Source organism: Teichococcus aerophilus (assembly GCF_014490485.1).
In the GTDB taxonomy this organism is placed as follows: Bacteria; Pseudomonadota; Alphaproteobacteria; order Acetobacterales; family Acetobacteraceae; genus Pseudoroseomonas; species Pseudoroseomonas aerophila.
In genome coordinates, this window is record NZ_JACTVA010000025.1 from 1 (window position 1) to 56571 (window position 56571).

The following is a 56571-nucleotide window of genomic DNA, read 5'->3' on the forward strand; positions in this document are numbered from 1 at the left end:
CCTGGGCGAAGGCGGCGGCGTCCGACCGGCCGGCGTCGTGGGCGGCGGCCAGGCCGGCCAGGCGGCCGGCATGCACCGCGGGGGCCTGGCCGCGCAGCAAGGCGCCATCGCCCACGGCGAACAGGCCGGGGATGCTGGTGCGGCCTTCGGCATCCACCTGCGGCACCCAGCCGCCGAGGGTACGGTCGAACCGCATCGGGGCGCGCAGCAGGCGGGGTATCTCGGCGCCAGGGACCAGCCCGTCGCCGACGCAAAGCGCGTCGGCCATGAAGCGGCGGGGCGGCGCGGCGGCAAAGCTGCCGTCGGTGGCCAGTGGGGCCACCTGCACGGCTTCCAGCACGTCCTGGCCCTCGGCGGCGTGGATGGCGTGACCAAACAGCACCGGCACCCGTCGCCCGGCGATGCGTAGCGCCCAGCCGAGCCCGCGTGCCAGCAGGCGCGGCCGGGTAGCGAGGTGGCGGGTGGCGGCCAGCCACTCGGCCCGGCTGGCACGGTCCACCACGGCCACGACCTCGCCGCCGCTGGCCAGGATCTTGGCGGCGACGGCGGCCAGGAGCGGGCCGCAACCGGCGACCACCACGCGCTGGCCCGGCAGCACCGCCTGCGCCTTCAACATGACGGTAGCGGCGGCGAGGCCAACCACGCCGGGCAGGGTCCAGCCTGGGAAGGGGATCACGCGCTCCACCGCGCCGGTGGCCGCCACCAGCCGGGGCGCGGCGAGGTTGAGCGGCCCGGATTCGGTGGCCGCATCCAGGCGGAAGCCCCCCTCCGGCAATGTGTTGACCGACCAGGCGCGGGCGTTGAAATGCGTTTCGACACGGGAAGCAACGAGGCGATCGCGCAGAGCGGCGCCAGCCGTGGCATCCTCGTCCGGCTTGGGCAAAGCGAGGCCGGGATAGGGCGCCCGCCAGACCTGCCCGCCCGCGGCCTGGGCTTCCTCGACCAGCACGACATCCAGCCCCGCTGCGCTGGCGGCCAGGGCGGCTTCCGTTCCGGCCGGGCCGGCGCCCAGCACGATGAGGTCGGTCTGCCTCATGGCATGGCGTCCGGCACCGGCTGTACGTCGAGGCCGGGGCGCACGGGCACCAGGCAGGCCTGGCGCGGCACGCCATCCACCAGCACCAGGCATTCCTGGCAGCTGCCCATGAAGCAGAAGGCGCCGCGCGGCGTGCCGGCAGCCGGGCTGCGGCGCAGGCCCAGCACGCCGGCGCAGGCCAGTGCCGTCGCCAATGCTTCCCCCACCGGGGCGCGCTGCGGCGTGCCGGCATAGGTGAAGGCGACCTCGGCCGGGCGGGTGGCGCCAGGTATGCGGCGGGATGTCATGCCGCCGCGCCCTGCACCGTCAGCTCCGGCGCCGGGCGACGGCGGGCCTCGTGTACCAGCTTGCGCTCGGCCCGCTTGCCGATGCGGGAGAAGCTGTAGGAAATGACGAAGTAGATGACGAGGATGGTGCCGTAGCAGAGGAAGGCGGAGAAGCCGCGCTGGTTGAGCATGCGCGCGGCGAAGGTCAGCTCCAGGAAGCCGATCTGCGATACCAGCGCGGTCTCCTTCACCATGCTGACTGCATGGATGGTGGAAGGCGGCAGGATGACCCGCCAGGCCTGTGGCAGTACCACGCGGAACAGGGTGGAGAGCGCACCCATGTTCATCGTCAGCGCGGCTTCCCACTGGCGTTCCGGCACCGATTCCAGACCCGCGCGGATATTCTCGGCGGCCAGGGCGGACATGCGCAACGCCACGGCGACCAGCGCTACGGTGAACAGGCTGCTATCGGCCCCCGCCATCTGGAAGCCGAAGAACACGCACATCAGCAGCACCAGGAACGGGATGCGGCGGAACCATTCCGTCCAGAGCAGGGAGAGCCAGCGCGGCAGGCGCCAAGTGACAACGTGGCGTTGCCGCAGCAGCGCCAGCACGAAGCCCGCCGCATAGCCGATGCCGCAGCCGGCGAAGGACACCAGCAAGGTGTTCAGCGCCGCCTGGCCGAGGAACAGCAGGTTCCAATAGGTGTAGAAGCGCGGCGCCTCCTCCAGCAACTGCGCCAGCATCAGAAAACCCCCCGGCGGACACGGAACAGCCAGCGGCCCAACGCGAACAGCACGGCCGAGGCGACGACGGTGATGCCGACATAGAGGATGGCGGTGATGGAGAAGATCTCGATGGAGCGGAAGCTGATGGCGTTGGCGTTCAGCGCCCGCCCGGTCAGTTCCTCCACGCCGAAGATGGCCGCCATCGACGTGCCCAGCGTCATGATGATGTATTGCGAGGACAGCGCGGGGTAGAGCGTGCGCACCACATGCGGCGCGATGACGTACCACACCATCTGCACCCGGCTGAAGCCGAGCGTCTCGGCGGCCTCGATCTCCTCCCGACGCACGGAATCGAAGCCGGCCCGCTGGATTTCCGTCAGGTAGGCGCCGGCATTCAGCGTCATGCCCAGCAGCACGGCCTGGAACGGCGTCAGCAGGATGCCGGCCTCGGGCAACGCGTAGAACAGGAAGAACACCTGCACGAGCTGCGGCGTGTTGGTGAAGAAGCCGACATAGGCCCGCACCGGCAGCCGCGCCGCGCGCGGCCCGAAGCGCAGCACCGAGGCGCCGAGCAGCCCGATGCCGAGCCCCATGGCGAAGGCCAGGAAGGCGATCTGGAGCGACAGCAGCGCGCCGCGCAGGAAATCCGGCACGTAGGGCAGGATCTGTCCGAATTGCAGCTGCACGGCGCGATGGTCCTTCAGAACATCGGGTTCAGCGGCACCGGGGTGCGCATCGGCCCGCCGAACCATTTTTCCCACGCGGCGTTGACGAAGCCGCGGGAATGCATGTCGAATAGCGCGACGTTCACCGCGTCCCGCAACGTGCTGTTGCCCTTCTGCACGCCGATGCCGGTCCACATCGTGGCCAGCACCTCATCCAGCACGCGCCAGCGTACATTGGGCTGGTTCTTCATCGGGATGGCGACGGATTCGTACACGTCCACCAGCGCATCGGCGCGGCCCTGGGCGAGGGCGCGGAACACATCCGGGTAGTTGTCCAGCAGCGTCACCTGCGCCTGGGGCGCGTTGGCCTGGATCCAGGGAATACCGGTGGTGCCGCGCACCTGCACCAACTTCACGTCCTTGTTGTTCAGGTCAGCCGGCTTGGACAGCGGCACGGCCGTGCCTTCTCGCGCCAGCACCACCATGCTCTGCGAATGCAGCGGCATGGTGAAGTCGATCACCAGGGCGCGGTCCACCGTGCGGGTGATGGAGCCCATCACGAGGTCCACCCGGTCGGACTGCACGAAGGGCACGCGGTCGGGCGAGCCGACCTGGACGATCTCCAGCTCCGCCTTCAGCAGCCGTGCCAGTTCCCGCGCGATGTCCGCGTCGAAGCCGTCGATCTGATTGCGGTCGTTGAACACGCCGAAGGGTGGCAGGGTCGGGTTGATGCCAACGCGCAGCTTCTTGGTGGAGAGAACCTGCTCCAGCGGCCTGGCCTGCGCGCTGCCGCGGGGCAGGGCGGCGAGGGCCGTGCCGGCGGCGAGGAGAGAGAGGGCGGCGCGGCGGCCGTGACGGGGTTCGGGCATGGGCGACGACCTTATCCGGGAGGCCGATTGTGCACAATGCTTGCACAATTACGGGAGAGGCCGCAGAGTAGCGACGGCCCGCGCCACCGCGCAAGGCCGCATTTCTGCCGGCATGAGCAAAGGGGTTGACGTGAGCTACCTGTCCATCGACCGACTCTCCGCCCGCTACGGCAGCCTCGACGTTCTGTCCGATATCTCCCTCTCCGTCGAGAAGGGGGAGGTGGTGGCGCTGATCGGCCCCTCCGGCTCTGGCAAGAGCACGCTGCTGCGCGCCTTTGTCGGCCTGCTGAAGCCGTATGGCGGCACGGTGCGCCTGGCCGGCAATACGCTGGACTATGCGGACGCGGCCTCGCTCCGCCGGGCGAGGGACCGCTTCGCCATCGTGTTCCAGCAATACAACCTGTTCCAGAACATGACCGTGCTGCGCAACGTCTGCATCGCGCCGACCCTGGTGAAGAAGCGCGACAAGAAGGACGTCGAGGCCACCGCCCTCGCGCTGCTGGAAAAAATAGGGCTCGGCCACAAGCTGCACGCCTATCCGGACGAACTCTCCGGCGGCCAGCAGCAGCGCGTGGCCCTGGCCCGCGCCCTGGCGCTGAAGCCCGACGTGTTGCTGCTGGACGAAGTGACCTCCGCCCTCGACCCCGAGCTGGTCAACGAGGTGCTGGACGCCATCCGCACCCTGGCGGCCGACGGCATGACCATGGTGATCGTCAGCCACGAAATGGGCTTCGTCCGCGAAGTCTCCAGCCGCGTCGTGTTCATGGACCGCGGCCGCGTGGTGGAAGAAGGGCCGCCGTCCATGCTGGACGCGCCGCGCACGGAGCGGCTGCGCGACTTCACGGCGAAGATCATCCGGCACTGACTGACATGGGAGAAGGCCGGGAAAGAATTCCCCGGGCTCCTTCTTTTGCTTTTTCGAGTTTTCTGGCGTGGCTTTTGATGGTTCGGGTCTGAGATCCGGCTGGGTGCGCCGGAGGTCTATGACCTTCGGCGACTAGGGTTTCCGCCGCGTGGCCCCTATTTAAATTCATCGAGAAGCGTCCTCTCAGCCCTGAACCGCGACGCCAACTCGAAGAAAAAAAGAAGGGGGCCGGGGAATTTTTTCCCCGGCCTTCTCTCTTCGGATGCGCTCGAGCCGAGTACAGTCTCGCGTCAAGCCGGCGGCGCGGAAGGCCGACAACAAAGGGTAGCTGGCGGTTCAGCCTTTGTCGCCGTCCGCCATCATCCAGGCTGCGTCACCCAACGCCGAAGCCAAACGCGCAGAGAAAGATGGAGCCCTGGGGGAATCCTGCCCCCTGGCCTGCCCCTTTCACTTCACCGTCGCCAGCGTGAAGCGGGAGAGGGAGCGCAAGTGGATCTGCACCGCGCGCCGTGCGGCCTTGGCATCGCCGGCGATCAATGCGTCCAGGATGGCGATGTGTTCGGAGGAATCGGGTGCCACGCGGTCGGACAGGCGGGCGATTTCGAACAGCCGTGTGGTGGTGCGCAGGCCTTCGATCAGCCGGGCCATGACGTCGTTGCCGCAATGTTCGGCATAGATGCGGTGGACGTTGTCGTCCGAGAGCCAGTGGGCGGCGGTGTGGGTATTGGCGCCTTGCAGTTCCACCGCTTCGGCGCGCACCGTGCGGAGCCGGCCGAGCGGGATGTGCCCGGCGGCCAGGGCGGCGGCCTCCGGTTCCAGAATTTCGCGCGCCTTCAGGCTATGCAGGTATTCGCCGAGGTCGACATGACGGACGACAAAGGAGCGGTTGGCGGTCTTGACCACCAGTCCTTCCCCTTCCAGCCGCTGCAGCGCTTCGCGGAGCGGGGTGCGGGATATGCCGAGTGCCTCGGCCAGGCGTTGCTCCACTACCGTCTCTCCGCCGCGCAGGCGCCGGTCGCGGATCATGTCCGAGATGGAACGGTAGGCCAGCCCCGCCAAATTGATGGAAGCCCGCGGGCTGTCGCTGGGCTCCGGGATGTCCGATGGGGTGTCCGGCATGGTCTGTCCCCCCTTCCTTAGCCAGGCAGCGGCCGGATGGCGAGGCGTAACATCGCCGTTGTTCCAGATTCCATACACAGATTGATCCCCAGAATTTGGGGATAACTCGGGGGCAGGCGGCCGGGGGCGGCCGGCGGTCCGGGCGGGTGGAGCGCCCGGGCCGCCCGGCCTGGCAGGCTTCAGCAGAGATCGGCCAGGGTGATCGGCAGGTCGCGCACCCGCTTGCCGGTGGCGTGGAACACCGCGTTGGCGATGGCCGCCGCCAGGCCGACGATGCCCAGCTCCCCCACCCCCTTGCCGCCGAGCGCGGAGGCATGCGGGTCCGGCTCGCCGACCGAGATGACCTCGATGGGCGGGATGTCGGCATGGGTCGGCAGCAGGTAGTCGGCCAGGTTGTTGTTCAGCACCCGGGCGTGGCGGCGGTCGACGATGCCGCCTTCCAGCAGTGCCTGGCCGATGCCCATGACGATGCCGCCCTTGATCTGGCTTTCCGCCAGCCGTGGGTTGTAGAGCAGCCCGGCATCGAAGGCGGTGACGATGCGGCGCAGGCGCACGCTGCCCAGGGCCTCGTCCACCGCCAGCTCGACGAAATGGGCGCACCAGCTGTGCATCGAGTATTCGCCATCGGTGGGCGCACGCATGGTGGAGACGGTGGTGAAGGCGCGGTAGCGGTCCTCCGGCTTCAGGCCGTTTTCCGCCAGGGTGTCCCGCAACGCCTCCACGCGGTCCCGGCCGATGGCGGTGAGCAACTCGGCGATCGGCAGGGGCGGGGCCTCGCCACGCGGTGCAATCAGCCGGCCCTCGGCCACGGCCAGGGTATTAGCCACCCCGCGCAGCGGTGAGCGCGGGTCGTTGAGCGCCAGGCCGATCAGCTCCTCCCGCGCGGCGCGGGCGGCCTTGTCCACCGCGCCGGTCATCAGCCCGGCCATCTGCGAGCCGCCGGAGACGGGGGCGCGGGGGAGGGTGGAATCCCCCAGCGTCACCCGCACGCGGGCGAGCGGCAGGCCGAAGACGGAGGCGGCGGTCTGCGCCAGGATGGTGTAGGCGCCGGTGCCCATGTCGCTGGTGCTGCTGGCGACCTCGACGCCGCCATCGGCCAGAATGCGCACCATGGCCTCGCCCGCGCTGCGCCGCACCGGGTAGGTGCCGGCGGCCATGCCCCAGCCAAGGCGCAGGGGGCCGTCCCGCATCGCGCCCGGGGTCGGGTTCCGGCGGGCCCAGCCGAAGGAATCGGCGCCGGCTGCATAGGCTTCCCGCATCCGGCGGCTGGACCACAGCTTGCCGGAATGCGGGTCCCGCCCCGGCTCGTTGCGCAGGCGGAGCGCCAGCGGGTCCTGGCCCAGCGCGTAGGCCAGCTCGTCCATCGCGCATTCCAGCGCGAAGGCGGAGGGGTTTTCGCCCGGTGCGCGCTTGGCGGAAGGGGTGACGGTATTGACCGGCACCACGCGCTGCCGGCTGCTGAGATGCGGTACCTCGTACATCAGGGCGGTGGCGGCGTTCAGCGGCTCCACCCACAGGCCGTTGCGGGAGGTCTCCTGCCAGCCGCGATGGCGGATGGCGAGCAAGTGGCCGTCCGCGTCGGCGCCCAGCTCGAGAAGCTGTCGTGTGGCCGCGCGCCCGCCGAAGGCGGTGAAGGTCTGCGGCCGGGTCAGCACCAGCTTCACCGGCCGGCCGAGCATCCGCGCCGCCTGGGCCGCGATGGCGCCGTGCGGCAGCGCCAGCGCCTTGCTGCCGAAGCCACCGCCAATATAGGGCGAGATCAGCCGCACCTGCTCGAACCCGATGCCGAACCATTCGGCGTAGTTGCGCGCCATGCCGTCCAGCCACTGGCTGGGCTCCCACAGGGTCAGGGCATCGCCGTCCCAGCGTGCGGTCAGGCCGTGCGGCTCGATCGGCACGTTGTATTCGCGCGGCGTGCCGTACTCGGCGCTGATGCGGATATCGGCGCTGGCCAGCGCCGTGTCCGCATCGCCGCGCTCGATGGTCAGGGGCGGCAGGTCCTGGCCTTCCCCGGCGTCGGGCACGGTGAAATCGGCCAGGAAGGGCGCGGCCTCGTAGTCCACGCGCAGCAGCGTGGCGGCCTCGGTCGCCTGTTCCAGGCTTTCCGCCACCACCAGGGCGATCTGTTGGCCGACATGGCGGATCTCGGGCTCCAGCGGCCGGTACTCGGAGGTCGGCGGCGCTTCGCCGGTCCAGGTGGAGGCGGCGTGCAGCGGTGGCGTGTTGCCCGGCGTCAGCACCAGCAGCACGCCGGGCGCGGCCTCCGCCGCCGTGCGGTCGATGCCGCGCACCCATCCGGCGGCGATGGTGGCGGTGACGAGCACGGCATGCGCCAGCCCCTCCACCGGCTGGTCCATGGCGTAGGCGGCCTCGCCACGGATCTTGGCCAGGCCGTCGATGCGCGGCGGGCGGCCGCCGATGCCATCGCCGGCATCGCCACGTTGGGGCGAGATGTCGAGCGGGCTCATGCGGCGTCTCCCTGCAGCAATTGCTCCAGCGCGCGGTGCACCAGGCGGGGGGCGAGGTCGAGCTTGTGGCGGTTATCCGGGCGTGGCGTGGCACCCTGCATGGCGAGCAGGCTGGCCTCCCGCAGCGTCGCCGGGGTCGGATGCCGGCCGGTCAGCGCGGCTTCCACCGCGTGCAGCCGCCACGGGATGGTGGCGACCCCACCGAGGGCCAGTCGCACATCGGCAATGGTGCCATCCGCGGCCAGTTCCAGCCCCGCCGCGACGCTGACGCTGGCGAATTCGTAGGAAGCGCGGTCCCGTAGCTTGAGATAGGCGGAGCGGCGGGACGCGGCGCTGGCGGGGATGCAGAGGGCGGTGACGATCTCGCCGGGTTCGAGGGCGAATTCGCGGTGGGGCGTCTCGCCGGGCAGCAGGAAGAAGTCCTCCGCCGGCATCCAGCGCGTGCCGATCTCGATGACAGCGCCGACGGCCACCAGGGCCACGGCGAGATCGCCTGGATAGGTGGCGATGCAGGCCTCGCTGGTACCGAGCAGGGCGTGATGGTGGGTGACGCCGCCCGCTGCCGCGCAGCCGCTGCCGGGGGTACGGCGGTTGCAGGCGGGGAAGGAAGCGGGGTCCCGGTAATAGGCGCAGCGGGTGCGTTGCAGCAGGTTGCCGCCCAGCGTCGCCATGTTGCGGATCTGCGCCGAGGCGGAGAGCGCCAGCGCCTGGGCGACGGCCGGGCAGGCGGCGCGCACGGCCACGTGTCGCATGGCCGCCGCCATCCGTACCAGGGCGCCGAGATGGAGCGATTCCGCATCGGCACGGATATCGGCGAGGCCGGGCAGGTGGGTGATGTCGACCACCTCTGCGGGCCGGACGACGTCGCACTTGGCAAGGTCCAGCAGCGTGGTGCCGCCGGCCAGGATGGCGCTTTCCGCGCGCGCGGCCAGCGGCCCGGCCTGTTCCAGCGTGGTGGCGCGATGGTAGGCGAAGTCCCTCATGATGAAGCCTCCGACGGCAGGGCGGCGGCGGCGCGTTGCACCGCGGCGACGATGTGGGGATAGGCGCCGCACCGGCAGAGATTGCCGGACATGTATTCGCGGATCTCGGCCTCCGAGCCGGCATGGCCCTCGCGGATGCAGGCGACGGCGGACATGATCTGGCCCGGCGTGCAGAAGCCGCACTGGAAGGCATCTTCCGCCAGGAAGGCGGCCTGCACGGCGTGCAGCGTGCCGTCGGCGCCGGCCAGGCCCTCGATGGTGGCGATAGCGCTGCCCTCGGCCTGGCGGGCCAGGGTCAGGCAGGCCAGCACGCGCTGGCCGTCCAGATGCACGGTGCAGGCGCCGCACTGGCCCTGGTCGCAGCCCTTCTTGGTGCCGGTGAGGTGCAGACGCTCGCGCAGCGCATCGAGCAGGGTGGTACGGTCCTCCACCATCACCACATGGTCGTGGCCGTTGATGAAAAGCGTGATCGGACGGTTCGGCACGGGCGATCCTTGCGGCAGCGCGGCCGGAGGCGCAGCCGCGGGGGCGGCTGCATGGGCGGTAGGGGGCATGACAGAGGCTCCCGATGGACAGATAATGGGGGGCGGGGCACAAACGGAGGGTGCCTCCGTTTACAATCGGGATCTATGGCGGTCCGGTCAAGGGGAGAATTGCGCCCGTGGGAGCTGGTGGCGTGAATGACGCGGTGAATCGCCCTCAACATTCCGGGGCGAAGCGGGCCGATGCCCGGCGCAACCGGGAACGCCTGCTGGCCGCCGCCCGCCACCTGTTGGCCGAGCAGGGCATGGCCGCCTCGCTGGAAGCGGTTGCCCGCCAGGCCGGCGTCGGCATCGGCACGCTCTACCGCCACTTCCCGACGCGGGAAGCCTTGGTCGAGGCCCTGTACCGCGATGAGCTGGACGCGCTGCTGGAGGCTTCCACCCGCCTGTCCGCCACCCTGCCGCCGGACGAGGCGCTGGCCCAGTTCATGCACCACAGCCTGGACTACATGGCCACCAAGCGCGGCCTGGGCGACAGCCTGCGCCAGCTGATGCAGGCCAGGCCGGAATTGCTGGAGGCGGCGCAGGCGAGCTTCCCCGGCACCGTCTCCCGCCTTGTGCAGGAGGGCATCGCCGCCGGCCGCATCCGCCCGGACGCCGAGGCGGAGGACGTGCTGCAAGCCCTGGCCGGTCTGTACTCCGCACCGGTCGGGCCCGATTGGCGCCGCCGCGCCGGCCGGGTGCTGACCCTGCTGATGGATGGGCTGCGGACGCTGCCACAGGCGGGTGGAATGCCGTCAGCGTAGTCGGCAGGGAAGGCCGGGGAAGGAATTCCCCGGACCCCTTCTTTTCTTTTTCGAGTTCTGGGGCGTGGCTGTGGAACGGTTGTACAAGGATGACGGCTGGGTGCGCCGGAGGTCTTGGACCTCCGGCGACTGACGGCCCAGCCCGCGTAGCCCCATTAAAACATCACGAAGCGTCCGCTCTCAGTCTGAAGCGTGGACGCCAAACTCGCAGAAAAAAGAAGGGGTCTGGGGAATTCTTTCCCCAGCCTTGCTGCATCTCCAGGTAGAAGCGATAGAAAGAACCAAGTTCCCTACAGCGTCTTCAGATACTCGACGATATCGCGGCGCTGCCCCTCGCCCAGTTCCGGCCCGATGATGCCGGGCCCTGGGCCTCCGTTGCGGAATTCGTGGCCGCGGTTGGAGTTGCCGGGCAGGGCGGTATCGAACCGGAAGGTGCCGGGGCGTGTGACGGTGGAGAAGCCGACGTCGCGCGGGTTGAATTGCCGGCTGCCGACCTGGAATACGGCGTCGCGTTGCTCGCCGGGTAGCAGCATCTGGTAGAGGCTGGGGACGGCGCCGTTGTGCAGGTAGGGCGCGGTGGCCCAGATGCCGTTGAGGGGGCGGGCGCGGTAGGCGGCGGGGGCGCGCCATTCGTTCGGGCGGTTGCCGCTCATCGCGGCGCGGCCGGGGCGGACGACGCCGGCGGTGTCGGTCCACGGGCCTTGTGCCGGCACCTGGTAGAATTCGAAGAAGCCTTCGATGACGGCTGTGGTGGCTTCCTGCAGCCCGGCGGCGGCGGAGACGCGGCGGCCATCGGGCAGGGTGGCCATGCGCTGGCGGAAATTCATGGCGGTGCGGGGGTCAGTACCGATGCGCTGCAGCGGCACCATGGTGACCTGCGGGGTGGATGCCGCCGCACTGGGCGCGGCGGGGTCCCAGGCCTGGTGGCAGCCGGAGCAGAGCTGCGCGAAGTATGTCTGGCCGCGCGCTGCGGCGGCACGGTCGATCGGGCCGAGGATGTCTTCCGGCCAGGGGGGCGCGCGCAGGCCGGCGCCGGGGGCAGGGCCGGCCAGCAGGCTTTCCATGTCGAAGATATTCTGGATGCGGACGGAGCTGCGGTGGATCTGCTCCGGCGTGCCGCCCTGCTTGACGATGGCGCGCACGCCCAGCGCTTCGGCGACGTTGCGGGCCAGGGGCTGGCGGATGGCGCCGTTATACTGCACCCAGTCGAACCAGGGGGCGTCCCACAGCGCGGGGTAGCTGACCGGGCCATCGGCCACGGCCAGGTTCTCCGGCCGGTTCGGCAGGGTGGCGAAGACGAAGTTGCCGCCGCGGCCCAGTGCGTCCAGCCGGCCGAAGCCTTCGGTGACGGGATAGATGTGGCGCCGCTCGGCCAGCCCGGCTTCGGTGCGGCCCCGGTCCAGTGCCAGGCCCAGGCGGGTGTGCAGCGCGTCGCGCGCTTGCGGCGTATCGGGCTGGTTGGCGGCGGCGAGGACGCGGGAGGCGAAGCGGTCGAAGCGCGGTTCGGAGCCGTAGGTGAGGAACATCGCGATGCCGATGGCGTCCTGGAAGGCGCCGATATCGACCATGGAAGGCCCGCCCTCGATGCGGATGGCTTTGCGGCCGAGCTCGACCTGCCCGGTGTGGCAGGCGGCGCAGGTCAGGCCCACCACGACTTCCGGCGTGTCCGAGCCTTCCTGCACGCCGAACTCGTCTCGCGCGAAGCCGATGGGGAGCGTGTCCGGGTTGAGGGGGGAAGGCGCGGAGGGCAGGAAGCCGAAGCGGGCCATGTGCGCCGGGGCGATGAAGGCCGGCGCTGCCGCGGGCCAGCTCAGTACCGGCTGTTCCAGCGCCAGCAGCCAGGCGTAGGGCATCAGCTTGGTGCCCTGGGAGGTATGGTGGAACCAGGCGCGCTGCCCGGCGCTCCAGTTCTGCGCCGCGATGTGGATGACCTCGTCCGGCTGGTCGTCGGGCAGGCGGCTGGCGCAGCCGAAGCTGGCGAGTGCGACGAGGGAAGCCGCCACCAGGGTGAGGCGCTGGGTCAAGGCCGTGTCCTCCTGCCGTTGCCCGGTACGGCGTGGGCGATGTCCGGGTTGTCATGGATGGCGCATCAGGAAATGTCGGGAGGCACGTTGGCCGCGGGGCCGCCACGCCCGAAGGGCGTGCGTGCGCCACGTCGTCGTGGTGGGGGTGGCGCGGTGCCGCCGGGCGTGGAGCGTAATCTGCGCCGTCAGGCATTTCGTTTTCAAGTCGGAATAATTTGTGGAGCTGTGCTTTCAGGTGCGCCGGCTTTGCGGGCTTGCAGTTAAATGTTGAGCGTCATAAATAAGGGCCCGGAGCATCGAGAGGGCCGTCATGCGCGTCAGCCGGGAGCAGGCGGGGAAGAACCGCGAGGACGTCATTGCCGTCGCCAGCCAGCTGTTCCGCGAGCGGGGCTTCGACGGCGTCGGCATCGCTGACATCATGAAGGCCGCCGGGCTGACCCATGGCGGCTTCTACGGCCAGTTCCAGTCCAAGCAGCATCTGGCGGCCGAGGCGAGCAAGGCGGCGCTGGAGAAGACCCGGCTGATGCTGGCGCAGGTCGCCGCCCAGGCAGGCGCGCGGGGCTTCGATGCCATCGTGGAATTCTACCTGTCCGGCAAGCCGAGCCAGAACCCGGCGCGCGGTTGCCCGGTGCCCGCCCTGGGCGCCGATGCGGCACGAGCCGGCGGCGCGGTGCAGGCGGCCTTCGAGGCCGGGGTGGAAGGCTATGTGACGCTGCTGGCCGAGGCGATCGCCGCTCAGGCGGGCGGAACCGCCGCGTCCCGCCGTCCGGATGCCATGGCTGCCTTCGCCGCCATGGTGGGCGCGCTCACCCTTTCCCGTGCCGTGGGCGACCCTGACCTTGCGGCGGAGATCCGCCAATCCTGCCTGCGCGACCTGCAAGCGCGGGTGGCGACGGCGCGCCTGCCGGACGCGGCGGGCTGAACGACCGCCTTCCCGAATTCCCGTGCAGCCGGTGACGCTGCCACTCGCGCCAGAGGAACCTCGCTGTTGCCCGCAACCCATGAGACGGCTTCGGCCCAGGACGGCACGGCGCCAGCGCGCCGGCTGACCGGCGGCACGCTGGCCCTGCTGGCCGGGCTCTCGGCCATCGGTACGCTGTCGACCACGATCATCCTGCCATCCTTCCCGGCCATGGCACGGGATTTCGACGTGACGACGCGGCAACTGGGCCTGGCGCTTTCCAGCTTCTTCGTCGCCTTCGCCATCGGCCAGCTGCTCATTGGCCCGCTGTCGGACCGTTTTGGCCGGCGGTGGCTGGTGCTGGGCGGGCTGATGGTGTTCGCGGCGGGCTGCGTGGTGTGCGCGCTGGCACCGTCCTTCGCCGTGCTCATCCTCGGCCGGGTGGTGCAGGCGCTCGGCGTCTGCGCCGCCTCCGTGCTCTCCCGAGCCATCGCACGGGACCTGTTCGAGGGCGAGGCGCTGGCCCGCGCGCTGTCCCTCACCATGATCGCCATGGCGGCGGCGCCGGGCTTCTCGCCGCTGTTGGGCAGCGGGCTGGACGTCGCCTTCGGTTGGCGCTGGACGTTCCTGCTGGTGGGCGCGGCGGGGTTGCTGCTGGGCCTGCGGTATCTCGCTGCCCTGGGCGAGACGCATCCGCCGGACCGCCGTTCCGCCCATGCGCCAAGATCCATCGCCGCCGCCTATGGCCAGCTGGCGACAAACCGCATCTTCCTGATGCCGGCACTGGCCGTCAGCTGCATCATCGGCGGGCTCTACGCCTTCTTCGGTGCGAGCCCGGCGGTGCTGCTGGGAGTGTTTGGCCTGACGCCGCTGCATCTCGGCCTGCTCTTCGCGGCGACGGTGGTCGTCGTCTTCGCCGCCGGGTTGCTGGCGCCCCGGCTGGCCCGCCGCTTCGGGGCACGGCGCGTGGCGCTGGCGGGCATCGTCATCGCGCTGGGCGGCGGCAGCATCCTGCTGGCGTCGTCCGGTACGCCCAACCTGCCGCTCTTCACGACCGGGGTAACGGTGTTCCTGTTCGGCATGGGGCTGGTGAACCCGATCGGGACGGCCATGGCGCTGCAACCCTTCGGCCAGCAGGCCGGCCTGGCCTCCGCGTTGCTGGGGTTTTTCCAGATGGGCTGCGCTGCACTGGGAACCTGGCTGAGTACCAGCCTGCCGCTACCGACGATGGCGGCGCTGGGGGTCATTCTCGTCGGTGGATCGCTGGCGGCCCTGGCGGCGTTCGCGGGGTATCGGGTGCCGGCTGCCATCCCCGGTCCCGCCATCGGGAAGGCATAGCGGCATGCGTGCGTCCGTGCCACGCCATGGCCGTGCGCGGGCACACGCCACCACGCCGCTGCGAAATCCGCAGGCTGCGACTGAATCGAGGGCTCACGCTGCATGCGGGACTTCCCCGCAAACGCCAATGGAGGTTTCATGACTCACGCTGATCCCGTCGTCATCGTCGCCGCGGTGCGCACGCCGCTTGGCCGCTTCCAGGGCGAGCTGGCCGGAGTTTCGGCCCACGCCCTCGGCAGCCATGCCATCAGGTCCGCGCTGGCCCGGGCTGGTCTGGAAGGCGGGCAGGTGGACGAGGTGCTGATGGGCTGCGTCCTGCCCGCCGGCCAGGGGCAGGCGCCGGCGCGGCAGGCCGCGCGCGGTGCCGGCCTGCCGGACGCGGTAGGCGCCACCACGGTCAACAAGGTCTGTGGTTCCGGCATGAAGGCGACGATGCTGGCGCACGACCTGATCCTGGCCGGCTCGGCCGGCATCGTCGTCTCCGGCGGCATGGAATCGATGTCCAACGCCCCGTACTTGCTCGCCAAGGCGCGCGGCGGCTACCGCGTCGGCCACGACCGCATCTTTGACCACATGATGCTGGACGGGCTGGAAGATGCCTATGAGCAGGGCCGCGCCATGGGCGAGTTCGGCGAAGTGGCAGCGCAGCGCTACGGCTTCACCCGCCAGGACCAGGACGACTACGCGGTCGAGACCCTGACGCGTGCCCGGCAGGCCATCGAGGGCGGCGCCTTCCAGGCGGAGATCGAGCCGGTCGCCGTGCCGGTCAAAGGCGGCACGCAGCTCGTCAGCCAGGACGAGCACCCGATGAAGGTCTCGCCGGAGAAGATCCCGAAGCTGAAGCCGGCCTTCAGCGCCGATGGCACCATCACCGCCGCCAGCGCCTCGGCCAATGCCGACGGCGCGGCGGCACTGGTGCTGATGCGGCGCTCCGCCGCGTTGCAGGCGGGCTTGACGGTGCTGGCCGAGATCAAGGCACACGCCACCCACAGCCAGGAACCGGGCTGGTACACCACCGCGCCAATCCCCGCCATTCGCAAGCTGCTGGACAAGGCCGGCTGGTCCGTCGCCGATGTAGACCTGTTCGAAATCAACGAGGCCTTCGCCGTCGTCGCCATGGCCGCCGCGAAGGAACTGGACATCGCGCGCGGCAAACTCAACGTCCACGGCGGCGCCTGCGCCCTGGGCCACCCGATCGGCGCAACCGGTGCGCGGCTGATCGTCACGCTGCTGCATGCGTTGCAACGCCAGGGCGCGAAGCGCGGCGTCGCCGCCTTGTGCATCGGCGGCGGGGAAGCGACGGCGATTGCGATTGAGCGCCCTTGATGGGGAGACTTGGTAGGGAGGGAAGGCCGGGGGAAGGAATTCCCCCGGGCCCCCTTCTTTTGTTTTTGCGAGTTTGGCGTATTGCCAGGGTGGTCGAATTATCGCGGTGCTCTGAAAGACATACTGGGCACTTGTGACGTCAAACGACTGCCTATCTGGGGTCGGAAGATTGGGCTTTTTGGATCACTGACTTCCGCGCTGCATTCAGAGGAACCAACACAAACTCGAAGAAAAGAAAGAAGGGGCCTGGGGAATTCCTTCCCCAGCCTTCTGCTCCACGCTTGATAAACCCGGCTCAGTCCTGTTCGCAGATCGTCAGGATCGTCAGTAGGTAGACGCGCACCATGTCCAGGAAGTCGGGGATGTCCACGCGCTCATCCGGCATGGTGTTGTAGCGGCCGCCGGGGCCGCAGACGATGCCTTCCATGCCGCCCAACGTGCAGAGATGCCCGGCATCCGTGCCGTAATAGGCGGGGGGCGTGATGGCGCCAGTGGGCTGCGTCTCGCCCCGCACGGCCAGGTAGGCGGCGTTGATGGCTTGCACGATGGGGCTGTCGCGCCGCACCTCGAAGGCCGGCATGGGCTGGTGGCCGCCGGCATTCTCGACCTTGATCTCCGCCTTCAGGCCGGGGAAGCGTGCCTCCAGCGCCTGTAGTTCCCGCTGCATGTCGGCCACCGCGCCCTCCTGCGTCTGGCCGGGGGCGTAGCGGCCGGAGCCCTTGATGCGGACGAAATCGGCCACCTGCGGCGCGCGCCACTCTTGCAGGTCCCGCCCCAGCGCGCCGTGCACGACGCCGACATTGACGCGGTTGATCGCGGCATGGTCCGGGGATGCGGCGCCGGTGAAGCGCATCGCGTTCAGCCGGGGGATCAGGTCGGTGGCGGCGACGATGGCATCCACCGCTTCCTCCCGCTTGGAGAGATGGCGGGTGACGCCGGTCAGCTCGATGACGAAGACGAAGGCGGCCGCATGCATGGTCATGGCGGCCAGGTCGGTCGGCTCGCTGTTGACGAAGTAGTCTGCGCGCAGCCCCTGCTCCATCAGGGAGCGGGTGCCGACGCCGCCCTGCAATTCGCCCACCACGAAGGTGAGTATGACGTCGCCCTTCAGCTTCACACCGGCCTTCACCAGCGTCTTGACGGCGCAGAGATAGGCGGCATCCCCGGCCTTCATGTTGGAGACGCCGATGCCGTAGATGAAGTCCTTGTCGATCTTGCCGCCCCAGGGGTCGACGGTCCAACCCTCGCTCACCGGGTTGGTGTCGACATGGCCGTTGAACAGCAGGCTCTTGCCGCCGCCGTTGCCGCGCAGGCGGCCGACGGCGTTGACGCGATCGCCCGGCACCGGCGTCAGCTCGGCCTCCAGGCCCAGCGCCTGCATCTGCCGCATCATCTCGGTCGCCAGCAGCTTCTCGCCTTCGGTCTGGCTGTAGCTCTTGTGCCGCACCATGGCGGCGAGTGTGTCGAGGCAGTCCTGCGTGTCGATCTGCGCCAGGATGTCCTGCGGGGTCATGAAACGCTCCAATTCAGCCGACGGGCGCCGGCGAGGCGGCGATGAGCGCGCGGGTATAGGGATGCGCATCCGGCGCATCGATCGCCGCGGCGTCACGCAGATCCACCAGCTCGCCCTGCTGCATCACGGCGATGCGGTGGGCGATCTGCCGGATCAGGTTCAGGTCGTGGGTGATGAACAGATAGGCGGTGCCGTGCTGCCGCCGCAGCGCCAGCAGCAACTCGACCACCTGCGCCTGGACCGAGACGTCGAGGGCGGCGGTGATCTCGTCGCAGATGACCAGGCTGGGGCGGGCGGCGAAGGCGCGGGCGATGGCGACGCGCTGCTTCTCCCCACCCGAGAGCTGGTGCGGGTATTTCCGCGCATAGTCGGCGGGCAGCCGGACCTGTTCCAACAGGGCGGGGATATCCGACAGCGCGCCGCCATACAGCTTCAGCGGCCGGGCCAGGATGTCGCCGATGCGCATGCGAGGGTTCAGCGAGGAGTCCGGGTGCTGGAACACGATCTGCACGGCGCGGCGATAGGCCTTGTCCATTTGCCGCGCGTGGTCCAGCCGGCGGCCGGTGGCGTGGATGCCGCCGTCGAACTCGGCGAGGCCGGTCAGGCCACGCGCAAGCGAGGATTTTCCGGAACCGGATTCGCCCACCACACCGAGGATCTCGCCCGCGCGCACCTCCAGCGACACGGCCTTGGTGGCGGGCGGCGGCGGCGGGCGGAACAGGCGGCGGCGGCCGTAGCGGACGCTCAGGCCATTGGCGGCCAGCACCGTGTCGCCGCCGGCGGCGTCGTCCACCAGCCGGCGATGCGGCCGGGGCACGGCGGCCACCAGGCGGCGCGTGTAGTCATGCCGTGGGTCGAGGAACACCGCTTCCGGCGCGCCTTCCTCGACGATGCGGCCCTGGCGCAGCACGCTGACCCGGTCCGCGACGCGGGAGACGAGGCCGAGGTCGTGCGAGATGTACAGGGCCGCCACGCCCGTGCGTTCCCGCAGCCGCGCGAACAACTCCAGGATGCGCGCGCCGGTGATGACGTCGAGCGCCGTGGTCGGCTCGTCGAACAGGATCAGCTCGGGCGCCGTGGCGAAGGCGGTGGCGATGACGACGCGTTGCTTCTCGCCGCCGCTGGCCTCGTGCGGGTAGCGCCGCATCAGTGCCGTGGGGTTGCGCAGCTCCACCTCGGCCAGCGCGGCCTCGGCGGCGTCGCGCGCCTCGGCACGGCCGAGGCCGCGATGGCGCATCAGCACCTCGATCACCTGCTCGCCCAGGCGCAGCGTCGGGTTCAGCGCGGTGGAGGGGTCCTGGAAGACCATGCCGATGCGCTTGCCGCGCACCGCCTGCAGGCCCTTGGCATCCAGCCCGCGCAGGTCCAGCCCGCCCAGGCTCAGCCGGCCGCTGGCCTCCACCGCATTGCGCGGCAGGTGGCGCATGATGGCCCAGGCCAGCGAGGACTTGCCGGAGCCGGATTCGCCCACCAGCCCAACCACCTCGCCCTTGCCGATGGCAAGGTTCACGCCGTCCAGCACCCGCGCCGTGCCGTGGCGCAGCGTGTAATCCAGGCTGTAGTTCTCGATGGCCAGCACGGGGCTGGCGGGGGGTGCGGCGGTCATCGTTCGTCCCGCGGGTTCAGCGCGTCGCGCAGCCCGTCCCCCAACAGGTTGAAGGCGATGGCGGTGACGCCGATGGCCAGTGCCGGCGCCAGGATGATCCACGGCGCCTGGTGCACGAAGCGGCGTGCCTCCGCCACCATCAGTCCCCATTCCGGCGCCGGCGGCTGCGCGCCGAGGCCGAGGAAACTGAGCGTCGCGAACAGCATCACCGCGAAGGCGACGCGGATGGTGGTCTCCACCACCACGGGGCCGACGACGTTCGGCAGCATCTCCCGCAACACGATGAAGCTGGCGCGCTCGCCGCGTGCCAGCGCGGCCTTCACGTAGTCCTGCGCCCTCACGTTGAGGGCGACGGAGCGGGTGACGCGCGCCATGCCGGGGGTGAAGGCGATGGCGATGGCCAGCGTGGCGTTCAGGCTGCCCTTGCCGAGGCTGCTGACCAGCAGCAGCGCCAGCAACAGGCCGGGAATGGCCATCACCGCATCGACATTGCGCATGATCGCCTCGTCCCACCGCCCGCCGAGATAGGCGGAGAGCGTGCCGATCACCGCACCCGCCAGCGTGCCGAGCAACGTGGCCAGCAGGGCGAGCGGGATGGTGGAGCGGGCGCCGGTCATCAGCCGGCTCAGCACGTCGCGGCCCAGCTGGTCGGCGCCCAGCCAGTTCTGCGCGCCGGGCGGGCGGAAGCGGCCGAGGAAGTCGATCGCCTCCGGGTCACGCGGCGCCAGCTCGGGGCCCAGCAGGCAGAGCAGGGCCAGCAACACCAGCAGCGCGCTGCCGATGGCGCCCTGCGGCGTGCGCAACAGGCGGCGGAGCAGGTCAGTCATAGCGGATCCGCCGGTCGAGAAGGGCATAGGCGATGTCGGCCAGGGTGCTGGCCACCGCATAGGTCACGGCCATGACCAGCGCGCCGGCCTGGATGGCGGGAAGGTCCCGCGCCGTGATGGCGACGATCAACTGCCGCCCGATGCCGGGCAGGGCGAATATCTCCTCCACCACGATGATGCCGCCGAGCAGGTAGCCGACATCCAGCGCGACGATGGTGATGACCGGCAGCAACGCGTTGCGCAGCACGTGCCGCAGCAGGACCGAGCGGGGCGCGAGGCCCTTCAGCCTGGCGGCGCGGATATAGTCGCTGTGCAGGACGTCGATTGTCTCGGACCGCACCATGCGGGACACGTGCGCGACCATGATGACCGAGACGGTCAGCACCGGCAGCACGAGATGCGCCATGGAGTCCCAGAAATCCTCGCCCGGCGGCACGTAGCCGGTGGCGGGCAGCCATTGCAGCCAATCCGCCAGCACGATCAGCAGCAGCGTCGCGGTGACGAATTCCGGCAGCGAGACGCCGATATAGGAGATGAAGCCGGTGACGAGATCCGCCGCCTTGCCCTGCCGCAGTGCCGCCCAGAGGCCGAGCGGCACGGCGACCGCCAGCATCAGCAGGATGCTGAGCAGCGCCAGCAGCAGGGAGCGGGAGAGCGCTGTCAGCATCATCGGCGCCACCGGCTGGCCGGTGCGCATGGAATGGCCGAAATCGCCGGTCAGCGCGGCGGTCAGCCAGTGCCAGTATTGCAGCCAGATGGGGTCGTTCAGCCCCAGCCGGTCGCGCACGGCGGCCAGCGCCTCCGGCGTCGCGTTCTCGCCCAGCAGCGTCACCGCCGCATCCGCCGGCAGCACCTGGGTGATGGCGAAGACCAGCACCGAGACGACCAGGACGGTATAGGCGACCAGGAACAGCCGCCGGAGAAGCCAGCCCGTGCTCAAGGCGCTCAGCCCCGCCGCGGGGCGCCGTCGCCCATCCAGACCTGGTCCAGCCGGAACACGGCGCCGCGCGGGTGCAGCGTGTAGCCCTGCACGTAGCTGCGCTGGGCCGCCAGCAGGTCGAAGAAGGCGGGGATGACGGAGGGGACTTCCTCATGCATCAGCTTCTGCGCAGCATCGTACAGGCCGCGCCGCTTCGCCTCGTCCGCCGTCACGCGTGCCTCGCGTACCAGCTTGTCGAAGTCGGCGTTGTTCCAGCGGGTTTCGTTCCAGGCGGAATCGGAGGTGTAGAGCAGGGAGAAGATGGCGTCGGCTGTCGCCTGCATGTTGTAGAAGCCGACATAGAAGCTGCCCTTCTTCCACACCTGGTCCAGGTAGGTGGCGTGCGGCATGGTCTGCACGTTGATGCGGAAGCCGGCCGGCCGCGCCATCTCCCGCATCGCCACCGCGAGCTGCGCGCGCGTGCCCGGGTTCTCCGAGGCGACGAGGGTGACATCCAGCCCATTCGGGTGCCCGGCTTCCGCCAGCAGCCGCTTGGCGGCGGCGATGTCCGGCTTCTTCAGCGGGAATTCCTTGTGGAAATGGTAGGCGGCGTTCATCGGCACGTCGTTGCCCGGCGTGCCGTAGCCCTGGGCGACGAAGCCGACCATCGCCTCCCGGTCCATCGCCAGCGCCAGCGCCCGCCGCACGCGGACATCGTTGAAGGGCGGCTGCGCGCAATCCATGTTCACGTTGAGGAACTGGCCGGATGGCACGCGCAGCGCCTTGACGCCGCGGGCCGAGGACAGGCGCGGGAACTCGCCCTGGCCGGCATTGCTCATCAGGTCCGTATCGCCCGAGATCAGCGCCGAGGCTTCCGCGGTCGAGTCTGGGAAGACCATGACCTCGACCCGGTCCAGATAGGGGCGGGCCGGGTCGTAATATTGCTCGTTGCGCGTGACGATGATGCGGCGGTCCGGCTCGTAGGACACCAGCTTGAAGGGGCCGGTGCCGACCGCCTGGCGGGCCAGTGCGTCGAGGTCCCCTTCTGCAAAGCGGGCCGGGATGATGCGGGCGGAGGTGTAGGCGACCGCCACCGGCAGGTCGGCATAGGGGGCGGAGAGACGGAACAGTACCGTCTGCGCATCCACCGCCTCGACACTCGCGATGGGGCCGACATTGGTGCGCGCGGGGGAGGCGGTCTTGGGGTCCAGGATCGCCTTGAAGGTGGCGGCGACGTCGGTGGCGGTGCAGGGCGTGCCGTCGTGGAACACGACGCCCTGACGCAGCGTGAAGCGCCACTCGGTCAGGTCGGCATTGGGCGTCCAGGCGGTGGCGAGGTCAGGCTCCGGCGTCATGTCCGGCTTCAGCCGGGTCAGGTTGCTGTAGAGCAACTCGGTGACGAGGTACTCGGGGTTCACCCGGCTGCGCAGCGGGTGGATGACGCTGGCGGCCTGGTCGACCGAGACGCGCAGCACGCCGCCGCGGCGCGGCGCGCCGGCCGCCGGGGCCGGGATGGTGGAGGCCGGGCTGGTGGAGGCCGGGCTGGTGGAGGATTGGGCCAGCACGGGCAGCGCGCCCGCCGGCAGTGTGGCGATGCCGGCGACGCCGGCCAGCAGGTGGCGGCGGGAGAAGGGCAGGCGGGTCATGCAGGTGGGTTCCTTCAGGGCGCGCGGTCGGGGGCGGGGCGGAGGGCGGGCGCGAAATCCGCAGCCAGATAGGCCAGCACACTCTGTGCCAGGGCGACGAGGTCGGCGGTGGTGGTGTGTTCGTCCGGGCCGTGGATGTTGTTGCCCTCGCGGCCGAGGCCGGTGAGCAGCACTTCCTGCTGGCCGGTGGCCTGCTGGACCCAGCCGAAATCGGAGCAGCTGGACGCACCCCAGGCGCGGAATTCGGCAGGGTCGTAGCCGAAGCCAGCGGAGAGCGCCGCCTGCCAGCGCGGCCAGTGCGGGCCACGCGGGTCGGCGGTGGGCATCAGGTGGCCGACGAGGTCGAGCTCTGCCGTCACGCCGGGCGGCACTGCGGCGCGGATGGCGGCCTCGATCTCGGCGCGCGCCTCGGCAGCATCTTCCTCCGGCGTGTAGCGGCGGTTCAGCGTCAGGGTCAGCGCATCCGGTACCTGGCCGCCACTGCCGGTGCCGCCCTGCGCCGCGACGATGGAGAGACTGGCGGCCAGCTTGCGGCCGTTCCACCACGGCGGTGCCGGCAGGTCGGACGTGCGCGCGGCGACCACCGGCTTCAGCGCCGCCAGCGCCTGCATCACCGGCAGCGCGGCCTCCACCGCGTTCACCGCGGCGCCGGGGTCGCCGGCATGGGCGGTGCGGCCGGTCAGGCGCAGCTGCAGGTTGATCACGCCGAAGCAGCCGGCCCAGATGCGCGCCGCGGCCGTGCCGTTGAAGTTCAGCACATGGCCTTCCAGCAGCCCCTGCTCCGCCAGGTAGCGCACGCCGGGGTAGAGGCCGCCCTCTTCATCCGTGCACAGCAGGAACATCGGGTCGTAGGCCAGCTCGACGCCGCAGGCATCGGCGGCGCGCAGCGCCAGCATGGCGGCGGCGATGCTGCCCTTCATGTCGGCGGCGCCCAGGCCGTGCAGGCGGTCACCCTCCCGCGTCAGGGCGAAGGGGTCGCGGGTCCAGCCCCGGGCGGGGGGCACGGTATCGGTATGGAAATACAGGCCCAGCACCGGGCGGCCGGTCCGGCGGGTCGCGATCAGATTCACCCGCTCGCCCACCGCCGGGCCGCCGGGGACGTGCCAGAGCGCCTCCGGCACGCTCACACGCCGGGTTTCCAGCGCGAACGGGGCCAGCAATTCCTCCAGCAGATCCGCGAAGCCAGCGTAGCCGGTACCGGGCGGAAAGGCCGTGTCCACCGTTAGCATCCGCGCGAGGTCGGCCACCGCGCCCTCGACATCCCGCGCGATGCGGTCGAAGGCAGAACGGAGTGATGCTGGAGCGGTTGAGGTTGGCTGCATCTGTTCCAGGCCGATGGATTTCTATATTCTATACATAATTGAGCGGACGAAGCATGCCTCCTGTCAAGAGCGATCTCCCGACGATGACGCCGCCTGGCCAGCAGGGAGGGCTGCCGCTGCCGCTCTACGAGCACGTGAAGCAGCTGATCCTGGACGGTATCCTGGTGGGCACCTGGCCGCCCGGCGCGGTGCTGCCGGGGGAGGTGGCGCTTGCGGCGCATTTCGGCGTGGCTGTGGGCACGGTGCGCCGGGCGCTGGCGGACCTGGTCAGCGACGGCCAGCTGATGCGGCGGCGCAAGACCGGCACCGTCGTCACCGGCCGGGTGCCGATGCACAACCTGCGCAACTTCTTCCAGTATTTCCGCCTGCACGGCGCCGATGGCGGCCTGCTGCATTCCGAGACGGAGGTGCTGGCGCTCCGCCGGGAGGCGCCCACCCTGGCCGAGATCGCGCTGTTCCCGGATGCCGATGCCGGCATGCTGCGCCTGCACCGCCTGCGCCACGTCAAAGGCCGACCGGTGATGCATGAATGGATGATGCTGCCCGCAGCGCGGCTGCCCGACTTCCCCGAAGTGCCGCCGCCGCTGTTGTACCGCTTCCTGGTGGACCGCTACGGCATCCGCGTCTCCGCCGTGCGGGAAAGCGTGACGGCCAGCCTGGCGACGGAAGAAGACCTGACCCTGCTGCAACTGGAAGGCCCGGCCGCGCTGCTGGCCATCCAGGAAACCGCCTACGACCAGGCCGGCGCACCCATCATCGCCAGCCAGCACCGGGTGGTGACGGAAGGGCTTTGCTACCTGAACGAGTTGCGCTGAGGATTGTTGAAGGGAAGGCCGGGGAACGAATTCCCCGGACCCCATCTTCTTTTTTCGAGTTTTCGGGCGTGGCCGTTGAAAGGTTGGGCTTGAGATGAGGCTGGGTGCGCCGGAGGTCTTGGACCTCCGGCGACTGAGGGTTCAGCCCGCGTGGCCCATTTTAAATATCATCAAGCAGCGCTGGCTCTCAGTCCTGAAGCGCTTCGCCAAACTTGCAGAAAAAAGAAGGGGTCTGGGGAATTCTTTCCCCAGCCTTCTCCCGTCTTCCATTCATGTCCACCCCAACAAAGAAAGCCCTCACTCCGAGGGCGGCGGTACAGACTTGCCGAGCGATTGCATCAGCCGGTTGGCGTTAGCGAACATGGCGATGGAGTGGATCAGGTCCAGCACTTCCAGATCGGTCAGCCCTGCTTCGCGCAGTGGCTTCAGATCGGGACCGGACAGTTCGCCTGGTGTCGCTGTCAGCTTGGCGGAGAATTCGACGATGGCGCGGCGGCGTGGCGAGAGTTCGGTGCTGAAGCCTTCGTCCAGCAGGCGCTGCATCACCTCCGGTTCCTTCGTCAGCTCGGCGAAGCGGCGGGCGTGGACGGATGTGCAGTAGATGCAGCCATTGACGATGGAAACGGCGGCGGTTGCCAGTTCGCGCTCCGCGCGCGGTAGGCCGCGGGGTGCGTACATCACCGCGTTGAACAGCGCGCCGCGTTCGCCGAGCGAGCCGGGATCGTTGGCGAGAGTGAGGAAGTAGGTGGAGCGGCGCTGCGCCGGCGGGCAGGCTTCGAGCGCCGCCAGTTGCTGTGGCGTGGCGGTCTCGGCATCGACGGGGGGGATACGCGGCTCCCAGCCGACAGTCTCCATGGTGAAGTGGCTCATGAAGAGGCTTCCTCCTGCAGGGCGCGCAAGCCGGCGAGTAGCCGGGTCTGGTAGGGTACGAAGGCGATCAGCTGCGTCACCGCGACGATATCCTGCGGCGAGAGGCCCTGTGCGGCCAGGGCGTCGATATCCTCCTGGCCGCAGCATTCGGGTTGCACTGCCACCATGTCCGCGTAGCGCAACAGCAGGGCTGTACGGTCCGCGCCGGCGGGGGCGGGGAAGTGCTGCGCCGCCGCCAGCAAGGCGGCATCGCCATGCTGCTGCAGCAACGCGCGGAAATGCGCGGCAAGGCCTTCGTGGCGCTCGATCAACGCGACGCGCAGGGCGAGGGCTGCCCGTTCGGCCAGGCTGACGCCGCCGGGCTCGGCGGGCAGCACCAGCTCCCGGTAGGCGCCTTCGCTGTGCTGGCGGATGCTGGCGCGTTCCGTCCGCAGCACCGCCAGGGGTGAGTCGGGGGCGATGCCCAGCAGGCGTTCGGCGAGGTCTTCGGTATCGGCCATGGCGGCAATCTCCTCCCTCAGGCGGCGTTCTGGTCAGACGTAGCGGGGGCGGGCGTGGCAGGCCATTCGTCGCCCTGTAATTCGGGCGTGTCGAAGGCCTGCAGGCGGGCGAAGTGCAATGCGCTGTCGGCCACGAACAGCCGGCGGGCGATACCCTCCGCCAGGCGCCTTGCGCCGGCGCTGACGGCGGGGATGTCGCCGGTCAGCTTGCCGTGGCTCAGCGTCGATGGATAGTTGAAGCAGTGGATGCGGGAGAGGGCCGGGCACAGGCCGGGCTGCTTTTCCTGGAAGGCGAAGTCAGGTGCGAGGTCCGGTGAGGCCGCCAGCTCCGGCTGTTCCTGCCCGGCGTCTGGCGTGAAGCGGTCCCGCCAGAAGCGGATATGCGGGCCGACGGTCGCCAGTTCCGGCCGCAGCGAAAGGTCGACCTGGAAGCCAGTGCCGAAGACCAAAAAGTCCAGGACATGCTCGCCCTGCGGCGTGGTGACGACGAGGGCGTCGTCCTGCTCCCGCAACGCCTGCACCGGACTGCCGAGATGCAGGCGCGCCTGCTTGTGGCGGGAGACGCGCAGGGTGCTGTCGCGGGGTGGCGGCGTCTGCTCGCCGAATACGTGGTGCAGGAAGCGCCACTTCCACGCGTCCGGCAAGGCCTCGAAGCCATGCACCACGCCGGCGCTGGCGATGCCGGTGAACTTGTTGACGCGCGGCAGCGTGGTGCGGCGGACGAACAGGTCCAGGCTGGCGGCACCGGCTTCCAGCGCCGAGGCGGCGTTGTCCATGGCCGAGGCACCGGCGCCGACGACGCCGACGCGCTTGCCGGCCAGGGCGGCGAAGTCGATGGCATCGCGGGAATGGGCCCAGAAACGCCGGTCGATGCCGGCGGCCATGGCCGGGACGAAGGCGCCGCCCAGCCCGTCCCGCCCGGTGGCCAGCACCACATGCCGTGCCAGCAGGCTGCCGGCATTGTCGGTCTGGACGGCGATCAGGTCGTCGCTGGCGGGGACGAGGTTGCTGGCGGTGACGCCGTTCTCCACGGTGATGCCCATGACCTGGCGGTACCAGACGAGGTACTCCATCCATTGGGCGCGGGGGATCTTGCCCAGGCTTTCCCACGCGGCCTGGCCGAAGCGGGCCTCGAACCAGGCACGGAAGGTCAGCGCCGGCAGGCCCAGCGCCGGGCCGGCCAGGGTCTTGGGAGAGCGCAGGGTTTCCATGCGGGCATAGGTCAGCCAGGGGCCTTCCTGGCCGGCGGGGGCACGGTCCAGCACCCGCAGGTTATCGATGCCTAGCAGCCGCAGGGAGGCCGCGGCGGCCAGCCCGCACATGCCGGCGCCGAGGATGACGACGTCGACCACTGTCTGACCGTTGGCTTCGCGGCGGGGCACCCAGGGCTTGCCGGGGAGTTCCAGCCATTCCAGGTCCTGGCGCAGGCGGGCTTCCAGGGCGTCCAGGCCGATCGGGTCGCGGCGGTCTTGCAGCACCGGGGGCCTCCTTGCGGCTTACTATGATATAACTGCATGATGAAATCACCATCATCAATAATATGCAATATCATTCGGGTCGCATGGTCAGGCCTGCCAGCCAGGTATCGCAGGCTTGCCAGGCACGGGGCGGGTAGTGCGGCCGCGTCGTCCCGCCGGGCGTAGGCGGCAGGCCGCGCGCATGACATTCTGCCCACCCCCGACATGGATGGATGGATGCCCCGTTCCCTGAACCTGCGCCAGATCGAGGCCTTCGCGGCGGTCATCGCCGCCGGCACCATCACCGAGGCGGCGCAGATGCTGGACCGCTCCCAATCCGCCGTCACGCGGCTGATCCAGGAGCTGGAGGCCGAGCTGGGCTACAAGCTGCTGCACCGGAACGGCCCGCGCATCACGCCGACCGAGCGCGGCGTGCTGTTCCATGTCGAAGTGGAGCGCCATCTGGTCGGCCTGCGCCACCTGCGGGACCGCGCGGAGGCCATCGGGCGCGACGAGCGCCCGGCGATCGAGGTGGTGGCCATCGCGGCGCTGGCGGTCGGTATCCTGCCACAGGCCCTGGCACGGCTGGCGGAGGGCGAGATGCCGCGCCAGGTGCATCTGCGCAGCGCCTCGGCCGAGCAGCTGGCACAGTCGGTGGCGGCGCGCACGGCGGATCTGGGTGTCTCCAGCCTGCCGGTCAGCAGCCCCGAGCTGACGCTGCATTGGTCGGCGGAGGCGCCCTGCGTGGCGGTGCTGCGCCAGGACGACCCGCTGGCGGCGGAGGGCGTGGTGCAGCTGCGCCAACTGACGGGCCGCCGCCTGATCGCCACCGGCAACCCCTACCGGCTGCGCCGCCGGGTGGACGATGCGTTGCGGGAGGCGGGCGTGGCACCGCAGGCGGTGATCGACGCCAACACCTCGCTGGCCGCCATGGGGGCGGTGCGGGCCGGGCTGGGCGTTGCGTTGATTGAGCCGGTGACGCCAGCCAGCTTCCCGCTGGAAGGCGTGGTGTACCGGCCCGTGGATGCGGATATCCCGTTCGCCTGGGGCATGGTCACCGCCATGGGCCGCCCTGTGCCGGCGGCCATCCGCAGCCTGATGGCGGAGATCGCGGTCGTATCGGCCGCCACCATTCGCGGCCTGCGGTCACTAGGGGTGGAGGAGGACGCGGTGGGGCCGCGCTGACCGTTTAGGCAGGACGTATCGGACCTGGCGCGGAGCGCGGGGAATTCCCCGAAGTTTCCCCGCAGATCTGCGGATTGCGCTTGCCATTATGTCATAGTGATGCGTTCATATTGCGAATTCTGCATGATGGAGCCTGCGGCGCCTGACATTCTTGGCTGGTGCGCCGCTCCCCTGAAGGACAAGCTGCCATGAAGCGTCGTGACATCCTGCCCGCCCTTGCCGGACTGGGCCTGCTGCCCGCCATCTGCCCTTCGCACGCCCAGGGGGCCGCCGCGCGCAAGCTGACCATCGGCTTTGGCGACCCGGTCTCCTCGCTCGACCCGCAGCTGAACAACTTCGCCGGCGACCGCTCGGTGGACCTGCACTTCTTCGACCTGCTGATCGAGAACCGGGCGGACGGCCTGAAGCCTGGCCTGGCCACCGCCTGGCGCGCGGTGGATGACCGCGTGTGGGAATTCACCCTGCGCGAAGGCGTCACCTGGTCCGACGCCAAGCCCTTCACTGCCGATGACGTCGTGTTCTCCTACGGCCGGGCGCCGGATGTGCAGGGCAGCACCGCCAGCTTCGCCGGCTACCTGCGGACGGTGGAGAAGACCGAGGCCGCCGGGCCGCATCTGCTGCGCATCACCACCAAGGAAGCCAACCCTCTGCTGCCGCTGAACCTGGCCTCGGTGCACATCGTCAGCCGGCATGGGACGGAGGGCGCGACCAGCGCCGATTTCAACAGCGGCAAGGCGTTGATCGGTACCGGGCCTTACCGGCTGGTGTCCTACACGCCGGGGGATCGCGTCATCATGAAAGCGCGGCCGGATTACTGGGCCGGCCAGCCGGTGTGGGAAGATGTGGACTACCGCTACATCCCCAACGCCGCTACCCGCACCGCGGCGCTGCTGGCCGGCGACGTGGACGTGATCGACAAGGTCTCGGTCTCCGACCTCGCGCAACTGCGGGCGCGGGAGGACGTGAAGGTCTTCGCCTATCCCGGGCTGCGCATGCTGTTGCTGCAGCCGAGCTTCTCCGAGACCCCCAGCCGCTACACACTGTCCCATGACGGGCAGCCGCTTTCCCGCAATCCGTTCCTGGACGTGCGGGTGCGCCGGGCGCTCTCCATCGCCATCAACCGCGATGCGCTGTGCGACCGGCTGCTGCTGGGCACCGCCACCTCCACCGGCCAGTGGATGCCCGAGGGCAGCTTCGGCTACGACCCCACCGTCAAGCCGCCTGCCTTCCAGCCTGACCAGGCCAAGGCGCTGCTGGCCGAGGCCGGCTTCCCCAACGGCTTCCAGTTGACCATCCACCTGCCCAACGACCGCTACGTGCTGGGCCCGCAGACGGCGCAGGCCATCGCGCAGATGTGGGCGCGCATCGGCGTCCGCACGCAGGTGGAGGCGGTGCCGTGGTCGGTCTATTCCGCCCAGGTGAAGACCGGCGAATACGCCATGACCACGCTGGCCTGGGGCAACGGCACGGGCGAGGGGAGCTATGCGCTGATCAACGTGTTGGGCAGCGTGGACCCGAAGCAGGGGCGCGGCGTCTCCAACTGGGGCCGCTACAAGAATCCAGCCGTGGACCAGGCGCTGGAGGATGCGATGGGCGCCTTCGACGACGGTAAGCGAGAGGCCATTCTGCAATCGGCGGCGCGGGTGGTGGCGGAGGATGCGGGCATCATCCCGCTGTTCCACTACCAGAATTTGTGGGCGGCGAAGCGCGGCCTGACAGTGACGCCGCTGACCAGCGACCGCACCACGGCGACGATGGTGACGCGGGCGGGCTGAGCCGCACCGGGGAATGGAACGGTCACAGATCGTCCACAGGGGTGTTCACAGCTCTGTCCCCGGAATCTGTGGGTAAGTAAGGGAAGGCTGGGGGAAGGAATTCCCCCAGGACCCCTTCTTTTTTCTGCGCGTTGGCGGTGCGCCTCGGCCGCCAGGACACCTGAAATTCAAAAAGAAAAGATGGGGTCCGGGGAATTCCTTCCCCGGCCTTGCTTCCCCTTGCTCAGCTCTCGAACGCAGCGCGTGCCTCCGGCAGGTCCCAGATCTTCTGGATGGCGGCGGTGCCGGCGGCGGTGATGGCGGCCTCGTCGCCAGCCAGGTAGCGGCCGCCGCGCAGCAGCAGCCGGCCATCGACCATCAGCGCATCCAGGTTGCCGCGATGGCCGAGCCAGACCAGGGCTCGGCGCGGGTCGTGCAACGGCTGCATGTGCGGGTGGGTCATGTCCATCACCGTCAAATCCGCTGCCGCGCCGGGGCGGATGACGCCGAGATCTTCCCGCCCGATGGCCGCCGCCGCATCGCGGGTGATGGCGGCCAGGAGCTGCGGCGCGGTCGCGACCTCGGCATCGCCGGTGCTGACCTTGGAGATGATGGCGGCGGCATTGACCTCGCCCACCAGATCCATGTTGTAGCCGTCGGTGCCGACGACGGTGCGGACGCCGTGCTCGGCGAAATAGGCGAAGGAGGCGGTCTTGCCGGCGCGGGCGAAGACGCGCGGGCAGTTCAGCACCGTGGCGCCGCGCGCCGCCATCAGCCTCAGGTCATCCGGCGTGCAGTCGATGCAATGGGCGGCCAGCACGTCGGGGCCGAGGACGCCGAGCCAGTCCAGATACTCGGCCGGGGTACGGCCTTCGTAGCGCTCGGCGATGGTCTTCACCTCGCCCTGGCTCTGCGCCAGGTGGATGGTGATCGGTGCGCCGACTTCCCGCGCGCGGGCGGCGGCGGCGCGCAGCAGGTCGGGGCCGCAGGTGTCGGTGGCGTGCGGGCTCATCGCCACGCGGATGCGGCCGTTGTCGCGGCCTTCCCAGGTGGCGTGGATGCGGTTCCAGGCTTCCAAGTCGGCGGCGCCGTCATCGCCCCTGTAGATGACCCGGCCGGAAGCATCGGCCTTCGCGTCGGCGGTGGAGAACAGGTAGGGCGCGCCGTAGAAGCGCAGGCCCATTTCCAGCGCCGCGTCGAACATCTCGGGGATGCCGTTGCGGAAGGGCTCCATCACCGTGGTGGCGCCGCCCTTCAACAATTGCAGGATGCCCATCCGCGCGATGGCCAGCCGCTCCTCGCGCGAGAGGATGTCGATGCCCCGCTTGGTCAGCGGCAGCAGCACCGTGTAGACGATGCTCTCGTTGTTCTTGCGGCCGGCACCGTCTTCCGTGTGGGTGCGGGCGACGGCCTCGCTGAAGCAATGGTTGTGCAGGTTCATCAGGCCGGGCAGCACGAAGCGGCCCGGCTGGTCCAGCACGATATCGGCCCGCGGCCGCTCCGTGGTGATGGCGGCGATGTGCCGCCCCTTGGTCACCACCCAGTGGTCACGCAGCACCACCTGCTCCCCATCCCGTTCGGTGAGGACGTAGGAGCCGAAGATGGCAGTGGTCGCGGGCTCGGTCATGGTCGTTTCCTTTTATCCTGCGGCGGCCAGGGCGTGATCCTCGCAGGTTTTGCCATCCTGAGATGTGAATCACGCCATTCAACAAAAGGGCGGGGCATGTCGGCTTTGTCTGCCTGCGGCAGACATGCCTGGGGTCTTTCGATACGCGCGAGAGGAAAAGGGAAGGCCAGGGGAAAGAATTCCCCTGGAACCCCATCTTTTTTCTGATCATTTGGGTTCGGCCTTAAAGGCGGAGAATTCACTGCTAGCCTCTCTAAGAGAGTCGTGCGGCACGAACCCGGCCTAGGCTAACAAAGCCAGACGCCCCCTCAGCCACACCCAAAAAACTCCAGAAAAAAGATGGGGTCTGGGGAATTCCTTCCCCAGCCTTCCTTCCCCAATCTTCCTCAGGCCGGGCGCACGTTCCAGAAGGTGGCGGTGCCGCGGCCGATGCCGGTGATGGCCTTGCGATAGGCGGTCGGCTGCTTGTACTGGCCGAGCGGGTAGTAGGGCACTTCCTCGAACGAGAGGCGCTGGATCTCGGCGCAAATGGCCTGCTGCTCCTGCACCGTCGTGGCTTCCAGCCATGTCTGGCGCAGCGCCTCGGTGCGCGGGCTTTCGGACCAGCCGGGGTAGCTGGCATTGCCACGCAGGGTCAGGTGCGCCGCCGGGTTCAGCCAGTCCATGCCTTGCCAGTTGGCGACGAAGGCGCTCCAGCCACCATCCTCCACCGGGGTCTTGCGATTGCGGCGCGTCAGCACGGAGCCGAAGTCGATGCCGACATACTCGACGTTCATGCCGGCCTGCTGCAGCGTGCCGAAGGCGACGTCGCCCAGCGGCTTCTGCGCCAGGGAGTCCGCCGGGATCAGCACCACAACCTTCTCGCCGTTGTAGCCGGCGGCGGCCAGGTCGCGCTTCACCTTGGCGAAATCGCGCGGGCCACGGAAGATGTCGAGGCCGACATCACTGGCCATCGGCGTGTTCGGGCAGAAGAAGCCGATGGGGGTGTGCTGGAACTCGGCATCGTCGCCGGCCACCGCGGTCATGAAGTCCCGCTGGTCGATGGCGCCGAGCAGCGCGCGGCGGATGGCGGGGTTGTTGAAGGGCGGCTGCAGATGGTTGACGCGCATCAGGCAGGTAAAGCCCAGCGGGTCCAGCACATCGACGGAAATGTTGCGGTTGCGGCGGAGCAGCGGCAGCAGGTCATGCGGGGTGGTTTCCTGCCAGTCCTGCTCGCCCGATTGCAGGGCGGCGGCGCCTGTCGCGGCATCCGGCATCGTGGTCCACTCGACGCGGTCGTAGTGCACGACCTTGGGGCCGGAGGTCCAGTCGCTGACGCCGTTCTCGCGCGGCTTGTAGCCTTCGAAGCGCTGGTAGACGTTGCGGGCACCCGGCACGCGCTCATTGGCCACGAAGCGGAACGGGCCGCTGCCGATCACCTCTGGCATTACCTTGAACGGATCGGTATTGGCCAGCCGCTCCGGCATCATGAAGCAGGCGGGCACGGCGGCCTTGCCGAGTGCCTGCGGCAGCAGCGGGAAGGGGCGCTTCAGGCGGAAGCGGATGGTGCGATCGTTAGGGGCGGAGAGCTCGTCCGTCGCGGCCATCAGCGCATCGCCGAACGGGTCGCGCTTCGACCAGCGGCGGATGGAGGCGACGCAGTCGCGCGCCGTGACCTTCTCGCCATCGTGCCAGGTGAGGCCTTCGCGCAACGTCAGGTCCCAGCGGCGGCCGTCATCTTCAACGCGATGGCCCTCGACCATCTGCGGCGTGGCTTCCAGCTTGCTGTTCATGCCGTACAGCGTGTCGAACACCATGAAGCCGTGGTTCCGCGACACCTGCGCGGTGGAATAGATCGGGTCCACGAAGGCGAGGTCGATGACCGGCACGAAGCGCAGCGTGGTGGCGGAGGCGGCACGGGCGGAACGCGGTGCGGCGAGGCCGGCCAGCGGCGCAGCTGCGGCGGCCTGCAACAGGGAGCGACGGAGCATAGGGAGCTTCTCCAGGCTGGAGCACGATCGTCGCCGGCTGCATCAACCGGGGACAGGGATCGCGCGAACGGACAAAGTGTGGGGCAAGGCCGCCGCATCTTCTGGCGGCGGACTGGCCCTAGGGCGTGACGATCACTGGCGGCCACGCGGAGCGACCACGCGGGTGGACGGGGCGCGCTGGCATGACACGGTCAGGATTGGCCGGGCGTGGCGGATGCGACGCGCAGCAGCAGCTTGCCGGCACGGCCGCCGGCTTCCATGGCGCGATGCGCCTCGGCGGCATCGGCCAGGGCGAAGGAACGGTCGATGACCGGGCGCACGGCGCCGCTGGCCACATGCGGCCAGAGTAGCCTGCGCACGCCGGCCATGATGCGCGCCTTGGCGGCGGGCGAGCGGTCGCTGAGCGAGGTGGAGCACAGGCTGCCGCGCTTCTTCATCAGTGCCGCCAGGTTGATCTCTGCCACCCGGCCGCCTTGCAGGCCGATGGACATGATGCGGCCATCCAGCGCCAGGCACTCGATGTTCTGGGCAAGGTGGGAGGCGCCCATATTGTCCAGGATGACATCGGCGCCATGGCCATTGGTGGCGGCGAGGAAGGCAGCGGCGGCAGTCTCGTCGCGATAGTCGAAGCTGCGCTCGGCGCCGAGGGATTCGCAGAATGCGCGGCGGGTGGCGCTGGCGGTGCAGAAGACACGTGCGCCCAGCGCCCGGCCGAATTGCAGCGCCAGGCTGCCGATGCCACCGGCCCCGCCATGCACCAGCAGGATGCCGCCCGGCTGCAGCCCGCCGAGATCGAAGACATTGGACCAGATGGTGGCGGCGGCTTCCGGCATCGCGGCGGCATCGGCGAGGTCCAGGCCATCCGGTACCGCCAGCAACTGGGATTGGTGCGCCGTGGCGTATTCGGCATAGCCGCCCTTGCCGAGCAGCGCACAGACCCGCTGGCCGATCGCCCAGTCCGTGACGCCATCGCCAAGGGCGGCGATGGTGCCGGAGCATTCCAGCCCGAGGACGCGCGGGCCGGACGACATGATGTAGGCACCCTGGCGCTGCCGCACATCGGCCAGGTTCAACGCCGTGGCGGCAACGCGGATCAGCACTTCGCCCGCCGCCGGTACCGGCACCGGCTGTTCGCCGAGGCGCAGCACCTCCGGCCCGCCTGTCCGGTCGAACAGGATGGCGCGCATGGCGGCGGGCGACGGGCTCATTCGCCGGCGTCGATCGTGACGGTGGCCAGGGCCTGGTGCTCCAGGCCATGCTTCTTCAGGATCTCCGCATAGGTGCCGTTGGCGATCAGCCGCGTGAGTCCAGCGGCAACCGCGTCACGCAGGGGCGCCTGCGCCTTGTCGAAGGAGAAGCCGAACAGGCCGCGGGTCAGCGGCGTGCCGACGGCGGCGTAGGTGCCCGGTTCCTGCTGCGACAGGTAGACGACGAACTCGGCGCCCAGCACGGCGCCATCGGCCCGGCCCTGGCGCAGGTCGGTGCGGGTGGCGGTCGCGCCCTCGCTCGGGATCACGCGGATGGGCGGCTTGCCGGCGGCGACGCAGTTGGCATTGCTCCACTCCTCCACCTGGCGCGGGTAGTTGGTGGTGCGGGGGGCGGAGACGCTGCGGCCGCAGAAGTCGGCGGCCTGGGTGGCGCCGCGCTGCTGCGCCACGGTGGTGAAGATCTGCGCGCCGGTGCTGGCATAGTTGACGAAGGTCAGGCGGTCCCGCCGCGCCGGCGTATCCGTCATGGAGGTACCGTTGAACTCGACCCGGCCGGTGGTGACGGCGGGGATGAGCTGCGCGAAGGCCATTTCCTCGTAGCGGAACTCGATGCCCATCTCCTTGGAGAGTGCGGCGAGCAGATCCGTGTTCACGCCACGGCGTTCATTGGTCGCCGGGTCCTTGTAGGACATCGGCGGGTAGGTGGTCTCCACCCCCACACGGACAAAGCCCTGCTGCCGGATAGCATCCGGCAGGGGCGCTGGCTGAGTCTGGGCGTTAGCGAAGGCAGGCGCCATGGCGGACAGGGCGGCGATGCCGGCAGCGAACAACACGGTCTTCATGAAGCCTACCTTCTTCTCAGTTGAGCGGGTTCAGCCTGCGGCTTCGCAGGCGGCGAAATGCGCGGCGATCTGTTCACCCGTGGTGATCCAGACATCGCCGTAAGCGCGGGCGTGTTCGAGGAACTCGCGCAGCAGACGCAGGCGCATCGGGCGGCCGCTGCATTGCGGGTGCAGCACGGTGGTGGCCATGGCGCCCCAGTCCCGCAGCTCGGCCAGCTCGTCGGTCCAGAGCGACAGCACCTGCTCGCGCGTCAGCAGCGTGTGACGGCTGTAGCGCTGGGAGAGGCCGAGCAGCCAGTCGTCGTAGCTGGCCGTCACTGGCAGCTCGATCAGCCCGGGGGTGTTGTCGGCCAGCAGGTGGCGATATGGCCGCACGTCGTCGCGGAAGGAGGAGGTATAGGTCAGCCCGCGTGCCTTCAGCAGCACGCGCAGTTCCTCGCAGAACTCGCCGGAGGGCGCGCGGTAGCCCTTGGGCAAGACGCCCAGGCGGCGCTTCAGCGAATCCAGGCCGCGGTCTATCTCTTCCACCAGCATCGGGTCGCCCGGCATGGGCATGACGTGGTGGAAGCCGTGGTGGCCGATCTCGTGCCCGTCCTTGAGGATCGCCTCGCACATGGCGGGGTGCGCCTCGACCGACCAGCCGGTGATGAAGAAGGTGGCCTTCAGCTCCTGCTGCCGCAGCATCTCCAGCAGCTTGGCGGTGCCGACGCGTGCCTCGTAGCCACCGAAGGACATGGTGACGAGCTCGCCGTAGCGGGCAGGGTCCTTCGCTGTCCAGGCCGTCTCGGCATCGACGTCGAAGGAGAGGAACATCGCCGCCTTGTTGCCTGCCGGCCAGAGGTACTCGGGCGCCAGCGGCGCCCGGTTTGCGGGCAGCAGGGGAATGGCGTTCAGCCCGGCAGAATCAGCGGCCGCCATTGATCTGCACCTCCGGGATGGCGGAGGGCGTCAGCTGCCACTTCTCCAGCAGGCGGGCATAGGTGCCGTCGGCGATCAGCGCGCGCATGCCATCGGCCAGGGCCTGCTGCAGCCCGGCCTCTTCCTTGCCGACGGCGATGCCCATCAGCGTGAAGCGGACCGGCTCGCCGACCGGTGCGTAGGTGTTGGGCTCCAGGCCCATGATGTAGGGGAGGGTTTCGCCGCCCTGCATGGCGGCATCGATGCGGCCCTGGCGCAGCTGCGTCCGGGCGTCGGCGGAGCCTTCGGTTGGCACGTATTCGATGGCCGGGCGGCCCTTGGCGACGCATTCCGCATCGCTGAACGCCTTGATGTCGTTCGGCAGCGAGGTGCGGCGGCTGGCGCCGACGCGCTTGCCGCACAGGGCTTCCGGCGTGGCGAACTCGGCGGCGCGGCTGGCCTGGGTGAAGAATTGCGAGCCGCTGCGGAGGTAGTCGATGAAGGTCGCCGTTTCCTGCCGGCTCGCCAGGTCGCTCATGCCGGACATGACGATGTCGACGCGGCCGGTGCGGACGGAGGTCAGCATCTGCTCGAAATTGGTCTCCTGCCACTGCATCCGCACGCCCAGCTTGGCGGCCAGCGCGTTGCCCAGCTCGATATCGAAGCCGGTCAGCTCGTTGGTCTTGGGGTCGCGCAGTTCCAGCGGCGGGTAGTTCGGCACCACGGCGGCGATGATGGCGCCACGCGACGTGATGCGCGACGGCAGCTCGGCGGCGGCGACGGGTAGGGAGGCGGTGCCGGCCAGCAATGCGGCGGCCAGGGCGATGGTCTTCTTCATGGACGTGTCCTCAGGACAGAACGGCGGAGAGGAAGGCCTGGGTCCGCGCCTCGCGCGGGTTGCCCAGGACTTCACTTGCGGAACCGGATTCGACGATGCTGCCATGGTCCATGAAGACCACCCGGTCGGCGACTTCCTTGGCGAAGCCGAGCTCGTGCGTGACGACGATCATCGTCATGCCGGAGCGGGCGAGTTCCTTCATCACCGCCAGCACATCGCCCACCAGCTCGGGGTCCAGCGCGCTGGTCGGCTCGTCGAACAGCATCAGCTTCGGCTTCATCGCCAGGGCGCGGGCGATGGCGACGCGCTGCTGCTGGCCGCCGGAGAGATTGGCGGGATAGGCATCGGCCTTGTGCGCCAGGCCCACGCGCTCCAGCAGCGTCCGGGCCTCGGCCTCGCATTCGCGGCGCGGGCGGCCCTGCACCTGCACCGGGCCCTCGACGATGTTCTCCAGCGCCGTCATGTGCGGGAACAGGTTGAAGCGCTGGAACACCATGCCGGTGGAGAGGCGCTGGCGCGCGATCTCGGCCTCCGACAGCGGGTGCAGGCTGTGGCCCTGGATGCGGTGGCCGGTCAGCTCCCCATCCACCCAGATGGCGCCGCTATCGGTATGCACCAGTTGGTTGATGCAGCGGAGCAGCGTGGTCTTGCCGGAGCCGGAGGCTCCGATGATGCACAGCACCTCGCCCGCCTGGACATCCAGCGACACGCCCTTCAGCGCATGGAAGCTGCCGAAATGCTTCTCGACATTGACGATGGAGACGAGAGGACGACCACTCATCGGGAACCTCCGGCACCGCGCGAGAAGCGGCGTTCCAGCAGCATCTGCGCCGGCGTCAGGATGGAGACGATGACCAGGTACCAGATGGCGGCGACGATCAGCAGCTCGATCACGCGGGAATTGGCGTAGTAGATGTTCTGCGCGTTGTGCAGGATCTCGGCGAACTGGATGACGCTGGCCAGCGAGGTCAGCTTCACCATGCCGATGAACTCGTTGCCCAAAGGCGGGATGATGACGCGCATGGCCTGCGGGAAGACGATGCGGCGCAGCGCGGTCAGGCGCGTCATGCCGATGGACTTCGCCGCCTCATACTGCCCGGTATCGACCGAAAGCATGCCGGCGCGGACGACTTCCGAGGTATAGGCGCCCTGGTTGATGCCGAGGCCGAGCAGCGCCGCCAGCATCGGCGTCATGACATCGACGGTCCGCAGCGAGTAGTCGCCCCAGCCTAGCTTCGGGAACACCAGCGCCAGGTTGAACCACAGCAGCAGCTGCAGGATGATGGGGGTGCCGCGGAACAGCCAGGTGTAGCCCATGGCGACGCCCTGCAGCACCGGGTTGGGCGACATCCGCATCACCGCCGTGCCGACGCCGAGCGTGATGCCCAGCGCCATGGCGGCGATGGACATCCAGATGGTGTTGACCAGGCCCTGCATGATGGCCGGCGCGGTCAGGAACTGGCCGACATAGGTCCACTCGATATCGCCGACGGCGAAGGCGCGGGCCAGGCCGGCCAGCAGCAGCGCGATGAGCGCCACGGCGGCCCAGCGGCCCCAGTGCCGCTCCGGCACCAGGCGGTAGCCGGAGATATCCGGCAGCGCGCTGCGTGCCTGGACAGGTTGCGTCATGGGCGCGGGGCCTCCTGTAGGGGGTCCGGGGTGTTCGGTACGGGTATCAGGCCGGGGGCTGCGCGCCGACCTGGTCGACGATGCGGCGGTAGTGTTCCGGCCGGCGGTGCTGGGCGAAGTTGAACATCTTGTCCTTGCCCTGGCGCACGGCATCGAGGTCGGCATCCGCCACCACCACCTCGTCCTCCAGCGTCTTGGCTTGGCCGACGATGACGCCGTTCGGGTCGACGATGACGGAGCTGCCGATCAGGCCGGAGCCATCCTCGTTGCCGGCCTTGGCGACGCTGACCGCCCAGGTGGCGTTCATGTAGGCATTGGCCTGCACGGCGATGTTGGAGTGGAAGGTGCGGATTTCTTCGTTCTCGGTGGTGCCGCCATTCGGGTCGTAGGCCGCCGAGTTGTAGCCCATCACCATCAGCTCCACGTCCTGCAGGCCGTATTCGCGCCAGGCCTCGGGCCAGCGGCGGTCATTGCAGATCAGCATGCCCATGATGGGGCGGTGCCAGGATTCGGCGCCGCGGAAGGCGGGGAAACCGGTGTCGCCATACTCGAAGTAGCGCTTCTCCAGCTGCTGGAAGCGAGCGCCCTCGCGCGGCTCGACGCTGCCCGGCAGGTGCACCTTGCGGTACTTGCCGAGGATGCTGCCGTCCGGACCCACGGTGATGGCGCTGTTGTAGTGCAGGCCTTCCGGCGTGCGTTCGGCATAGCCGACATAGAAGCCGATGCCGAGTTCACGGGCGCGGTCGAACAGCTCCTGCACCTGCGGGTTCGGCATGCTGGCTTCGTAGTAGGATTCCAGTTCCTCGCCGCTCAGCAGCCAGCGGGGGAAGAAGGTGGTGAAGGCCAGCTCGGGGAACACCACGAGCTGGGCGCCCTGGCTGGCGGCCTGTTCCAGCAGCGCGATCAGGCGGGCCAGCGTCACGTCCCGCGGCTCGGCCCGCTGGGTGGGGCCCATCTGGGCGGCGGCAAGGCGAAGGATACGGGGCATGGCAGGCGTTCTCTTGCTTCTTGATGCGGCCGGGCACCGCCCGGCGCTGGCAACAATCGCATAATAAGAACGCAGTGCAATCATGCACTTGATATAAAATCGTCGCTTACCATTCAGCCAGATTATAGTTCGACGTGCGGATGGCTGCCCATTGTGCAGCGCGGCAACCAACGCAGCGCCTAGCGGAAACCCTGGAAGCGCCCGGCCCCCAGGGCTTAATCTATCCGCCAGCACAGCAGCGCGGGAGATCGGCATGAGCGTGGAACAGGACCCCGGCGCCTCCCTGGCGCTGCCAGCGGGCATCGATCACGTCATCATCCCCCGCGCCCATGATATCGGTGGCTTCGAGGTGCGGCGCGCCCTGCCGGCGCGTGAACGACAGATGGTCGGCCCATTCATCTTCTTTGATCAGATGGGTCCCGGCGAGTTCCTTTCCGGCCACGGGCTCGATGTCCGCCCGCATCCGCATATCGGGCTCTCCACCGTGACCTACCTGTTCGAGGGCGCCATCCAGCACCGGGACAGCCTGGGCTCCGACCAGCCGATCGTGCCGGGGGACGTCAACTGGATGACCGCCGGGCGCGGCATCGCGCATTCCGAGCGCACAGCCCAGGCACTGCGGCCGATTGGCGGCAAGCTCTCCGGCATCCAGTCCTGGGTCGCCCTGCCGAAGGCGGCGGAGGAAGATGCCCCGGCCTTCGTGCACCACGGTGCCGCCACCCTGCCGGTGTTGGAAGACGGCGGCGCCCGCGTGCGGTTGATCGCCGGCGAGGCCTTCGGTGCCCGGGCGCCCGTCGTCACGCATTCGCCCCTCTTCTACGCCGATGCCATCCTCGCCGCCGGAGCCGCCCTGCCGATTCCCGACGGGCATGACGAACGTGCCGCTTACGTGCTGGAAGGCGAGGTCAGCATCGCCGGGGACCGCTTCACCGCCGGCCGCATGCTGGTCTTCCGCGCCGGGGACCACATGTCCCTGCTGGCCGGACCCCTGGGCGCCCGCCTGCTGCTGCTGGGCGGCGCCACCATGGACGGGCCGCGCCACATCTTCTGGAACTTCGTCTCCTCCTCGCGCGAACGGATCGAGCACGCCAAGGCCGACTGGAAAGCCGGGCGCTTCGACCGCGTGCCTGGCGACGACCAGGAATTCATCCCGCTGCCGGAAGAGCGCGTCCGCGTGCGGGCTGCGACGCGGGAGTAGAGGTGCCTTGGACGGCGCAGGGCTTGGGAGTTTTGGGTGTGGAGAAGGCCGGGGAAAGAATTCCCCGGACCCCTTCTTTTATTTCTGCGAGTTTGGCGTGGCGCTTCAGGACTGAGAGCGGACGCTGCTTGATGATTTTAATCATGGGCCACAGGGGCTGAACCGTCAGTCGCCGGAGGTCTACGACCTCCGGCACACCCAGCCTTCTCTCAGGCCCAACCTCTCAGCGGCCACACCCGGAAAAACTCGAAAAAAGAAGATGGGGTCCGGGGAATTCTTTCACCGGCCTTTCCCTTTCTCGACACTGCCCAGGCGCCCAACAAGGTTATCGTCCTGGATGACGAAGGCAGCCCTCGCTCAAGATGGCTCCTAAAGGCCATCGCGCGCCCTGTGCCAGTTCGTTCATCGGCACCCATAGGACGTGAGACGGCGGGGAGACGATGTCTGCCGTCGCTGCCAGTGGCGGCGCCTGGCCGGCAGATGCCGCCAAGCGCGTCACGGGGACCAGGCGGCGGCGACGGCGGCGCCCACATCGGCCAGGGCGGCGTCGCGGATGGCGCCGTCGGCGGCGCCTTCGGTCAGGTAGGCGGCGACCAGGATAGGGGCGGCGCCGCCGGGGGGCCAGAACAGGCCGATGTCGTTGCTGGTGCGGGATTCGTTATAGGTGCCGGTTTTCTCACCCGCCTGCCAACCGGGGGGGAGGCGGGCCTTCAGGCGCTTGTCGCCGGTCAGGTTGCCGCGCAGCCATCCCAGCAGTTGGGCCCGGCTGGCGGGGGCGAGGGTGTCGCCGAGCGCCAGCTTATGGAGCGTGGCGATGAGGGCAGCGGGGGTGCTGGTGTCGCGGTGATCGTCGCCGACGGATTCGTTCAGGGCGGGTTCGTTGCGGTCCAGGCGGGTGGTGGGATCACCGATCCGCCGCAGCCAGGCGGTCAGGCCTGCCGGGCCGTCCAGCACGTCCCGCAGCAGCAGGTTGGCGGCGCCATTGTCGCTGAGGACCATAGTGGCCTCGCACAGGGCGGCCAGCGTCATGCCGTTGCCGCCGATGTGCTTTTCCGTCGTCGGGGAGTAGGCGACGAGGTCCTGCCGCGTGTAGCGGATGCGCTGGTCCATGCGGACCTGCCCCGCATCGGCGCGGGCCAGGACGGCGGCGGCGGCCAACAGCTTGAAGGTGCTGCACAGCACGAAGCGCTCGTCCTGGCGGTGGCCGGCCTGCTGGCCGTTGCCGGTATCCAGCACCGCGACGCCGAGGCGGCCGCCGCGCGTGGCCTCGATGCGTGCGAAAGTGGCGGGCAGGGCGGCGAAGCCGCCGGCGGCGTGGGCCAGGCGTGGCGCGCCGAAGCCCATGGCCAGGGCGCTCAGGGCCGCCGTACCGCCCATCCAGGACCGTCTGCTGATCATGCTGTGTCTCCTTCTGTGGGCGCCGAGATGGCGCAGCCGGCGGCGTCCGGACAAACGATGATCCCTTGCCGGAGACCCAAGATTATCTAATGTCACCAGGCATGAGCCTGAACCGCGTCCCCCTGAATGCCTTGAGAGCCTTTGAGGTCTCCGCGCGGCAGTTAAGCTTCACCCGGGCGGGGCTGGAGCTGCGCGTGACCCAGGCGGCGGTGAGCCAGCAGGTGAAGACCCTGGAGGAAATCTTGGGTGTGCCGCTGTTCCGGCGGCTGCCGCGCGGCCTGGCGCTGACCGAGGAGGGGGAGGCGTTGCTGCCGGTGCTGACCGACGCCTTCCGCCGCATCGCCGGCACGCTGGACCGGTTCGAGGGCGGGCGGGTGCGGGAGGTGCTGACGCTCGGCGCGGTCGGCACCTTCGTCACCGGCTGGCTGCTGCCGCGGCTGGCGGAGTTCCGTGCCGCGCAGCCTTTCGTCGATGTGCGGCTGATGACCAACAACAACCGCGTCGACCTGGCGGGGGAGGGGCTGGACTATGCCATCCGCTTTGGGGACGGCGCCTGGCATGGCACGGAGGCGTTGCGTCTGTTCTCCGCGCCGCTTTCGCCGCTCTGCGCGCCCGCGCTGGCGCGGCGGCTGCGGCAGCCGGCCGATCTGGCGCGGGAGACGCTGCTGCGCTCCTACCGCGTGGATGAATGGTCCCGCTGGTTCGCCGTGGTGGACCTGCCACCGCGCACGACGCGCGGCTACGTGTTCGACTCGTCGTTGACCATGGCGGAGGCAGCTGTGCAAGGCACGGGCGTGGCTCTGCTGCCGGTGCGGATGTTCGAGCATGACATCCGCCAGGGCCGGCTGGCACGCCCCTTCGGCGCGGAGGTGACGCTGGGCAGCTACTGGCTGACCCGGTTGAAATCGCGCGAGGAGACGGCAGCGATGTCGGCGTTCCGCGACTGGCTGCTGGCGCAGCCGGACACGCAGCCTGCATGAACCGCCGCAAGGCCGTGGATGCGAGGGGAATAGAACGATGAAGCCGCCATTCGAAGGTATGTTGATGGCGGGCTACCACCAGTTCTTCATCGCGGAGGCGCAGGTGGAGCCCGAGGCCGCGCTGCGGACGGATGCGGACCTGCTGGCCAGCGGTTCGGTGATCTCCGCCTTTATCGCGCGAAACATGCCGGGCTGTGCGAACAGATTACGCTGCAGCGTGGCATGGGGGGCGTGACGGATATGCGGGGCGGCAAGCAACCTTGTGTGGCGTGGTTGCCGGCATGAGGGGTGCCTCCAAGGCGGACCAGATCGTTGCCCGGCTGGCGGCCGCCGTGGAGGGTGGGCTGCTACGTCCGGGCCTCCGCGTCGCCTCTGTCCGCGCCGCCGCGCGGGAACAGGGCCTGTCCAAGAACACCGTGGCCGAGGCCTATGAGCGGCTGGTGGCTTCCGGCCATCTGGAGGCACGGCGCGGCGCCGGCTACTTCGTTGCCAATCAGCCCTGCCGCCCGCCGCCGCGGCGACAGGAGGTGGTGGAAGCGCTGAGCCTCGTCTCCCTGCTGCGTGAGCAGACCGAGGAACACTACGTGGTCCGCCCCGGCGAGGGCCGCCCGCCCCCCTCCTGGATGGAAGAGTCCGAGCTGGCCCGCTGCCTGACCCAGGCCAGCCGCGACCAGTACCGGGGCGAGGCGCATAGCTACGGCAGTTCCTGGGGCTATGAACCGCTGCGCGAGCGGATCGCGCAGTCGCTGTCCGAACGCGCCATCCATTGCACGCCAGGCCACGTGCTGCTGACCCAGGGGGCCAACCATGCCCTGGACCTGGTCATTCGCAACATGGTCGCGCCCGGGGACCGCGTGCTGGTCGATGACCCAGGCTACTACCCGCTCTTTGCCAAGCTGCGCCTGGCGCAGGCGGAGATCGTCGGCATCCGTCGCAACCCTGACGGGCCAGACATCGACGACTTGCGCGCCAAACTGGCGCAGCGCCCGGCGCGCGCCTTCTTCACCCAGTCCCTGGGGCATAATCCCACCGGGGGCACCCTCAGCCCAAGCGTTGCGGCGGCGGTGTTGCAACTGGCCGAGCAGCACGGATGCCAGCTGGTGGAGGACGACCCCTTCGCCGACCTGCTGCCCGCCGCCAGCCCCCGCCTGGCCGCGATCGGCGGGCTGGGGCGGGTGCTGTATGTCGGCACTTTCTCCAAGACCCTGTCGGCCTCGCTCCGCGTCGGCTTCGTGGCCGGGGCGGCGCCGGTGGTGGAGGCGCTGAACGACCTGAAGCTGCTGACCGTCGTCTCCACTTCTCAGTACGCGGAGCGGCTGGTAGCGCAGTTGATCGAGGCCGGGCACTACCGCCGCCACCTGCGCCGCCTGGCGCGCCGTGTCGAGGCCGCCACGGCACAGGCCACGCTGGATCTCGGCGCGCTGGGCCTCACCCTGTCCCGCCCCACCGGCGGCTTCTACCTATGGGCCAAGCTGCCCGCCGGGCTGGAGGAGGAACCTCTCTGCCGCAGCGCCGCCGCGCGCGGCATCTTCCTGGCACCCGGCGCCGTCTTCAGCCCCGACCGCGGCCAGGGCGTGCCCGCCCTCCGCATCAACGTTGCCCATGCGAGCGACCCTCGCTTCCTGGAATTCCTGGCGGATGCGATGGGCGTGCCGTTTCACTCTGCGGGCGGCGCAAGCACGGACGCATAAGCCATTTAGGTGGTTCGCAAGTGGGTATGGCGAAGCAGGCTTGGGTGTGGAGGTCGATTTACCCTGATCTGTTGGGAAGAACTGAAAGATTTTGGTCCATAGTGGAAGGAAGGCCGGGGAAAGAATTCCCCGGGCCCCTTCTTTTCTTTTTTCGAGTTTTCCGGAGCGGCTGGTGAGGGTGCGGTCTTGAGAGACGGCTGGGCGCGCCGGAGGTCCTAGACCTCCGGTGACTGACGGCCCAGCCCGCGTGGCCCATTTTAAACATCATCAGAAGCGTTCGCACTCAGTCCTGAAGCGTGACGCCAAACGCGAAAAAAGAAGATGGGGTCCGGGGAATTCTTTCCCCGGCCTTCCTTCACTTCGCTTCCCCTTTCGCTGCGGATGAACGAAAACCGAAATCGTGCGTCTACGGTCAGACGCCGGGCTTAAGCACCGAAGACGCCCCGGGCCTGTGCGAGGCGGGAGGCGGGCCGCCGGTTCAGGTGGCGGGAGATCAGGGCGGTGGCGGCCAGTAGCTGGTCCAGATCCACGCCGGTTTCGATGCCCATGCCGTGCAGCATGTAGACGAGGTCCTCGGTGGCGACGTTGCCGGAGGCGCCCTTGGCGTAGGGGCAGCCGCCAAGGCCGGCGACGGCACTGTCCACGACCGAGACGCCGAGTTGCAGGCAGGCCAGGATATTGGCCAGGGCCTGGCCGTAGGTGTCGTGGAAGTGCAGGGCGAGCTGCCCGACCGGCACCCGGGCGGCGACGGTGGCGAGCATGTTCTGGGCTTGCAGTGGCGTACCGGTGCCGATGGTGTCGCCGAGCGAGATTTCGTAGCAGCCCATGGCGGAGAGGGCGGCCGCGACTGTGGCCACGACATCCGGCGCCACCTCGCCCTCATAGGGGCAGCCGAGGACGCAGGAGACGTAGCCACGCACACGCAGCCCTGCCGAGACGGCCTGGGCGACGACGGGGGCGAAGCGGTCCAGACTCTCGGCGATGGAGCAGTTGATGTTCTTGTGGGAGAAGCTCTCGGACGCGGCGCCGAAGACCGCGATCTCCCGTGCGCCGGCGGCCAGGGCGGCGTCCAACCCTTTCAGGTTGGGCACCAGCACGGGGTAGCGGATGCCGGCATCGGGCGTCAGCGCCGCCAGCACCGCGGCCGTGCCGTCCATCTGCGGCACCCAGCGGGGCGAGACGAAGCTGCCGGCCTCGATATCGCGCAGGCCGGACGCCGCCAGGGCTTGGATCAGCGCGATCCGCGTGGCCACGGGGACGGTGACGGCCTCGTTCTGCAGCCCGTCGCGCGGGCCGACCTCGACGATGCGGACGGAACGGGGCAGCGTCGTCCTGCTGGGTTCAGCCACCACGCATCCGCTCCAGCTCCGCGATGGCGACATCCTGGCGCACCTGGCGGCGCTCCACCAGCAGCGCGGCCAGCTTCGCCACTTCGTCACCCACCGCGCCGGCGGCGATGGCGACGTTGTTGGCGTGCAGCGCCATGTGCCCCTTCTGGATGCCGGTCGTCGCCAGGGCCTTCATGGCACCAAAATTCTGCGCCAGGCCGACGGCGGCGATGATGCGTGCCAGTCCCGCCGCGCTGGTGACGCCGAGGATCTTCAGGCAGGCCCGCGCGGTCGGGTGGATCTTGGTGGCGCCGCCCACCAGCCCGACCGGCATTGGCAGTTCGATGGAGCCGGCGAGGCTGCCATCGGCGGTGACTTCCCAGTTGGTCAGGCTGCTGTAGCGGCCGTTGCGGGCGGCATAGGCGTGGGCGCCAGCCTCCACCGCGCGGGTGTCGTTGCCGGTGGCCAGCACGACGGCGGAGACGCCGTTCATGATGCCCTTGTTGTGCGTGGCGGCGCGATAGGGGTCGGCCTCGGCGAAGTGGTAGGCGGAGATCATGCCGTCCCGCACCGCCTCGCCGCCGATGGCCTCCACCGGCCAGATGGCCCGGGCGCGGGCCAGGCGGCGGTCGGCGAGGTTGGAGAGGATGCGCAGGAAAACCTTGCCGCCGGTCCAGGCCTCGATCTTCGGCGCCAGCGTCTCGGCCATGGTGTTGACGGTGTTGGCGCCCATCGCATCCCGCGTGTCGATGATCAGGTGCGTGATGACCATGGCGCCGCCACGGGAGTTGACGATGCGCACTTCCAGGTCGCGGAAGCCGCCGCCAAGTTGCACCAGCAGCGGGTCGCAGCCATCGCAGATGGCGGCGATCTCCTCGCGGTGCTCCAGGATGCTGAGGCGGGCATTCTCCGGATCGGTCAGACCTACCAGCTGCACCTGCGCGATCATCAGCGTGCCGGAGACGGAGGTGATGAAGCCGCCGGAATCGTAGCACTGCCGGGCGGAGTTGCAGACGGCAGCGACGACGGAGGATTCCTCCGTGGCCATCGGCACCAGCACATCCTGGCCATCGACGCGCATGTTGGTGGCGACGCCGATGGGGATGGAGAGGGTGGCGACCACGTTCTCGATCATGTGGTCGGCCAGGTGCGTGTTGATATTGCCGGGCGCGGCGAGCTGCGCCCGCGTGGCGTCATCGAGGTCGGAGAACGCCGCCACGGCGTCCAGCCGCTCCGCGGTGCTCATGCGGTGGAAACCGGAGATACGGGACGTGAGGTTCTGGATGGACATGAGCATTCCGTAAGGAGGCAGCGGGACGGGAGAAGCGGACGCGGGTTGGTGCGGTTATTCGAGGCGGATATTGCCCTCGCGGATCACGTCCCCCCACTTGCGGGTATCGTCCCGCAGGGCGGCGCGCAGCATCGCGGCGTCGCCAGTGACCAACTCGACGCCCTGTTCCGCCATGCGGGTGCGGATGGTGGGATTGTCGGTGGCGGACCGCAGCGCGGTGGCGGCGCGGGCCAGAATGGCGGCCGGGGTCCCGGCGGGGGCGAACAGGCCCTGCCAGAAGAACACCTCGAAGCCTGGCAGCGTGTTGGAGACCGGCGGCAGGCTGGGATAGCCCTGGATCGGCGCGCTCGCCGTCACGGCCAAGCCGCGCGTGCCGCCGTCCGCCAGGGTGGTCGCGGCTTCCTGGATGGCCTGGAACACGACATGGATGCGGCCCTGCCGCAGGTCCAGCGCCGCCGGCGCACCGCCGCGATAGGGCACGTGAACGATGTCGATGCCCGCCCGGGCGCGGAACATCTCCAGGCACAGATGGCTGACCGAGCCGGTGCCCGGCGAGCCGAACAGCACCTTGCCCGGGTTGGCCTTGCAATAAGCGATCAGGCTGGCTGTGTCCGTGACGGGCAGGGACGGATGCACGTGCAGGATGAAGGGCGTGCGGAACACCATGCCGATCGCGTCCAGCTCCGCCGCCGGGTCCTTCGGCGTCAGTTGCGGCTGCAGCGTCTGGTTGATGGCCAGGGTGGTGGTGCCCATTACCAGCGTATAGCCATCCGGCCGCGCCCGGGCGGCGTAGGTGGCGGCGACCGAGGTGGCGGCGCCGGGGCGGTTGTCGATGACCACCGGCACGCCGAGATTGCGCGACATCGGCTCGGCCACGGCGCGGGACGCCAGGTCGGTCACGCCACCAGGCGGGTAGCCCTCCACCAGCGTAACGGGGCGGTTCGGCCAGGCATTCGGGTCCGTCTGTGCCAGGGTGGGACGTGCGAGCAGCAGGCCGGGCAGGGCAAGGCCGGCCCCGAGCAGGGTGCGACGATTCATGAGGGCGTTTCCTGTTTTGGTCTTCTTTATCCGCTCAGATTGTCCCATCCGCAGGGCGGCCAACAGGGACAGTTTGTCCCCAAATCATTGGCACAGTTCCATGCGGCGGCGCAGCATGGTGGCCATGGAAGGGTCTGGTTCGGGTTGATCGGGCACTTGAAGATCAGGCAAGGCCGGGGAAAGAATTCCCCGGGGGCCCTCTTTTTTCTTCGAGTTTAGCGTGGTGCTGTCGGACTGAGTGCGGACGCTCTTCTATGATATCTCAATTGGGCCACGCGGGCTGAACCATCAGTCGCCGGAGGTTTAGGACCTTAGGCGCGCCCAGTCGTCTCTCAGGCCAGACCTTTCAACGGCCACGCCGGCAAAACTCGAAAAAAGAAAAGAAGGGGCCCGGGGAATTCTTTCCCCGGCCTTGTCCCTTCCCCAACGCGTCAGCTTCCGCCAGCCCTGGTCCTCCTGCTTGATCCACAGGGATAAGGCGGCTTCAATCAGCGGATTGGAGGCGCATTGCCTCTCCATGCCGCAGGAAGGTTCCGCCCCGCATGAATGCCCCGACCGATCCGAAGGACCTGAAGCCACACGCCGCGCATTGGGGCGTATTCCGGGCCGGTTGGCGGGATGGCACCCTGGTGGTGGAGCCACATCCGGGCGACCCGGACCCGTCCCCCATCCTGCAGAACTTCCCGGAAGCCCTGCGGCACCGGGCGCGGATTGCCCAGCCCATGGTGCGGCGCGGCTGGCTGGAGAACGGCCCCGGCCCCAGCGACCGCCGCGGGCGGGACGAGCTGGTGCCGGTGTCGTGGGACCAGGCGCTGGACCTGCTGGCGGGTGAATTGGCACGGGTGCGGGACCAGCACGGGGTGCGGTCCATCTTCGGCGGGTCGTATGGCTGGTCCTCCGCCGGGCGGTTCCACCATGCGCAGAGCCAGGTGCACCGGTTCCTGAACACCACGCTCGGCGGCTATGTCCGCTCCATCAACAGCTATAGCGCGGGGGCGTCCAACGTCATTATCCCGCATGTGCTGGGGCCGTTCGAGCCGGTGACGCGCCACAGCGTGACCTGGGACCAGGTGGTGGAGCATACCGAGCTGGTGCTGGCCTTCGGCGGCATGGCGGTGAAGAACAGCGCCGTTGGCGGCGGCGGCGTCAGCAAGCATATCGAGCGTGGCGCCATGGGTGCCGCCCATGCACGGGGCTGCCGCTTCGTGCTGATCGCGCCGCTGCGGGACGACCTACCGGAGGAGGCGGGCGCGGAGTGGCTGCCGCTGACCCCTGGCACCGACACGGCGCTGATGCTGGGCATGGCGCATACCCTGGCTACCGAGAACCTGCATGACCGCGACTTCCTGGACCGTTTCTGCGTCGGCTGGCCGGAATTCGAAGCGTATCTGCTGGGCCACAAGGACGGTACGCCGAAGGATGCCGCCTGGGCCGCCGCCATCAGCGGCGTGAAGGCGGAGAGCATCGCCCAGCTGGCGCGCGATGCCGCCGGCAAGCGCGTGCTGGTGACGATGGCGCATTCCCTGCAGCGCGCGGAGCATGGCGAGCAGCCGGTGTGGATGGGGGCCGTGCTGGCGGCCATGCTGGGGCAGATCGGCCTGCCGGGGGGCGGCTTCAACTATGCGCTGGGCTCTATCGCGCATTACGGCAAGCGCAAGGTCGCCGTGGCGGTCGCCGGATTGCCGCAGGGGCGCAACACGGTGCGGGACTTCATCCCGGTGGCGCGCATTTCCGACATGCTGCTGAACCCGGGCGCGCCCTTCGACTACGACGGGCAAAAGCTGACCTACCCGGACATCAAGCTGGTCTACTGGGCCGGCGGCAACCCGTTCCACCACCACCAGGACATCAACCGGCTGCGCGAGGCGTTCTATCGCGTCGATACGCTGGTGGTGCATGAGACGGCCTGGACCGCCACGGCGCGCCATGCAGACATCATCCTGCCCTGCACCATGACGCTGGAGCGCGAGGACATCGCCGCCGCCACCACCGACCCGCTGATGGTGGCGATGCACCCGGTCTCCGCCCCCTATGGCGAGGCGCGCGACGATTACAGCATCTTCGCCGCGCTCGCCGCCCGCCTGGGCAAGGAGGACGCCTTCACCGAAGGCCGCGACGCACGTGGCTGGCTGAGGCACCTGTACGAGATCACCCGCGTCTCCATGGCGGAGCATGGTGCCCCCGCCCCGGATTTCGACACCTTCTGGGCGGCCGGCGAGCTGGAGATGCCGCTGGAGCAGGATACCGGCGGCATTCTCGGCGCCTTCCGCCGCGACCCGGACGCCCACCCGCTGCCGACGCCGAGTGGCAAGGTAGAGATTTTCTCCGCCACCATCGACGCCTTTGGCTATGACGACTGCCCCGGCCACCCGACCTGGCTGGAGCCAGTGGACGTACCGAACGACGCTGCCCCACTCTGGATCGTTGCCAACCAGCCGGCGACGCGCCTGCACAGCCAGTTGGATTTCGGCGGCACCAGCGCCAACAGCAAGCGCCGGGGGCGGGAGGTAATGCGGATGCACCCCGCCGACGCCGCCGCACGCGGCATCGCCGAGGGCGACGTGGTGCGCCTGTTCAACGGACGCGGCGCCTGCCTGGCCGCCGCCGCGCTGAGCGACGCGGTGGCGCCAGGGGTGGTGCAATTGGCCACCGGCGCCTGGTACGACCCGGCGGACCCGGAGGAGGACAAGCCGCTCTGCGTCCACGGCAACCCGAACGTGCTGACGCGGGACGCCGGGACGTCCCGCCTGGCCCAGGGCTGCACAGGCCAGTTGACCACCGTGCAGGTGGAGCTGTTCACCGGCAACCTGCCGCCGATCCGGGCGTGGGACCCGCCGGCGGTGTGAAGCCTGGGCGTGGCTGCTGGTGTCGGATGAAGGAAGGCCGGGGAAAGAATTCCCCGGACCCCTTCTTCTTTTTCAAGTTTGCCGTTGTGCCTCAGGACTGAGAGCAGACGCTGCTTGATGATTTTAATGGACTACGCGGGCTGAACCCTCAGTCGCCGGAGGTCCTAGACCTCCGGCGCACCGAGCCGGCTCTTAGGCTTGACCCATCAACAGCCACGCACGGAAAATTCGAAAAAAGAAAAGATGGGGCCCGGGGAATTCTTTCCCCGGCCTTCGCTTCCCCCCCTTAAGGCGTGCTGCGCGCCCCCGTCGCCACCGTCCGCTGGTCCTGGCGCGGTTCGTAGGTAATGCCGGCGCGGGAGGCCCAGAAGTTCACCAGCTGGTAGAGCGGGATGCCTGCCACGTCCTCGGCGACGATCTTCTGGCCCTGGATCAGCAGCTGCTCGCGGACGCTGTCATCCATGGTGGATTGGGCACGGTCGATCAGCGCGTCCAGGGTGGGGTTGGAATAGGCGCCCCAATTGGCCGGGCCGCGGCCGGTGCGGGCATCCATGGTGGTGAACATGTTGGTCAGGGCGTAGCCGGCCTCGCCGGTGCTGATGCCCCAGCTGAAGAACGGCATGGCGAATTCATGCCGTGCACCGCGGCTGAGATAGGAGGAGGCGGGGATGGCATCGACCTGGGTGCGCACGCCCACCCGCGTCCACATCTGGGCGATGGCCTGGGCCACGGTGCGGAAATCCGGCCGGTCGGCGAAGGCGCTGATGGTCAGGCGGAAGCCGTTGGGGAAGCCGGCCTCGGCCAACAGGGCGCGGGCACGGACCTGGTCATGCTCGGGCATGCTGATATCCGGCGTGTAGGAATAGGCGCCGGGCCACATGAACTGGCCGGCGGCCTGGGCGGTGCCTTCCAGCACGCGCTCGGCCAGGGCCTTGCGGTCGATGGCGTGGGAGAGTGCCTGGCGTACGCGCAGGTCGCGCAGCGGGTTGGTCGCCAGGGGCTTGCCGTCATTGTCGGCGGCCTGGGGGCTGCTCTCCTCCAGGAAGCTGGGCAGGAGCAGGATGGAACGGTTGCCAGGGGTGGAGGTGACGCGGAAGCGCGGGTCCTGGCGCAGCCGCGGCAGGTCGTTGCGGGAAGGGCTGTCGATCATGTCGACATCGCCGGAGAGCAGGGCGGCGCTGCGGGCGCCCTCATTGGCGATGAAGCGGAAGGAGACGCGGTCCCACTCCGCCCGTTCGCCCCACCATTGCGGGTTGCGCTCCATCTCGACGCGCTCGTTCTTGGCGAAGCGGGTGACGCGGTAGGGCCCGGTGCCGACGGCGGCGCGGCCGCCATCGAAGTCGGAACTCTCCGCCCCCTCCACCACATGCTTCGCCACGATGGAGATGGCGCTGAGATTGACCGGCAGGATGGGCGAGGGCTGCCGGGTGACGATGCGGATGCTGTTCGGCCCCGCCACCTCGACCCGCGCGATATCCCGCGTGAAGGGTGCGTAGCCGAGCGGGCTGTTCGGGATATTGGCCGAGCGGCTGATGGAGAACGCCACGTCCTCCGGCGTCAGGGGTCGGCCGTCGGACCAGCGCACGCCCTCGCGCAGCGTGAACTCCCATTCGGTGTCGGAGACCAGTTTCCAGCTGGTGGCCAGGCCGGGCGTCAGCGACATGTCGCCCTTCTGCTCGACCAGCCGGCTGAACAGGTGCAGCGAGAGATTGCGGTCGCCGATGCCGTTGTAGAAATGCGGGTCGGCGGAGAGCGGGAAGGCGCTGGCACCGATGGTGAGGTCGGCGGCCCGGGCCGGCATCAGTGCGGTGCAGCCCAGCAGCAGTGCCGCCACGACGGGTCGTTTCCAGGCCATCATCCTACTCCCTGATCAGTCCAGGGCGACACTATGGCCGGGATGCGCCGGGGTGTCAGCCCGCGCGGGTCACAGCACGGCGCGTTCACAGCCGTTCACATACCCTGCTCTCTGCTTGTGTTTGATCGCGTGATTCGGGATCTTCGGTGATTCCACCTTAAGCCACCACGCTCTAGTCGAAGCGCAGGCCCAGCGCGGTGATGTCGTCCGCCTGGGGCGCGCCGTCGGCGAAGGCGGTGACGCTGCCGAACAGGCCCTCCACCACGGCGCGCGCGCTGCCGTCCTGCCGCTCCAGCCGGTTCAGCTCGGCCAGCAGGCGCTCCCGGCCGAAGAAGGCTTCGTCACGATCCTCGGCCTCGGTCACGCCATCGGAGTAGAGCAGCAGGCCTTCGCCGGGGGAGAGGGCGAAGTCACCGCTGCGGTAGGCGATGTCCTCCATCGCGCCCAGCGGCGGCTGGCGTGGCAGTCCGGGCAGTGGGCGGGGTGGCAGGCCAGCGCCGTAGAGCAACGGCGTCTCGTGCGCCGCCACGGCGATTCGGCCCCGGCCCGTGCGCATATCCAGCACGCCGAGCGCGACGGTGACGAAGGTGGCGTCCTCGTTCTCCCGCGCCAGATCGTCATTGGCGAGGGTGAGGATCTCCGCCGGATCGGGCGTGCCGCGCAGCGCCAGCAGCCGGGCGGCGGCGCGCACCAGCCCCAGCGTGCGCGCCATGGTCAGCCCCGCCGGTGCGCCCTTGCCGGCAACATCGGCGACGGTGAACAGCAAGGTGGCATCGTCCAGCCGCACGGCGTCGTACAGGTCGCCGCCCACCTGCCGGGCCGGCACCATGGCGGCATGCAGGCTGACGCGGTGGCCGGCGATGGCGGCGAAATCGCGCGGCACCAGCGCCAGCTGCGCCAGCCGCGCGCTCTCCAGCTCCGCTTCCAGGAGGTTGAGGCGCTGGGCGGCAAGATCGCGCAGCCGCTTCTTCTCCAGCACGGCGGAGAGGCGCGCACGCAGCAGCGGCGGGTCGAAGGTCTTGGGCAGGTAGTCCTCGGCCCCCAGCTCGATGCAGCGCACCACCGCCGACATCTCGGTCAGCGCGGAGATGACGATGACCGGCGGCTCCGCCCGGCCGGAAGCATGCAGGCGTTCCAGCACGCCGATGCCGTCCAGCTCCGGCATCTCGATATCCAGCAGCACGACGTCGAAATCCTGCGCGGCGATGGCGGCCAGGCCCTCGATGCCGTTCTGGGCGGTGACGACGTTGGTGTAGCCCAGCTCGGCCAGCCGCTTGGTCAGCAGCAGACGGTTGAACGGGCTGTCATCGACGATCAGCAGCGTGACATCGTTCATGCCAGTTCCTCATGCGTGGATGGCATCGCGATGCCGTCAGGTTCGAGAATCACCACGGCCTCGCCATTGCCGAGGATGCCGGCACCGCCGAGCGCGGGCAGCGTGGCCAGGGCCGGGGGCAACGGGCGCAGCAGCAGGTCGGTCCGCTGCCGCACCTGGTCCACCGCCAGCGCCACCTGGCCGCCCATGGTCTGGCGCAGCAGCACCACGGCGCCGGGCGGGCGGGTGGGGCGCAGGCCGAGCAGGCGGGCCAGCGGCATGGCGGGCGTATCGGCGGGCAGCACCGCCTCCACCCGCGCGGTGGGGAAAGCGTAGGTGTGGCCTTCCACCTCCACCAGCAGCACCGCCGCCATGGCGGCCGAGAGCGGCAGGTTCAGCACGAAGGTGGTACCCCGGCCGGGGGTGCTGGAGAGGTCCAGCGTACCGCCGGCGCGGCGCACCGCCTCCTGCACCACATCCAGGCCGACGCCGCGGCCGGAGGTCTCGCTGACGCGCTCCCGCGTCGAGAAGCCGGGGCGGAACAGCAGGCGGCGGGCGTCGTGGTCGTCCATCGCCGCGGCCTCGGCCTCGCTGACCAGCCCACGGGTCAGCGCGGCGCGCAGCACGGCCTGGCGGTCGATGCCGCGCCCGTCATCCGAGACCTCGACGCGCACCATGCCTGTGCGGCGCTCGGCGCGCACGCGCAGGGTGGCGCGGGGGGGCTTGCCGGCGGCGCGGCGGGCATCCGGTTCCTCCACGCCATGGTCCACGGCGTTGCGGGCCAGGTGCAGCAGCGGGTCGGCCAGCAGCTCGATCAGCGCGCGGTCGATGCGGACATCCTGGCCCTCCATCTCCAGCGCCACGTCCTTGGCGGCGCTCTGCGCCACGCTGCGGACGATGCGGGGCAGCCGGTTGAACAGCGTGCCGATGGGCACGACGCGCAACTCCATCACCGCGTCGTCCAGCCGCCGCAGCGCCAGGGCGAGGTGGGAGCGTGCCCGCTCGCGCGGCGCGCGGGCATGGCCCAGCCGGGCAGCCAGCGCTGCCAGTTCCCGCCCGGCGCTGCCGCCGGCGCGGCGGGCAAGGGCGGCCAGGGTGGCAGGCAGTGAATCGGCCTCCTCCTGCGCCAGCAGGCCGTCCAGGGAGAGGACGGCGGCGTGCAACTCGGCCTCCAGGCCGATGATGCCGTCCACCGCTTCCTGCCTCACCCGCAGGCTGGCAACCGGGGCGGCGTTGGCCTCGCCGCTGGGCTGGGTGGCGGCGCGCAGCGGCGTCATGGCCAGCACCAGCCGGCCGGCGGGGTCGAAGGCGGCGCGGGCGGCGGCCAGCGCTTCCGGCTCGG

48 protein-coding genes (1 of these 48 only partly in view) are annotated in these 56571 nt (G+C 69.4%); 13 read left to right on the forward strand and 35 right to left on the reverse strand.

Features of this window, described 5'->3' with window-relative positions; genetic code table 11:
* The 5 genes from IBL26_RS14190 to IBL26_RS14210 all read right to left on the reverse strand — a co-directional run.
* On the reverse strand, positions 1–1036 hold a 1036-nt coding region (locus IBL26_RS14190; protein WP_187785158.1), incomplete at its 3' end, for an NAD(P)/FAD-dependent oxidoreductase.
* Complete coding sequence (locus tag IBL26_RS14195) at positions 1033–1323, reverse strand: (2Fe-2S)-binding protein (RefSeq protein ID WP_187785159.1); 291 nt, start codon at positions 1321–1323, stop codon at positions 1033–1035. The genes IBL26_RS14190 and IBL26_RS14195, both read right to left, overlap by 4 nt.
* Positions 1320–2048 carry an amino acid ABC transporter permease gene (locus IBL26_RS14200; protein WP_187785160.1) on the reverse strand — a complete coding sequence of 243 codons (729 nt, stop codon included), beginning with the start codon at positions 2046–2048 and terminating at the stop codon, positions 1320–1322. Before IBL26_RS14200 ends, IBL26_RS14195 begins: the two co-directional genes overlap by 4 nt.
* Positions 2048–2716 (reverse strand): amino acid ABC transporter permease, encoded by a 669-nt coding sequence (locus IBL26_RS14205; protein ID WP_206684230.1) that lies wholly within the window; start codon positions 2714–2716, stop codon positions 2048–2050. The genes IBL26_RS14200 and IBL26_RS14205 overlap by 1 nt, the downstream gene beginning before the upstream one ends.
* 14 nt (positions 2717–2730) lie before the next feature.
* Positions 2731–3564 carry a transporter substrate-binding domain-containing protein gene (locus IBL26_RS14210; protein WP_187785162.1) on the reverse strand — a complete coding sequence of 278 codons (834 nt, stop codon included), beginning with the start codon at positions 3562–3564 and terminating at the stop codon, positions 2731–2733.
* Between the two features lie 130 nt (positions 3565–3694).
* Here IBL26_RS14210 and IBL26_RS14215 point away from each other — a divergent pair, with 130 nt between their 5' ends.
* Positions 3695–4429 carry an amino acid ABC transporter ATP-binding protein gene (locus IBL26_RS14215; protein WP_367615438.1) on the forward strand — a complete coding sequence of 245 codons (735 nt, stop codon included), beginning with the start codon at positions 3695–3697 and terminating at the stop codon, positions 4427–4429.
* A gap of 447 nt (positions 4430–4876) precedes the next feature.
* Here IBL26_RS14215 and IBL26_RS14220 read toward each other — a convergent pair whose 3' ends face one another.
* The 4 genes from IBL26_RS14220 to IBL26_RS14235 form a co-directional block, all read right to left on the reverse strand.
* The gene (locus IBL26_RS14220; protein ID WP_187785164.1) at positions 4877–5548 is read right to left on the reverse strand and encodes a GntR family transcriptional regulator; all 672 of its coding nucleotides are present in this window, start codon (positions 5546–5548) and stop codon (positions 4877–4879) included.
* Positions 5549–5727: 179 nt separating this feature from the next.
* Entirely contained in the window at positions 5728–8016 is a 2289-nt protein-coding gene (locus IBL26_RS14225) for a xanthine dehydrogenase family protein molybdopterin-binding subunit (protein ID WP_187785165.1), read from the reverse strand.
* Positions 8013–8999, reverse strand: a complete 987-nt coding sequence (locus IBL26_RS14230) for an FAD binding domain-containing protein (protein WP_187785166.1) — start codon at positions 8997–8999, stop codon at positions 8013–8015. The genes IBL26_RS14225 and IBL26_RS14230 overlap by 4 nt, the downstream gene beginning before the upstream one ends.
* Positions 8996–9484, reverse strand: a complete 489-nt coding sequence (locus IBL26_RS14235) for a (2Fe-2S)-binding protein (RefSeq protein WP_187785167.1) — start codon at positions 9482–9484, stop codon at positions 8996–8998. The genes IBL26_RS14230 and IBL26_RS14235 overlap by 4 nt, the downstream gene beginning before the upstream one ends.
* 203 nt (positions 9485–9687) lie before the next feature.
* Between IBL26_RS14235 and IBL26_RS14240 the strand changes: the two genes are divergently transcribed.
* On the forward strand, positions 9688–10287 hold the full coding sequence (locus IBL26_RS14240; protein ID WP_367615439.1) for a TetR/AcrR family transcriptional regulator: 600 nt from the start codon (positions 9688–9690) through the stop codon (positions 10285–10287).
* A 290-nt stretch (positions 10288–10577) separates the two neighbouring features.
* Here the strand turns inward: IBL26_RS14240 and IBL26_RS14245 are convergent, their stop codons facing one another.
* Complete coding sequence (locus IBL26_RS14245; protein WP_187785169.1) at positions 10578–12311, reverse strand: di-heme-cytochrome C peroxidase; 1734 nt, start codon at positions 12309–12311, stop codon at positions 10578–10580.
* Positions 12312–12621: 310 nt separating this feature from the next.
* On the opposite strand from IBL26_RS14245, the gene IBL26_RS14250 reads away from it, so the two are divergent.
* From IBL26_RS14250 to IBL26_RS14260, 3 genes are all read left to right on the forward strand, one after another.
* On the forward strand, positions 12622–13233 hold the full coding sequence (locus IBL26_RS14250) for a TetR/AcrR family transcriptional regulator (protein ID WP_187785170.1): 612 nt from the start codon (positions 12622–12624) through the stop codon (positions 13231–13233).
* 66 nt (positions 13234–13299) lie between these two features.
* Positions 13300–14550 (forward strand): multidrug effflux MFS transporter, encoded by a 1251-nt coding sequence (locus tag IBL26_RS14255; protein ID WP_187785171.1) that lies wholly within the window; start codon positions 13300–13302, stop codon positions 14548–14550.
* A gap of 138 nt (positions 14551–14688) precedes the next feature.
* Positions 14689–15876 (forward strand): acetyl-CoA C-acyltransferase, encoded by a 1188-nt coding sequence (locus tag IBL26_RS14260; protein ID WP_187785172.1) that lies wholly within the window; start codon positions 14689–14691, stop codon positions 15874–15876.
* Between the two features lie 295 nt (positions 15877–16171).
* Here IBL26_RS14260 and IBL26_RS14265 read toward each other — a convergent pair whose 3' ends face one another.
* The 6 genes from IBL26_RS14265 to IBL26_RS14290 are packed head-to-tail and all read right to left on the reverse strand — an operon-like array spanning position 16172 to position 23709.
* The gene (locus IBL26_RS14265) at positions 16172–17389 is read right to left on the reverse strand and encodes a M20 family metallopeptidase (RefSeq protein WP_187785173.1); all 1218 of its coding nucleotides are present in this window, start codon (positions 17387–17389) and stop codon (positions 16172–16174) included.
* Positions 17390–17402: 13 nt separating this feature from the next.
* Positions 17403–18995 carry an ATP-binding cassette domain-containing protein gene (locus tag IBL26_RS14270; RefSeq protein ID WP_187785174.1) on the reverse strand — a complete coding sequence of 531 codons (1593 nt, stop codon included), beginning with the start codon at positions 18993–18995 and terminating at the stop codon, positions 17403–17405.
* The gene (locus IBL26_RS14275) at positions 18992–19822 is read right to left on the reverse strand and encodes an ABC transporter permease (protein ID WP_187785175.1); all 831 of its coding nucleotides are present in this window, start codon (positions 19820–19822) and stop codon (positions 18992–18994) included. Before IBL26_RS14275 ends, IBL26_RS14270 begins: the two co-directional genes overlap by 4 nt.
* Complete coding sequence (locus IBL26_RS14280) at positions 19815–20762, reverse strand: ABC transporter permease (protein ID WP_187785176.1); 948 nt, start codon at positions 20760–20762, stop codon at positions 19815–19817. The genes IBL26_RS14275 and IBL26_RS14280 overlap by 8 nt, the downstream gene beginning before the upstream one ends.
* Positions 20763–20767: 5 nt before the next feature.
* On the reverse strand, positions 20768–22387 hold the full coding sequence (locus IBL26_RS14285) for an ABC transporter substrate-binding protein (protein WP_187785177.1): 1620 nt from the start codon (positions 22385–22387) through the stop codon (positions 20768–20770).
* Positions 22388–22401: 14 nt separating this feature from the next.
* Positions 22402–23709, reverse strand: coding sequence for a M20 family metallopeptidase (locus IBL26_RS14290; RefSeq protein WP_206684231.1), 1308 nt, complete (start codon positions 23707–23709; stop codon positions 22402–22404).
* 53 nt (positions 23710–23762) lie between these two features.
* Between IBL26_RS14290 and IBL26_RS14295 the strand changes: the two genes are divergently transcribed.
* Complete coding sequence (locus IBL26_RS14295; RefSeq protein WP_206684232.1) at positions 23763–24524, forward strand: GntR family transcriptional regulator; 762 nt, start codon at positions 23763–23765, stop codon at positions 24522–24524.
* Between the two features lie 297 nt (positions 24525–24821).
* Here the strand turns inward: IBL26_RS14295 and IBL26_RS14300 are convergent, their stop codons facing one another.
* From IBL26_RS14300 to IBL26_RS14310, 3 genes are read right to left on the reverse strand one after another with little or no spacing between them, the layout of a single operon-like run.
* On the reverse strand, positions 24822–25394 hold the full coding sequence (locus tag IBL26_RS14300) for a peroxidase-related enzyme (protein ID WP_187785178.1): 573 nt from the start codon (positions 25392–25394) through the stop codon (positions 24822–24824).
* A complete protein-coding gene (locus tag IBL26_RS14305) occupies positions 25391–25894 on the reverse strand; it encodes a CMD domain-containing protein (protein WP_187785179.1) in 504 nt (167 codons plus the stop codon). The genes IBL26_RS14300 and IBL26_RS14305 overlap by 4 nt, the downstream gene beginning before the upstream one ends.
* 17 nt (positions 25895–25911) lie before the next feature.
* Positions 25912–27372: an NAD(P)-binding domain-containing protein gene (locus IBL26_RS14310; RefSeq protein WP_187785180.1), complete on the reverse strand. Its 1461-nt coding sequence runs from the start codon at positions 27370–27372 to the stop codon at positions 25912–25914.
* Between the two features lie 216 nt (positions 27373–27588).
* On the opposite strand from IBL26_RS14310, the gene IBL26_RS14315 reads away from it, so the two are divergent.
* Together IBL26_RS14315 and IBL26_RS14320 are read left to right on the forward strand one after the other, a co-directional pair.
* Positions 27589–28536, forward strand: coding sequence for a LysR family transcriptional regulator (locus IBL26_RS14315; protein ID WP_187785181.1), 948 nt, complete (start codon positions 27589–27591; stop codon positions 28534–28536).
* Positions 28537–28724: 188 nt separating this feature from the next.
* Complete coding sequence (locus IBL26_RS14320) at positions 28725–30311, forward strand: ABC transporter substrate-binding protein (RefSeq protein ID WP_187785182.1); 1587 nt, start codon at positions 28725–28727, stop codon at positions 30309–30311.
* A gap of 223 nt (positions 30312–30534) precedes the next feature.
* Here IBL26_RS14320 and IBL26_RS14325 read toward each other — a convergent pair whose 3' ends face one another.
* The 9 genes from IBL26_RS14325 to IBL26_RS14365 all read right to left on the reverse strand — a co-directional run bounded on the left by IBL26_RS14325 (position 30535) and on the right by IBL26_RS14365 (position 40289).
* The gene (locus IBL26_RS14325; RefSeq protein ID WP_187785183.1) at positions 30535–31917 is read right to left on the reverse strand and encodes an amidohydrolase family protein; all 1383 of its coding nucleotides are present in this window, start codon (positions 31915–31917) and stop codon (positions 30535–30537) included.
* A gap of 386 nt (positions 31918–32303) precedes the next feature.
* Complete coding sequence (locus tag IBL26_RS14330) at positions 32304–33887, reverse strand: ABC transporter substrate-binding protein (RefSeq protein ID WP_187785184.1); 1584 nt, start codon at positions 33885–33887, stop codon at positions 32304–32306.
* A gap of 191 nt (positions 33888–34078) precedes the next feature.
* On the reverse strand, positions 34079–35095 hold the full coding sequence (locus tag IBL26_RS14335) for an NAD(P)H-quinone oxidoreductase (RefSeq protein WP_187785185.1): 1017 nt from the start codon (positions 35093–35095) through the stop codon (positions 34079–34081).
* Positions 35092–35937: a transporter substrate-binding domain-containing protein gene (locus tag IBL26_RS14340; protein ID WP_187785186.1), complete on the reverse strand. Its 846-nt coding sequence runs from the start codon at positions 35935–35937 to the stop codon at positions 35092–35094. The genes IBL26_RS14335 and IBL26_RS14340 overlap by 4 nt, the downstream gene beginning before the upstream one ends.
* Positions 35938–35967: 30 nt before the next feature.
* Positions 35968–36855 carry a polysaccharide deacetylase family protein gene (locus IBL26_RS14345; RefSeq protein ID WP_187785187.1) on the reverse strand — a complete coding sequence of 296 codons (888 nt, stop codon included), beginning with the start codon at positions 36853–36855 and terminating at the stop codon, positions 35968–35970.
* Complete coding sequence (locus IBL26_RS14350) at positions 36842–37672, reverse strand: ABC transporter substrate-binding protein (protein ID WP_187785188.1); 831 nt, start codon at positions 37670–37672, stop codon at positions 36842–36844. The genes IBL26_RS14345 and IBL26_RS14350 overlap by 14 nt, the downstream gene beginning before the upstream one ends.
* A gap of 10 nt (positions 37673–37682) precedes the next feature.
* On the reverse strand, positions 37683–38453 hold the full coding sequence (locus IBL26_RS14355) for an amino acid ABC transporter ATP-binding protein (protein ID WP_187785189.1): 771 nt from the start codon (positions 38451–38453) through the stop codon (positions 37683–37685).
* Positions 38450–39301: an amino acid ABC transporter permease gene (locus tag IBL26_RS14360; protein ID WP_187785190.1), complete on the reverse strand. Its 852-nt coding sequence runs from the start codon at positions 39299–39301 to the stop codon at positions 38450–38452. The genes IBL26_RS14355 and IBL26_RS14360 overlap by 4 nt, the downstream gene beginning before the upstream one ends.
* A gap of 46 nt (positions 39302–39347) precedes the next feature.
* Positions 39348–40289 (reverse strand): N-carbamoyl-D-amino-acid hydrolase, encoded by a 942-nt coding sequence (locus tag IBL26_RS14365; protein WP_187785191.1) that lies wholly within the window; start codon positions 40287–40289, stop codon positions 39348–39350.
* Positions 40290–40542: 253 nt separating this feature from the next.
* Here IBL26_RS14365 and IBL26_RS14370 point away from each other — a divergent pair, with 253 nt between their 5' ends.
* A complete protein-coding gene (locus tag IBL26_RS14370; RefSeq protein WP_187785192.1) occupies positions 40543–41487 on the forward strand; it encodes a pirin family protein in 945 nt (314 codons plus the stop codon).
* Positions 41488–41982: 495 nt separating this feature from the next.
* Here IBL26_RS14370 and bla read toward each other — a convergent pair whose 3' ends face one another.
* Positions 41983–42885, reverse strand: coding sequence for a class A beta-lactamase (gene bla / locus IBL26_RS14375; RefSeq protein ID WP_187785193.1), 903 nt, complete (start codon positions 42883–42885; stop codon positions 41983–41985).
* A 101-nt stretch (positions 42886–42986) separates the two neighbouring features.
* Here bla and IBL26_RS14380 point away from each other — a divergent pair, with 101 nt between their 5' ends.
* The 3 genes from IBL26_RS14380 to IBL26_RS14390 are packed head-to-tail and all read left to right on the forward strand — an operon-like array spanning position 42987 to position 45556.
* On the forward strand, positions 42987–43865 hold the full coding sequence (locus IBL26_RS14380; RefSeq protein ID WP_187785194.1) for a LysR family transcriptional regulator: 879 nt from the start codon (positions 42987–42989) through the stop codon (positions 43863–43865).
* A gap of 37 nt (positions 43866–43902) precedes the next feature.
* Positions 43903–44100, forward strand: a complete 198-nt coding sequence (locus IBL26_RS14385; protein ID WP_187785195.1) for a hypothetical protein — start codon at positions 43903–43905, stop codon at positions 44098–44100.
* A 46-nt stretch (positions 44101–44146) separates the two neighbouring features.
* Positions 44147–45556: an aminotransferase-like domain-containing protein gene (locus IBL26_RS14390; protein ID WP_187785196.1), complete on the forward strand. Its 1410-nt coding sequence runs from the start codon at positions 44147–44149 to the stop codon at positions 45554–45556.
* Positions 45557–45981: 425 nt separating this feature from the next.
* Here the strand turns inward: IBL26_RS14390 and IBL26_RS14395 are convergent, their stop codons facing one another.
* From IBL26_RS14395 to IBL26_RS14405, 3 genes are read right to left on the reverse strand one after another with little or no spacing between them, the layout of a single operon-like run.
* Positions 45982–46905, reverse strand: a complete 924-nt coding sequence (locus IBL26_RS14395) for a hydroxymethylglutaryl-CoA lyase (RefSeq protein WP_367615440.1) — start codon at positions 46903–46905, stop codon at positions 45982–45984.
* The gene (locus IBL26_RS14400; RefSeq protein ID WP_187785198.1) at positions 46898–48175 is read right to left on the reverse strand and encodes a hydroxymethylglutaryl-CoA reductase, degradative; all 1278 of its coding nucleotides are present in this window, start codon (positions 48173–48175) and stop codon (positions 46898–46900) included. Before IBL26_RS14400 ends, IBL26_RS14395 begins: the two co-directional genes overlap by 8 nt.
* 54 nt (positions 48176–48229) lie before the next feature.
* Positions 48230–49213: a Bug family tripartite tricarboxylate transporter substrate binding protein gene (locus tag IBL26_RS14405; protein WP_187785199.1), complete on the reverse strand. Its 984-nt coding sequence runs from the start codon at positions 49211–49213 to the stop codon at positions 48230–48232.
* Between the two features lie 542 nt (positions 49214–49755).
* On the opposite strand from IBL26_RS14405, the gene IBL26_RS14410 reads away from it, so the two are divergent.
* The gene (locus IBL26_RS14410; protein WP_187785200.1) at positions 49756–52059 is read left to right on the forward strand and encodes a molybdopterin guanine dinucleotide-containing S/N-oxide reductase; all 2304 of its coding nucleotides are present in this window, start codon (positions 49756–49758) and stop codon (positions 52057–52059) included.
* A gap of 286 nt (positions 52060–52345) precedes the next feature.
* Here the strand turns inward: IBL26_RS14410 and IBL26_RS14415 are convergent, their stop codons facing one another.
* From IBL26_RS14415 to IBL26_RS14425, 3 genes are all read right to left on the reverse strand, one after another.
* Positions 52346–53914, reverse strand: coding sequence for an ABC transporter substrate-binding protein (locus IBL26_RS14415; protein ID WP_241749380.1), 1569 nt, complete (start codon positions 53912–53914; stop codon positions 52346–52348).
* 172 nt (positions 53915–54086) lie between these two features.
* On the reverse strand, positions 54087–55250 hold the full coding sequence (locus tag IBL26_RS14420) for a PP2C family protein-serine/threonine phosphatase (protein WP_187785201.1): 1164 nt from the start codon (positions 55248–55250) through the stop codon (positions 54087–54089).
* Positions 55247–56571: the 3' portion of a chemotaxis protein CheA gene (locus IBL26_RS14425; protein ID WP_187785202.1), read on the reverse strand. Its footprint extends 1309 nt past the window's final position; the window shows 1325 of its 2634 coding nt (coding positions 1310–2634); the start codon falls outside the window, past its right edge; it ends in the stop codon at positions 55247–55249. Before IBL26_RS14425 ends, IBL26_RS14420 begins: the two co-directional genes overlap by 4 nt.

What these genes read in the sequence shown, in the direction of transcription:
- IBL26_RS14195 (WP_187785159.1), bottom strand. Translation starts at nt 1,323, where the DNA reads ATGACATCCCGCCGCATACCTGGCGCCACCCGCCCGGCCGAGGTCGCC.
- IBL26_RS14200 (WP_187785160.1), bottom strand. Translation starts at nt 2,048, where the DNA reads ATGCTGGCGCAGTTGCTGGAGGAGGCGCCGCGCTTCTACACCTATTGG.
- IBL26_RS14210 (WP_187785162.1), bottom strand. Translation starts at nt 3,564, where the DNA reads ATGCCCGAACCCCGTCACGGCCGCCGCGCCGCCCTCTCTCTCCTCGCC.
- IBL26_RS14220 (WP_187785164.1), bottom strand. Translation starts at nt 5,548, where the DNA reads ATGCCGGACACCCCATCGGACATCCCGGAGCCCAGCGACAGCCCGCGG.
- IBL26_RS14225 (WP_187785165.1), bottom strand. Translation starts at nt 8,016, where the DNA reads ATGAGCCCGCTCGACATCTCGCCCCAACGTGGCGATGCCGGCGATGGC.
- IBL26_RS14230 (WP_187785166.1), bottom strand. Translation starts at nt 8,999, where the DNA reads ATGAGGGACTTCGCCTACCATCGCGCCACCACGCTGGAACAGGCCGGG.
- IBL26_RS14250 (WP_187785170.1), top strand. Translation starts at nt 12,622, where the DNA reads ATGCGCGTCAGCCGGGAGCAGGCGGGGAAGAACCGCGAGGACGTCATT.
- IBL26_RS14260 (WP_187785172.1), top strand. Translation starts at nt 14,689, where the DNA reads ATGACTCACGCTGATCCCGTCGTCATCGTCGCCGCGGTGCGCACGCCG.
- IBL26_RS14265 (WP_187785173.1), bottom strand. Translation starts at nt 17,389, where the DNA reads ATGACCCCGCAGGACATCCTGGCGCAGATCGACACGCAGGACTGCCTC.
- IBL26_RS14270 (WP_187785174.1), bottom strand. Translation starts at nt 18,995, where the DNA reads ATGACCGCCGCACCCCCCGCCAGCCCCGTGCTGGCCATCGAGAACTAC.
- IBL26_RS14275 (WP_187785175.1), bottom strand. Translation starts at nt 19,822, where the DNA reads ATGACTGACCTGCTCCGCCGCCTGTTGCGCACGCCGCAGGGCGCCATC.
- IBL26_RS14285 (WP_187785177.1), bottom strand. Translation starts at nt 22,387, where the DNA reads ATGACCCGCCTGCCCTTCTCCCGCCGCCACCTGCTGGCCGGCGTCGCC.
- IBL26_RS14290 (WP_206684231.1), bottom strand. Translation starts at nt 23,709, where the DNA reads ATGCAGCCAACCTCAACCGCTCCAGCATCACTCCGTTCTGCCTTCGAC.
- IBL26_RS14295 (WP_206684232.1), top strand. Translation starts at nt 23,763, where the DNA reads ATGCCTCCTGTCAAGAGCGATCTCCCGACGATGACGCCGCCTGGCCAG.
- IBL26_RS14300 (WP_187785178.1), bottom strand. Translation starts at nt 25,394, where the DNA reads ATGAGCCACTTCACCATGGAGACTGTCGGCTGGGAGCCGCGTATCCCC.
- IBL26_RS14305 (WP_187785179.1), bottom strand. Translation starts at nt 25,894, where the DNA reads ATGGCCGATACCGAAGACCTCGCCGAACGCCTGCTGGGCATCGCCCCC.
- IBL26_RS14315 (WP_187785181.1), top strand. Translation starts at nt 27,589, where the DNA reads ATGCCCCGTTCCCTGAACCTGCGCCAGATCGAGGCCTTCGCGGCGGTC.
- IBL26_RS14320 (WP_187785182.1), top strand. Translation starts at nt 28,725, where the DNA reads ATGAAGCGTCGTGACATCCTGCCCGCCCTTGCCGGACTGGGCCTGCTG.
- IBL26_RS14325 (WP_187785183.1), bottom strand. Translation starts at nt 31,917, where the DNA reads ATGACCGAGCCCGCGACCACTGCCATCTTCGGCTCCTACGTCCTCACC.
- IBL26_RS14330 (WP_187785184.1), bottom strand. Translation starts at nt 33,887, where the DNA reads ATGCTCCGTCGCTCCCTGTTGCAGGCCGCCGCAGCTGCGCCGCTGGCC.
- IBL26_RS14335 (WP_187785185.1), bottom strand. Translation starts at nt 35,095, where the DNA reads ATGAGCCCGTCGCCCGCCGCCATGCGCGCCATCCTGTTCGACCGGACA.
- IBL26_RS14340 (WP_187785186.1), bottom strand. Translation starts at nt 35,937, where the DNA reads ATGAAGACCGTGTTGTTCGCTGCCGGCATCGCCGCCCTGTCCGCCATG.
- IBL26_RS14345 (WP_187785187.1), bottom strand. Translation starts at nt 36,855, where the DNA reads ATGGCGGCCGCTGATTCTGCCGGGCTGAACGCCATTCCCCTGCTGCCC.
- IBL26_RS14350 (WP_187785188.1), bottom strand. Translation starts at nt 37,672, where the DNA reads ATGAAGAAGACCATCGCCCTGGCCGCCGCATTGCTGGCCGGCACCGCC.
- IBL26_RS14355 (WP_187785189.1), bottom strand. Translation starts at nt 38,453, where the DNA reads ATGAGTGGTCGTCCTCTCGTCTCCATCGTCAATGTCGAGAAGCATTTC.
- IBL26_RS14360 (WP_187785190.1), bottom strand. Translation starts at nt 39,301, where the DNA reads ATGACGCAACCTGTCCAGGCACGCAGCGCGCTGCCGGATATCTCCGGC.
- IBL26_RS14365 (WP_187785191.1), bottom strand. Translation starts at nt 40,289, where the DNA reads ATGCCCCGTATCCTTCGCCTTGCCGCCGCCCAGATGGGCCCCACCCAG.
- IBL26_RS14370 (WP_187785192.1), top strand. Translation starts at nt 40,543, where the DNA reads ATGAGCGTGGAACAGGACCCCGGCGCCTCCCTGGCGCTGCCAGCGGGC.
- bla (WP_187785193.1), bottom strand. Translation starts at nt 42,885, where the DNA reads ATGATCAGCAGACGGTCCTGGATGGGCGGTACGGCGGCCCTGAGCGCC.
- IBL26_RS14380 (WP_187785194.1), top strand. Translation starts at nt 42,987, where the DNA reads ATGAGCCTGAACCGCGTCCCCCTGAATGCCTTGAGAGCCTTTGAGGTC.
- IBL26_RS14385 (WP_187785195.1), top strand. Translation starts at nt 43,903, where the DNA reads ATGAAGCCGCCATTCGAAGGTATGTTGATGGCGGGCTACCACCAGTTC.
- IBL26_RS14390 (WP_187785196.1), top strand. Translation starts at nt 44,147, where the DNA reads ATGAGGGGTGCCTCCAAGGCGGACCAGATCGTTGCCCGGCTGGCGGCC.
- IBL26_RS14400 (WP_187785198.1), bottom strand. Translation starts at nt 48,175, where the DNA reads ATGTCCATCCAGAACCTCACGTCCCGTATCTCCGGTTTCCACCGCATG.
- IBL26_RS14405 (WP_187785199.1), bottom strand. Translation starts at nt 49,213, where the DNA reads ATGAATCGTCGCACCCTGCTCGGGGCCGGCCTTGCCCTGCCCGGCCTG.
- IBL26_RS14410 (WP_187785200.1), top strand. Translation starts at nt 49,756, where the DNA reads ATGAATGCCCCGACCGATCCGAAGGACCTGAAGCCACACGCCGCGCAT.
- IBL26_RS14415 (WP_241749380.1), bottom strand. Translation starts at nt 53,914, where the DNA reads ATGGCCTGGAAACGACCCGTCGTGGCGGCACTGCTGCTGGGCTGCACC.
- IBL26_RS14420 (WP_187785201.1), bottom strand. Translation starts at nt 55,250, where the DNA reads ATGAACGATGTCACGCTGCTGATCGTCGATGACAGCCCGTTCAACCGT.